The organism is Paraburkholderia sp. JHI869 (genome assembly GCF_038900775.1).
In the GTDB taxonomy this organism is placed as follows: Bacteria; Pseudomonadota; Gammaproteobacteria; order Burkholderiales; family Burkholderiaceae; genus Paraburkholderia.
On the sequence record NZ_JAYMSC010000010.1, the window covers coordinates 229173 to 276169 of the forward strand.

Sequence of the window (46997 nt, forward strand, 5' to 3'; positions counted from 1 at the left end):
ATCGCTATGATTGAGATCCGCCAGTTCCGGGCACCGCTGAGGTGTTCGTTAATGCTCGTTCTTTCCATCGCCGCGGCATCCGCTGCGGTGATGACCGCAGGATGCACGGCGTCCTCACCATCGCTTGCTCGCGACCCGGATACTTCCTCATTCGATGCGACCGCGCTGACTGCGGCCATCGACGGCCCCCAGCGCAGCGAAAAGGCGAGGGCGCGAGACGTCTATCGGCATCCACAGGCCACATTGCAGTTCTTCGAGATCAGTTCGACGCAGACGGTCCTGGAGATCGCGCCGGGCGGCGGATGGTACACGGATATACTCGCGCCCTATCTGCACGGGCATGGGCATCTCTACGAAGCGCAATACATCAGTACGTCTACAGAGCTGGCGGACGAGGACCGTCCAACGGATGCGGCCTATTTGCGCAAGCTGGCAGGACAGCCAGCCATTTTCGGCAATGTCGTGGTCGGCACGTTGCGCGCAGGAGAATTCACGGGTTTCGGCGCAGAGGGTCAATTTGATCGTGTTGTCACGTTTCGCAACATCCACAACTGGATGAAAGACGGTCAGATCGACGCGAATTTCCGGGCCTTTTATCTCGCGCTCAAGCCCGGCGGAATACTGGGTGTTGAGGAGCATCGAGCGAGTTCGGGCACAACCTTGCAGCAAATGATCGACACCGGCTACGTAACGGAAGACTACGTAATCGAACATGCGAAAGCAGCGGGTTTCGTGCTGGCTGGACGCAGTGAAATCAACGCGAACGCTCGGGATACAAAAGACTATCCGCACGGCGTCTGGTCGCTTCCCCCGACTTACCAGGGCGGCGACGTCGATAAGGCACGCTACGCCGCGATCGGCGAATCGGATCGCATGACGCTCAAATTTGTTAAGGCGCAATAGCCTCGCGTACAGACCACGTGAAGGGGCAGTGCGGTCGATCGCGCGCGATCTGGCGTGCTGCGCGTTCGCTCAACCGTTCATCACGCCGCCGCCGTTTACGCCGACAATCTGCCCCGTCATGAAGCTCGCTGCGCCTGAACTCAGGAACCGTACGACTTCGGCAATCTCATCAGGCATGCCGAGGCGCTTGAGCGGGTAGCGCGCGGCTTCCTCCTCGATATAGGACTCACCGAGCGCTTCGACCATCGGCGTGAGCACGCCCCCTGGCGCGACCGCGTTCACTCGCACGCCATGGGGCGCAAGCTCGCGCGCGAGGCTTTTCGTGAACGCGATGACGCCACCCTTTGCGGCACTGTAATGACTGAGGTTCTCGCAACCGAGCTGGCCGAGGTCGGACGCAATATTGACGATCGCGCCGTGGCGCTGCGGCTTCATCAACCGCACCGCTTCACGCGAAAAATGGAACGTGCCGTAAAGATGCACCTTGATCATTCTGTCCCACGCAGCGTCGGTGAGGTCGGTCACTGGCGACTCTTGCAGGATGCCCGCATTGTTGACGAGCACGTCGAGCCGTACGATGCCCGCGAACAGACTGCGGACGCACTCCGGGTCGGCCACATCTCCAGCGGCGATCGTGCATCTCGCGCCCAGCACTTCGATGTCCCTGCACAGTGCGTCGAGCGCCGCGCTGGGGTGCAGGTCGTTGATGATCACATGGGCCCGCTCACGCGCAAATGCCAGAGCGATTGCACGGCCGATGCCGCTTGCAGCGCCCGTTACGAGGCACGTCATGGCGCGATCGTTCGCCGGGTCGAATGAATCGGCAGGTTGCATGATCAACCGTAGTTTGAGGTTGCGATGCGACCGATTCTAGGTTCGCTTTTTTTTGGCGACCAGCGCTCGAGACAGCTTGCGCGATTCGTGCGCCTTGCTCAGCACTGGCGCGTGTCACGTCCCATCAAGAGGGCATGGCGCACCGTCGTTGGGCAGCAGCGACCGATCATGCGTACCTCGCTCACCACGCTCAAGTCACGCAATCTATGCAAAAGCCCTGTGGGCAGGAGATTTTCGATGAGCTGGCAAGCTTCCTGCTTGGCAGGTGCTGTCACGGGATGAGCGTTGAGTTCAGCTATTGACAGGAAAACTAGGGTTCCGGTCCGCGAAATGCACGATGCGGATGACTGGTCCGAGAGTTTTCCGGCTCCAGCTTCAAGGGGCTCCACGGAGGGATAAAAGCCCGGGAGATGCGCAAGACTGCGCGCCTCCCGTGTCCATTTTCCCTTCTTGATCAGGAGCCTTAGGTATGCCGTCCGGTTTGAAAAAAGCGTTGCGCACGCTCTCCGTCGCCAGCACTCTGGTTGCTTCCGCACTGTTCGGTTCGCCGACCGTGCACGCAGCCGAGCCGCTCAAGATCGGCACCGTTGTCTGGATCGGCTATGGGCCGTTCTACGTTGCCGAAGCCCTGGATCTCTACAAGAAATACGGCCTCGCGGTCAAACTCCAGTACTTTACCGATCCCGGCCTGCTGCCTGCCGCGCTGACCAGCCATTCGGTCAACGGCGCAATGCTCACGTACGATCAGGTCGTCGGCTCAGTCGCCAAGGGGCTCTCCGAAAAGGTTGTGCTGCCCATCGATTTTTCCGCGGGCGCCGACGCGATCGTCGCCTCCGGAGACATCAAGTCGGTGGCCGACTTCAAGGGCAAGAAGGTCGCCTTCAATCCGCTCTCGCCGTCTGATTTCCTGCTCAGTTACGCGCTGCAAACGAGTGGCCTGAGCGACAAGGACATCCACTCGGTGAACATGACGCCGGAGGGTATTCCGGGCGCGATGCTCTCCGGCAGCCTGCCGGTCGGCGTGACCTACGAGCCGAACGTCTCGCAGATCGTCAACTCAGGCAAGGGCAAGTTTCACGTGGTCTACTCGTCGCGCAATGCGCCGGGCCTGATCGCGGACGTGCTGGTATTCGACCAGTCGTTCATCGACGCGCATCCGGCCGAAGTGAAGGGCATTCTGCAAGCCTACGCAGATGGCCTTGCCTACATGAAGAGCCACCCGGACGAAGCCGACAAGATCATCGCCAAGGTGCTGGGCGTCACGCCAGCGGACGTGAAGGCGCAAATGGCCGGCGTCTACAACATCCCCGTGGCGGAGATGCCGCAGAGCTTCGTGAAGGGGCCGAGCACGCGGTCCTACTACACGAGCGGCGCGGTGATCGGCAATCTGCTGCTCAAGAAAGGGCAGATCAGTGCGCTGCCGCCGACCGAAAAGACGATCGACGCGCAGTTCGTCACCCAGCTCGCGAGGTAAGCGCCATGGCCGCGATCTATCGTTATCGGGACGCGCTGGTGCCCAATAGCGTTGCTATTGCCTATGCGCTAGGCGGTTATGCGCTCGGCGTCGTGATGCTGTGCTCGCATGTCGTATGGGTCGCGGCCGCCGGCGTCGTACTGCTGGCGCACGCGATGATCATCGGCGCCTATTTGCTGCACGATGCCGCCCACCTCGCGCTCTTTCGCACGCCCGCGGCCAACGCGCGTCTTGGTACGGCCATGGCGTGGCTGACGGGCGCCTGCTATGCGCCGTTCAGCGCACTGCGGCACAAGCACATGCGCCACCACGTCGACCGGGCCGACATCGTGACCTTCGACGCCAAGGCGTTCCTGTTGAAGCTGCCCGCGAGCTTGCGCCGCGCCATCGTGCTGCTCGAATGGCTCTATGTGCCCGCCATCGAGCTCGTGATGCACGGCTACGTGATGGTCATGCCGTTCCTGCACGCGGACCAGCGCGCACAACGGGGGCGCGTCGTCGTGGTCACGCTGATCCGCGCGGCGCTCTTCGGCGTGCTCGGCTGGGTATCGCTGAAGGCGTTGCTGCTGTACATGCTGGCGTGGTTCATCTGCCTCACGGTCCTGCGCTTCGCGGACGCCTATCAGCACACTTACGACGCATTCGCCGTGCTGGAAGGCAACGTCGCGATTCCCGACGACAAGGTGCGCGACCGCGTCTACGAGCAACGCAATACCTACTCGAACCTCGTCTCGGTGCGCTTTCCGGCGCTCAACCTGCTGCTGCTGAACTTCTCGTATCACAACGCGCATCACGACCGCCCCATCGAGCCGTGGTACCGACTGCCGCGGGCCCATCGGCAGCTGTACGGTGACGACGCCAGCCAGATCATTCCGATGTCGCGACTGCTGCGCGGCTTTCACCGGCATCGCGTGACGCGCCTGCTCTCGGCCGACTATGGATCGATGGATATCACGCGCAAGCAGGTGGACGACTTTTACGGCGCGGTGGGGGTGTCGTTTCTCACTGCGGTCTGACTAGCCAGCGGCGGCGCGACGCGCGGGATCGTCGCGCCCCTTCTATGACAACGAACGCGTTACCCGATCACAGGATCGCTCAATGAATTCTCACCTGATGCAGCATCTGAGCTGGGTCGACTACCGACGGCGCATTCTCGACGACGAGGCCATCGTGCTGCTGCCTTGCGGCGCGCTCGAGCAGCATGGCCCGCATCTGCCGCTGGGCACCGACGCGCTCCTGTCGAGCGCGGTGGCGCTCGACGTTGCGCGCCAGCTTGGTGGCATCGTTGCGCCCGCATTCAATTACGGCTATCGCTCGCAGCCGAAATGCGGAGGCGGGCAGCACTTCTGCGGCACGACGAGTCTCGACGGCAACAACCTGAGCCAGATGACGCGCGACGTGATCAGCGAGTTTGCCCGGCATGGTGTGCGCCGGCTTGCGTTGATCGACGGGCACTACGAAAACCAGTGGTTCCTCACGGAAGGCATCGAGCTTGCCATGCGCGACCTGTCACAACATGGCACGCGCACGCCGCCGCTGCGTGTCGTCCGGCTGGAGTACTGGGATTTCCTGACCGGGCCGACGCTCGCCAAGGTGTTTCCCGAAGGCTTCCCCGGTTTTGCGCTCGAACATGCAGCGGTGATGGAAACGTCGATGATGCTGCATTACCACCCGGACCTCGTCTCGACCGACAAGATTCCCGACGAAGCCCCCGCCGACTTTCCCGCCTATGACACGTACCCGACACGCACGGGCTGGGTGCCGCTCTCCGGTGTGCTTTCGTCGGCGCGAGGCGCGAGCGCCGAAAAGGGCGGATTGCTCGCGCAGGAGGTGGCCGAGCGGGTAGCCGCCGCGTTGCGCGCGGAATTCTCGGACCTGTCCTGACCTGAAACGGGAGCGAGCCGGATATGACTGCTCTGATGAATCAGACAGACGCAAGCGTCGTCGAGGCAAGCGCGTGGCTCGACCGGCCCGCTGCGGCCGATCGTGTTGCGCAGCGCTATCGTGGCGTGTGGCGCCGCACATTGTTGCGCAACGAAGGCGGGCACGAAGACCGTACAACGCGTGTGTTCTGGCTGCAAACGGCTCGTGTACACGTGGACCTGCGCGTGCGAGCGGACCGCGCAGGTTTCGACGGCGTACACGGCCTCGATATATTGCCGCGCGACATGCTGGTCGAACTCGCGCGGCAGCAGGGCTTCGCGGGCTTCACCGGGATCGCGCCGGGCGTACCCGAGGTTTGCACATGGCATCGGCAGATCGACTTCAACCCGCCAGCCGACACGCGCGATATCGGCACGATGCGCTTCGAGTCGCCCGACGTGCTGCTCGAAGACGGCGTGGACGCTGTCTATCACGAGCGCTGGGAACGCGAGCCGGAATCCGCAGGCCCGACGTGGGCGGCACGCCTGCCGCGTGCGGCGTTGCTGGCTGCGGGAGTGCAGGGCGGATCGGCCCTTGGGCACGCGGACGATGAAGAGTCGATGGGCTTTCTGGCACGCGCCGGTGGCCTCTTTATGTTCGCACGTGCGCGTTCCTCGAAAGCGACGGCGTGGCTCGCGCAGCATCGCGGACGCACGCTGGCGCAGGTCGTCGCAGACCCCGCTGTCTCGCTCGAACGGGCCCGCGCGCTGCTCGATTTCGAAATATCGCTCGGGCATGTCGCAGCATCCCCTGGCATGAATCCTGTCATTGCACTGTCGACGCATCCCTGGCGTGAGGGGTGCACGTTGCCCTTCCGTCTCGAACCGAACGTCGACGCTGCCGAATTCGCTGGAACCACCGACTCAAGGAGCCATCATGTCGACGACTGAACACGCGAGCGCTCGCGAAATGCGGGCCCTACCCGCTGCGACCAGGATCCGGTCTGCGCCGCTGTGGTCCGTGCGCGGCGAGATCAGCCGCCGCGTCTATATCGGATTCGCCTTGACGGGTCTGATCGTGCCGATTCTCGCCTGGTGGGCCTTGTCCCTCTCCGGGCTCGTCGATCCGACCTTTATGCCGGGGCCCGGCGCCGTCGTGCACCGGCTCGTCAGCTGGTGGACCGACGACGGTCTCGCCGACGATATCTGCATCAGCGTCTTGCGCGTGGTGGGCGGCTGGGCGCTCTCGGTCGTGTTCGCGCTGCCGCTTGGCCTGTTGATCGGCACGTTTCGCCCGGTGCAGGCATTGCTCGAGCCGCTGACCGATTTCATCCGCTACATGCCCGCGGTGGCGTTCATCCCGCTCGTGATGCTGTGGATCGGCATCGACGAAGGATCGAAGGTCGCGATTATCTTTATCGGCACGTTCTTCCAGATGGTGCTGATGATCGCCGAGAATGTGCGCGCGGTGCCGATCACGCAGATCGAAGCAGCGCAAACAATGGGCGCAACGCGGGAGGAGATGATCCGCCTCGTGATCTTTCCGTCGTCGCGTCCAGCCATCCTGGACACGTTGCGCATCACGATGGGATGGGCGTGGACCTATCTCGTGGTCGCTGAACTCGTGGCGGCCAACTCAGGGCTCGGCTATGCGATTCTGAAGGCACAACGCTATTTGCAAACCGACCGCATATTTGGCGGCATTCTGCTGATCGGCCTCATCGGACTCCTGATCGATCAGGCATTCCGGCTCGTTCACCGGCTCTGTTTTGGAAAATGGATGGCCAAGCGATGATCAATGCTTCCTCGACAATCTCCATCGAACGCGTATCCAAGTACTTTGGGCGCGGCAGCGACCAGGTGCGCGCGCTTGCCAGTATCGAACTCAACGTGCAGCAAAACGAGTTCGTCACGCTGGTGGGAGCCTCGGGTTGCGGCAAATCCACCTTGCTGCGCATTCTCGGCGGCCTCGAAACCGTCGACGAAGGCACGGTTCGCGTAGACGGGCAAGCCATTGAAGGCCCCGGCGTAGACCGTGCGATGGTGTTCCAGCACTACAGCCTGTACCCGTGGCTAACGGTTCGGCAGAACATCCAGTTTTCGCGGCGCCTCAAGACCAACCGGCGAAACCTGAGTTCGAGCGCGGTGGAAGTGGCGAGCGGTCGCGCGGATGCGCTGCTGCGCCTGATGGGGCTCTCGCATGTGGCCGAGGCGTTTCCAAACCAGCTCTCAGGCGGCATGCAGCAGCGCGTGGCAATCGCGCGCGCGCTGCAGGGCAAGCCGTCCATCCTGTTGATGGACGAGCCGTTCGGCGCACTCGACGCACAGACCCGCGAGGTCATGCACGATCTGATTCTCCACGTGCACGGTCTGGAGAAGTCCACCATCGTATTCGTCACGCACGACGTGGAAGAAGCCATCTACCTCGGCCGCCGCGTCGTGCTGATGGCTCCGCGGCCTGGGCGCATCGACACGATCTACAACGTACCGTTGCCTGCCGTGCGCAATCCGGAGATGAAGCTCGCCCCGGAATTCAATGCGCTCAAACGCGAGATTCTGGCGCGCATTCGCGAGACTTCGGGCATGAAGACCGACCTCGACATGCTCGAGCAACTGACGCGCACGGCGGCCTGAGCCGCGCAGCGGCGCGCCGCATGCTCAGGCGTGCGGCGCAAACGCCTCCAGCGCGGCAAGCAGGTCGTCCGAATGCGCGGTGGCGGCGAGATATCCGCCCTCGATGCGCAGCAGGCGAATGGCGTCGGCGTGATCGCTCGCGCACGGCTCGGCGCAGCAGTCTTCGAGCACGAGCACCTCATAGCCGCGATCGCTCGCTTCGCGCGCCGTGCCGGTCACGCAAACGCCGGTCGTCACGCCGGTGAGGATCAGCCTCGAGATGCCGGAGACCGTTAGCACGTGATGCAGGTCCGTGGCGTGAAAGGCGCCGGTGCCGGGCTTGTCGACCACGATTTCGTTTTCGCGCGGCTTCAGTTCGTCGATGATCTGCCAGCCCGCTTCACCACGCACCAGCAGCCTGCCGAGCGGGCCGCGACTGCCGATTCCGGCGCCCGCGCGCGCGGTCTTCAGGCGCTTGCTCTCGGGAAGGTCCGAGAGGTCGGGCCGATGTCCTTCGCGCGTGTGCACGATCTTCATGCCGAGCGCGGCCGCACATTCACGCACGCGCTGAATGCGCGGCACGATAGCGCGCGCAGGTCCGACATCGGCGCCGCGTGCGCCCATGTAACCGCGCGGGTCGCAAAAGTCCCGTTGCATGTCGATGATGACGAGCGCGGTCGACGCGACCGACAGCGCGCCGGAGATTGGAAAGTCGTAGGGCTGGGCGGTGATCTTCATGGCTGCATACGTAACGATCGGGCATTCAGTGTAGGTCGACAATATTGCGCGATCACGCAGGCATCGAACTGCGTCACCCTCCCGTCAAGCCGCGCGCCGTCGTCCCCACAGCGCGATGTTCGCCCCGCCGAAAGCCCACAGATCCGGTGACTGAAGAAGCTGCAATGCTTCATCGAGTTGTGGTGCCGCCAGTGCGCCTGCCGCGAGAAGTTGATCGCGCATCTGCACGGCCGTCAGCGCGAAAAATTCCGCCGCGGGCGAGCCGCCCTGGATCACGGGAAACTCTCCCGCGCCCCCAAGTTCCTCGAGGCCCATGGCCGCCACGGTCTCGGGAAGGGTGCGGGCCCAGAAGCAGTCGCGACCCGACGGCTTCACCACTGTGTTGACGAGCGCGACCATGAATTCGCGGAACGCAGCGGACGATGATGCGTGCACCGGGAAGAAGTCGACTTCCTCCAGCAACAGCCATCCACCGGGTCGCAGGGCGTCGATCATCCGGCGTATCGCGACTTCGGGTTCGCGCAGATGGTGGAGCAGCCAGCGCGAGTGGACGAAATCGAATGGCGCGCCGGGTGGCTCGGAAGTGAGGATGTCATGACGCAGGACTTCCAGGTTCGGAAGGCGGATCGGGTCGAGTAATGCGATGTTGATGTCGGTGGCCACGACGCTGCCGGTCGGCGCCACGTGCTCGCAAAGCCACCTTGCGATCGAACCGCTTCCCGCGCCCACTTCGAGGCAACGCGCACCCTGACCGACGCCGAGCTGGGTGATGCGATGCTGGGTCATCGGATCGAGTATTCTCTCCAGCAACGCCAGCCGACGATTGGCGTGCTCCCAGGAGTTATCCAACGCATAGCCGGACATGAGTGCCTCTCGCATTGCCTGGAGCGTTGTCATCGCGCGCACGCAACGGTAATGCCTTCTGCAATCCGTATGGACTCGCGCGGAGGTGCCATGAAACGTGATCGACGCTGACGGGAAACATATTTATTCAGATGGAATCCTGAATAAAAATGACAGGATCGCGCACCATGATCTGTTTGAACAGCTGAATGACCGATGGCCGCGGAGGAGGTGGTGTAACCGAGTATAGATTGCCAGCGGACGAGTAACGAAATAATTTGGCAGGCGTTGCATTTGCCGCGGCGTTTCGTGGGGTTCCGGCTTAGCGCGACAGGAAGTCGCTGGCGCCATCGTCCGCACCCGCCCGTATCCAGACGTAGGCGGAGTTCACAACCGCATTATTTCCGCTATTGTTGAGGTTCTTTTCTCCGGATGCCGAGATGGACAGGCGCATTCCCGAATAGCCGCATGCGTCGCACGAGATTCCAGAAGCTTGTCCCTGCGCCCCGATCGATGACAGAGAGATGTTGTCATTCGTTGCGTTCGCTCCTGAGGATAGTCCGAAGAGCGCTAACGCCGCGACCGCAACAAGGCGCTACTCAATACCTTCGTGCCTGAGCATCAATCGAAGCTCATCGACACAGCCTTCATCTCTTAAGCGGAGTGAACATGATACGTCGCAAACGCAACGCCAGGATCGTCGCCACATTGGGGCCTTCGAGCGCCGATTTGAGCACAGTGCGCGCTCTGTTCGATGCCGGCGCCGACGTGTTCCGGCTCAACTTCAGTCACGGTACGCATGCGCAACACCAGGAGCGGCTCGAAATTATCCGCCGTGTCGAGCAGGATACCGGGCGGCCCATCGCGGTGCTGCTTGATCTGCAGGGCCCGAAGCTGCGTATCGGCACGCTGGCCAACGGTCCCGTCACGCTGCAAGCCGGTGCGGCGTTTCGCGTTGATCTGGACCCAACTCCAGGCGACGCTACACGCGCACCGTTGCTCCACCCGGAGATCTTCGCTGCGCTCGAGACCGGCACCGAATTGCTGGTCGACGACGGCAAGGTGCGTCTCAAGGTACTGCGCTTTGGGCCGGACTTCGCCGACACGCAGGTGATGACCGGTGGCACGATATCGGATCGCAAGGGCGTGAACGTGCCCTCAGTGCTGCTTCCCATTCCGGCCATGACACCCAAAGACCGCGCCGACCTCGAGTTCGGGCTGACACTGGGCGTCGATTGGGTCGCGCTATCGTTTGTGCAAAGGCCCGAGGACGTGCAGGAAGCCAAAGCGATAGTCCAGGGGCGCGCCGCCGTACTGGCCAAACTGGAAAAACCGGCCGCAATCCACTCTCTCCATGCGATCGTCGATGCAGCCGACGCGATCATGGTCGCGCGCGGCGACCTGGGGGTTGAACTGCCGGCCGAGCAGGTGCCTCGGATCCAGAAGCAGATCGTCAGGGCGTGCCGCGCCGCCGGCAAACCGGTCGTCGTTGCTACGCAGATGCTGGAATCGATGATCGCCGCGCCGGTTCCGACTCGCGCGGAAGCCTCAGACGTGGCCAACGCGGTGTATGAAGGCGCGGACGCAGTGATGCTATCTGCCGAGTCCGCATCCGGCAAATACCCGTGTGAGGCCGTGGCGATGATGGACCGCATCATCGCCGAGGTCGAGTCCGATTCGGACTACCGCAGCGCAATCGACGCATACCACACCGCGCCGCAGGCGGCTGTCGCCGATGCGATCTGCCTGGCCCTCCAGCAGACCGCGAGCCTGTTATCGCTGGCGGCGATCGTCACCTACACCCGATCTGGCTACACCAGCCTGCGCGCAGCACGGGAGCGGCCGGTGGTGCCGGTGCTGAGCCTGACTCCGGAACTCGGCACCGCGCGTCGCATGGCGCTCGTCTGGGGCGTGCATCCGGTGCATTCCGACGAGATTGTCAGCAGCGTGCCGGACATGGTGGACAAAGCCTGCGCGATCGCCCGACGCGAAGCCTTCGCGCAAACGGGCGATTTCGTCGTGATCGCCTCCGGCATGCCTTTTGGCGTGGCCGGCACGACGAACTTCCTCCACATTGCGAAGGTGTGACCGCCACGCCCAACACACACGATCTCCGTGCAATCGAAGACTGACTGCGCGCCGTGAAACTCGCGGTGAGCAGTCGTGCATCGCCTGGTCGCCCTAAGAAGACAAGCTGGGAAAATGGGCAAAAAGGTGCGGAACGTCGATTTTTTTAAGCCTTCGCATATTGAAGCGACAGGCGGACGCTACCCCTCCATCCAGCTGACATGCGCGCTCACCACGCGCCATCCTTCGGGCATCTTCACCCACGTCTGACTCTGCCTGCCGATGCGCGGATCGCCCTCGCGCCGGAACTCGATATGGGTGACGGCGAACGCGTCGCCATAGGTCGTGACGACGCGCGCCGTAACCGTGCGCGCAAGCCCCTTGCCGGGCCGCGCGGCGCGAAACGCGCGGATCGCCTCGTAGCCATAGAGGTTTTCCGTCGCACCGTAGCGCAGCGTGTGCACAGAGTCGAAGAAGAGCCTGTCGAGCACGGCGACGTCGTTGGTGACGAGAGCCTGCTCGTACGCGTCGAAGACCGCGTCGACTTCGGCGAGCACATCGGGACGGTTGATGTCGTTCATGCATCCGCTCCTGATGTCGAGTACGCCTCATCGAACGATGGCGGAGGCGGGCAATACGCGACGTGCTGCGCTTCGAGCCGGCGCGCCGCCTCGAACGCGAGATCTTCGCGCCAGGGCGGCGCGATCAGCTGCACAGCGATCGGCAAGCCGCTTTTCGTGCGCATGGGTGCCGCAACGACCGGCAAGCCGAGGCACGACACGGGCTGAGCCAGCAAACCGAGGTTGGGCCGCACCGCGAGCTGTTCGCCGTTGATCTCCATGAACTCGTCGCCGATACGCGGCGCGACCATCGGCGTTGCTGGCGCGATCAGCACGTCGTAGTGCTCGAAGAGTTCGAGTACACGCCGCCGCAATGCCGCGCGTACGCGCTGTGCCTGCACGATCCATGCAGCGGGCAGGAGCGCACCGGCGATCAGTCGATCGCGCGACAGAGGCTCGCGATCGTCATAGTGTGAGCGCAAGTTTTCGGCGTGCAACTGGCCGCCTTCCGCGGCCGTGATGAGAAACGCCGCGCCGCGGGCAGCATCGGCAGCGGGATATTCGACCGTGTGTGCAGCTCCGAGCGCCGCGGCTGCGGTATGCGATGCATCGCGCGCGTCATCGTTCGCGTGCTCGTCGAAATAGCCGCCGAGGCGCGCAACCCGCAATGCCCCATGCTTCGCATTCACGGATTCGAAGGCGCGCTGCGCACACGCGGGGTCGTGCGGATCGGCGAACTGCAACGCATCGTAGATCGTCGCGAGATCTTCGACGTTGCGCGCGAATGCGCCCATATGGTCCAGACTGGCGACGAACGGATAGGAGCCGTATCGCGAGAGGCGGCCAAACGTCGGCTTCACGCCAAAAACGCCGCACAGCGAGGCGGGCACGCGCACGGAGCCGTTCGTGTCAGTGCCGAGCGTGACGGGCACGAAGCCCGCCGCGACCGCCGCCGCGCTGCCACCCGATGATCCGCCCGCGGAACGCGTCAGATCGTGCGGATTGCGGCACGGCCCGGCATGATGGTTCTCGGTCGTGAAGCCGTAGGCGAACTCGTCCATGTTGAGCGCGCCGATGAGAATCGCGCCCTGTGCGGTAAGGCGCTCCACGAGTGTCGCGTCGCGCGTGGCGGGCGGTGCGTCGGCGAGCACGCGCGAACCGGCGAGTGTCGCGATCCCTTCGATATCGAAGAGGTTCTTCGCGGCGAATGGCACGCCCGCGAGCGGGGGCAAGGCGTCGCCGCGCGAGCGGCGTGCATCGAGCGCATCCGCTGCGGCAAGCGCGCGTTCGCGTGTGATCGCCGTGAAGGCATTGACCTGCGCATCGTACGAATCGATGCGCGCGAGCGTCGCTTCGATCAGTTCGCGCGCGCTGAACGCGCCATCGGCGTAGGCGCGGGCGATGTCGAGCGCGCCACAAGGGAAGGCGTGATGTGCGGTCATGGGCGATACACCGGTGCAGGTTCGTCGCTCGTATCGACGGGGTAGTCGAGCACGGGCGCGGCGAGCTGCGCGATGCGGGCGAATTGCGCCTTGACGCGCGCGGCAGCCTCTTCGGGAAGCGCAGGGAAATGCAGGGCAAGCGCCGCGTCCGCATAGGCGTCCAGCGGCTGGTTGCAGGAGGAAGACATGGCGGTCATGTTCACGGAAGGTTAGGAAAGAGTTCACGTGCGCGAGCAATCAATGCGCGATCGCTGTTGCGCGGACCGATGAGAGAAAGCGCGAGCGGACGCGATGTTTCGCTCAAGACCGGCACCGTGACTTGCGGCAAGCCTGCGATTGCGGCGATGGCGTTCATCGTGAGCGCATCGCGATAGAACGAGCCGATGCGCTCTGGCGATTCGTCCTTGCGCAGCAGGGCGCGCGGCGTGGTCGGCAGCACGATGAGCGCGCCATTCACGATACGGTCCACCTGTTGGGCCAGCGTTTCGCGCATGACGCGGCATCGCTCGACTTCCGCGTCATCGAGCGACTGCAGCCGCGCGAACCGCGCCGCGATGTCTGCGCCAAAGCGCGGCGCGCTCGCTTCGATCCACGCGCCGAGCGATGCGCGAATATCGTTGTCCTGCAACTGTTGATACACATGAAGCCAGCGTGTCGGATCGCCTGCGAAGAATTCAACTTCATCCTGCGTGGATGCAAAGTCACGAAGACGCTGTGCGTCGTCCGGTTCGCTTGCGGCGCGTGCATCGAAGGCTTCCTTGAAGCGCAAAAGCGGTTGGGGCACGCCGACGGCGGGCGCATCGTCGAGAAGTACGTGCGCCACGCGCGCGAGCATGTCGCCCGAGCGTGCGAACCAGCCGACCGTGTCGAAGCAGGGCGCGAAGCGCAGCACGCCATCAAGCATGGCGTCGTCGTGCGTCGGGCGGATGCCCCACAGGCCGCAGAATGCGGCGGGCACGCGAACGGACCCGCCCGTATCGGTGCCGAGTGCAAAGTCCACCTCGCCCGCCGCGACGGCCGAGGCCGATCCGCTCGACGATCCGCCCGGCAACGCATGCGGCCAGCGCGGATTGAGCGGCGTGCCGTAATGTGCGTTCACGCCTTCGAGGCTGTACGCGAGTTCGTCGGTGAGGGTCTTGCCGTCGAGATTCGCGCCCGCGGCGAGCAGCTTCGCGACGCAGGGCGCATGACGGACGGCTGGCGTGTGTGTCGCGAGCCAGTCGGGATTGCCGCCGCCCGTTGTGCTGCCCGCGACGTCTATCAGGTCCTTGACGGCGAAGCGCAAGCCATCCAGCGGCCCGCTGCCCGTCGCGTCGACTTGCAGACGCGAACCCGGAACAAAGGCGCTCATCGGGCCGCTCCGGTCAACGCGTCGGCGAATTGAAGCGAATCCGCGACGAACCCATAGCACTTCTTAACGTTCCAGATGCTCGCTTCCGTGCAGAACGCAGGCGAAGAGGTCGCGCAGCAATCGGTGAGCATCACGCAGCCGTAGCCGAGAAAGTTGGCGTCGGTGAGCGTGTGCATCACGCATTGATCGGTATTGACGCCCGCGAAGAAGATCGTGCGCGTGCCGAGATTGCGCAGGATGCTGTCGAGCGGCGTGTCCCAGAAGCCGCTGATGCGGTACTTGTCCACGCAAATATCCTGCGGCTCGATCTTGAGTTCGTCGACGACTGCTGCCGCCCACGAATCCTTCTGCAGCACGCGCGCGCCATGTTGCGGCAACGCTTCACCGAGGCCGATGCCCGTACCCTTCGGCTTGTACAAATGAAGCTGGTTGGGCGGCATGTTGGCGAGGTCGGGGCGGTTGCCCCAGTTCACCCAGATCACTGGCACGCCGCTTTCTCGCGCAATCGGGAGGAGGTATTGCAATGGTGCAATCGGAGCGCGGTCTGCACCGTAATCGCCCCCGATATGGTCCACCCACCCGCCTTTGGTGCAGAAGTCGTTCTGCATGTCGATGATGACGAGCGCCGATTTTTCAATGTCGAAACGCACTTTCTGCGGCGCCGAATCGAGCATTGCGAGGCGCGGCGCGGGCGCCGCAGCCGCCATGTCGACGAGCGATTCGGTGGCGTGCCAGCGGGTCTGCGCAAATGCGCCGAGCGTGCCGCCGGGCGTTGTGCAGCTTGGGTTTGAGGCGTGGTCCATCGGGTTCTCCGAAGCGTTGGATCGATGACGCTCGAGTGCGCGGAAATTGCGTTGCGATGTTTCGAAATGCGGGCCTGGTTCATGGCATCGGCAAGCGGTTCTTCAGGGCAGCGAACGCGTATTGGCATTGAAGTTGCAATGTGCGTTTCAGTCATGAATAACCTACTTACCGAAAGTCAACGCAAAAGGAGTGCCAGTGATGATCACTTTGCAACGGGCCTCGCGCGAAAAACTGCGCCGCCGCTTCGTGTTTCGTGTCGTGGTCATGGCGGGCGTGGTCGCGCTCGCTGTGCCCGCGTTCTTTCTTTCCGTTGCGCACGCCGCCGATGACGCGATGCGCGTCGGCGTGCTGATTCCCGGCTCGAAAACAGACAACGGCTGGATGGAGTCGGGTTACGACGGCGTGGTGGCCGCGCAGAAAGAGTTCGGGCCGAAGCTGAAGACCCAGATCATCGAAAACATCAACTACGCGGACATGGAGCAGGCGCTCACCAATCTCGCGACGAAGAACCAGCTCGTGATCGGCATCGGCGGGCAGACGCAGGCCGCCGTGCTGAAGGTCGCGAAGCGCTTTCCGAACGTGAAGTTCTCCATCGTCGGCGGCAACAAGGGCGAAAACATGCCGCCGAACGTCGCGGGCTACGATGTGAAGCAAGCCGAGATCGCGTTCGTCGCGGGTGCCGCGGCCGCGATGCTCTCGAAGAACGGCGCGGTGAGCTATGTCGGCGGCATGGAAATTCCGTCCATCGTGAACGCGGGCAAGGAATTCGGTAACGGCGCGCGCTATATCAATCCGAAGATCAAGTATTTCGAGAGCTATACCGGCGACTTCGACAATGTCGCCAAGTCGCGGGAAGCCACCGCCGCCGCCATTGCGCAGGGCGCCGACGTGCACTATCACATCCTGAACCTCGGCCTGCGCGGGCTCGAGCAAGCGGCCAAGGAGAAGAACACGCACGTCATCGGCAGCTATACGGACCGCTGCGGAAGCGATCCGCTCTATGTCGCCTACAGCATCACGGGTGTCGGGTATCAGGCGCAGTATGCGATCGAGCAACTGGAGAAAGGGCAGTGGCAACCGGGCTACAAGGCTTTCGGCCTTGCGATGGGACCGAAGGCGTCCGGCATGGTCATCTGCAAGTCGACGCCCGCGATGGACGCGAAGCTCAAGCAGATCGAAGACGACATCCTGAGCGGAAAAATCAAGGTGTCCGAAGGATGAGCGCGCTGCCGTCACCTTCGCGCTCGCACGATACCGCGCCGATTCTCTCGCTCGAGAACATCGGCAAGAATTTTGGCGCGTTCACGGCGCTCGAAGGCGTGTCGCTCGACCTGATGCCCGGCGACGTGCATTGCCTGCTCGGCGAAAACGGCGCCGGCAAGTCGACGCTGTGCAACGTGATCTTCGGCGTGCACCAGCCCGACTCCGGGACGATGCGCGTGAACGGCGCGCCATACCGGCCGCGCAATCCACGCGAAGCGCTCGCGCACGGCGTTGCGATGGTGCATCAGCATTTCAGTCTCGTCGACGATGCCAGCGTGCTCGACAACCTGCTGCTCGGGCAGGCGCGCGGCTGGCTGAACCGCCAGCGCGAAGCCGGGCGCGTGCGCGAGGTGCTGGCGAGCGTCGGTCTTGAGTTGCCGCTCGACGCGCAGGTGGCGGACTTGTCGGTGGGCGAGCGGCAGCGCGTCGAGATCGTCAAATGCCTGATGCGCGAGCCGCGTCTTCTGCTGCTCGACGAGCCGACCGCCGTGCTCTTGCCCGCCGAGATCGACACGCTGCTCGACACCTGTGAGCGTGTGGCGCAACGTGGCTGCGCGGTGGTGCTCGTCACGCACAAGCTCAAGGAGATCAGCCGCGTTGCCACGCACGCAACCGTGCTGCAATCCGGGCGCGTGGTTGCGCGCTCGGCCTCGCCCGCAACCGAGATCGACCGGCTCGTGCACGCGATGATCCATCGCGAAGGCGACGACACGCCCGACGATCTCGCCGGGCGTCTGTCGCTCGTGCAAGCCGCTTCGCCGTACTCGCGCCCGCTGCATGACGAAGTGCTGCAACTCGACGGCTTGAGCGCATGCGATGCCGAAGGCGTCACGCGCCTCAAAGACTGCACACTCGTTGTGAATCGCAGCGAGATCGTCGGCATCGCCGGGGTGGAAGGCAATGGGCAAAGCGAACTCGGCGCGGTGCTTGCGGGCATGCTGAACGCGTCGGCCGGACGCTTCTTCATTGCCGGGCGCGACATGACGCACGCGAGCCCGCGCGAACTCACGCAGGCGGGCGTGGGCATCGTGCCGGAAGACCGTCATGCGGTGGGCTGCGTCACCGGCATGAGTCTCGCCGACAATCTGCTGATCAATCATGTCGATCGATACACGCGCGCCGGCTTCCTGAAGCGCCGCGAAATGCGTGCCGCCGCGATCGAACTCATGCAGCGTTTCGATGTGCGTGCAAGCAGTCCCGATGCGCTTTTCGGCGGCCTCTCCGGTGGCAATCAGCAGAAGGCCGTGCTCGCGCGCGAGCTGACGCTCGATCCGCTGCGCTTCCTGCTGGCGGCGCAGCCGACGCGCGGCCTCGATGTCGGCGCGGTCGCCGCCGTGTACTCGCACATCCGTGCGGCGCGCGAGCGTGGCGTCGGCGTGCTGCTGATTTCCTCCGAACTCGACGAACTGATGAGCGTCGCCGATCGCATTGTCGTGCTGTATCGCGGCCGCATCATGGGGACCTGCGCACCCAATGCGAGTAACCGCAGCCGTATCGGCGCCTGGATGGCGGGCACGGAGTAGACGACATGAATCCGCAAATGAAACTGCAAACCACGTTCGCGTCGGCGGGTGCAACGCAAAGCTGGCGCGCACGCCTGCCGCGATTGCGCGTGGCGGGCGTGATCGCCGCGGCCGTCGCGTTCGCGATGCTCGCCGCGCTCGCGCTGATCGCACTCATGCACGTCTCCGTTGCGGACGCGCTCGCTGCCTTCGCCGACGGCGCCTGGGGCTCGCCATACGCAATCGGAGCGTCAATCAATCGCAGCCTCGCGTTCGCGCTCGTCGGCACAGGCTTCGTCATCGCGAACCGCGCCAGTTTGACCAACGTCGGCGGAGAAGGGCAGCTCGCGATCGGCGGCATCGTCGCAACCGCGACGAGTCTCTACGGCGGCTGCGCGCATCTTCCGTTTGGCCTGTCGTTCATCGTGCCGATGCTGAGCGCCGCGGCAGCCGGGGCGGTGTGGGGCGGCGTGCCGGGCGTGCTGAAGGCGAAGGCGGGCACGAACGAAGTGATCAGCACCTTGCTGCTGTCGTTCATCGCCGTATGGCTGCTGTACTGGTGCGTGCAAAGCGAGGCGCTGCTGCGCCAGCCGATGTCCAACGCGGCGACGTTGCCCGAATCCCTCGAAATCCCCGATCTGACGAAACTGCCGGCTATCTTCGCCGCGAGCGGTATGAATCTGAACATCGGCTTGCCGGTGACGATCGTGCTTGCCATCGCGTCCGCGATTCTGCTCGCGCGTACACGGTTCGGTCTCGCATTGCGAGCGGTAGGGCTGAACGCCGTTGCCGCGAAACGCGCGGGCTTGCCGATCACGTCGTCGCTTGTCGGCGCGCTGGCGCTTGCGGGCGCGTTCAGCGGACTGGCAGGCGCGCTCATGCTGCAAGGCGACCAGTATTCGCTCAAGGCCGGGTTCTCGTCAGGCTATGGCTTCGACGGACTCGTCGTCGGACTGCTCGCCCGTGGTTCGATCCCGGGCGTTTTCGTCGCCGCGCTGCTGTTCGGTTTTCTGCGCTCGGGCGGCATCAATATGGAAATGGTCGCGCAGGTGCCGTCGGCACTCGTGTTAATCGTGCAGGGCATCGTCACCATCGCGCTCGCGGGCGGCGCGCTGTGGCTCGACAACGGAGGCGCGCGGCGATGAATCTCGAACTCCTGGCGGTATTCGCGGGGGCATCCATTCGCCTGTCCGCGCCCATGATGATCGCCGCCACCGGCGAGCTCGTCAGCGAGCGCGCCGGTGTGCTCAACATGAGTGTCGAAGGCATGATGCTCACAGGTGCGTTTCTCGGTGCGACGTTCTCGTGGCTCACGGGCCATCCTTCGCTCGGTCTTTTGTGCGGCATGCTAGGCGTGATTCCGCTGGCGCTGCTGCAGGCGTTTTTGAGCGTGACGCTGCGCGCGAACCAGATCGTGACGGGCATCGGCATCAACATTCTGGCGCTTGGCGGCACCACGCTCGCTTACCGCGAAATCTTCGGCGAACGTTCGAACGCCACGATTCCGGGGCTCGCGCACTGGTCGCCGCCCGTGCTGGGCAAGCTGCCGCTGATCGGCGAGCCGGTGTTCGGGCAAGTGTGGCTGCTGTACGCGGGGCTCGCCGTGTTGATCGCGACCTCGATCGTCATGCGCCGCACCGCGCTGGGCATCGCGCTGCATGCGACGGGCGTGGCGCCGCGTGCGGTCGATCAGTCGGGTCTTCCCGTCGTGCGCATCCGCTATGGGGCAGTCGTGTTCTCGGGCGTGATGTCGGCGGCGGCGGGCTGCTTCATTTCCATCGGCGATATTCATACCTTTACCGAAGGGATGACCAACGGCACCGGCTATCTGGCGATCGCGGCGATCATTTTCGGCAACTGGAAGATCGGCCGCACGGCGCTCGCGTGCCTGCTGTTCGGCATGGCCACGGCGATGCAGTTTCAGTTGCCGATGTTCGGCCTGCATGTGCCAACCGCGCTGCTTGCCATGCTGCCATATTTGCTTGCGCTGGTCGCGGTCGCGGGTTTGATCGGCCGGCAGACCGCACCGCCCGCGCTCACGCAGCCGTTCAAACGCTAACGGCGTTGGCGCGACGGAGTACCATGGTGTTTCGTCGCGCTGTGTTCAACTCATCGAGCGATTTCATGTCAGGCACCGCCGTATCCAGAAGGGCCCGAAACGACGAGCCCACGCGCCGCCAGCAACACGCCGCGAAAACGCGCGAGCGCATCTTCAAGATCGCGATCCGGGAGTTCGCCGACAAGGGCTTCAGCGGCGCGCGCGTCGAGACCATCGCGACGCGCGCGAAGGTGAACATCCGGATGATCTATCACTACTTCGGCGGCAAGGAAGCGCTTTACGTGGAAGTGCTGGAACATGTGCTCTCACGGCTGCGCGAAGCGGAACTCGCGGTGACGCTCGACGTGAATACGGTCGATCCCGTCACCGGCATCCTTCAGCTCTACGATTTCACGGAAGGCCATTTTGCCGCGCATCCGGAACTGCTGTGCCTGCTCTCGTGGGAAAACCTGAATCGGGCGCGAGCGCTCAAGAAGTCGAAAGTGATCCGGGCGATGTCCTCGCCAGTGCTCGACAAGCTCCGTACGTTGATCCGGCGCGGCGAGGCGGCGGGCACACTGCGCAAGGGTATCGACCCGCTGCATCTGTACGTGACGCTCGTGAGCCTTGCGTACTTTCACAGGTCGAATGCCTACACCATTTCCAGCATGTTCGACACCGACATGCTCGCGCCGTCGTGGCAGCGCCATCATACGGCGCAAACGCATCGCCTCGTGCGCGCGTATCTCGACGGAGAGCGCGTGCTCGAACTGACCTGAGCCTTCAGCCAGCTGCTTTTCTTTTCTTCGAGATCGATCTGACGATTAGCAGGCCGCCGATCATGACCACGAGCGACATCAAGGTGGTCATCGTGCCGAGCGCATAGATCACGGGTGTCGTAACCGAGGTCGTGAGCCCCTGCAATTCGAGCGGGAGTGTGTTCTGGTCGCCGATGGCTTGCGACGTACGCGCAATCTCATCCCACGAAAGCGTGAAGCCGAACATGGCGACGCCGATTACCGAAGGCCCGATGATCGGCAGCACCACATGCTTGAAGGACTGCCACGGCGACGCGCCGAGATCGCGCGCGGCCTCCTCGAAGGCGGGATTGAAGCGGTTGAACACGGCGAACATCACGAGCAGGCCGAAGGGCAGGGTCCACGTGAGATGGGCGCCGAGTGCCGAGGTGAAGAGGCCCATCGAAGTGGTCCAACTGTCAGCGAACGACTGGAACCCCCATTCGTTCGCCAGATACTTGATGAGCGTGTCCAGCAGGCGAAACGTCAGGCCGATACCGAGCGAGACGATGATCGACGGCATGATCAGGCTGGCAACCGACACATAGAACACGGCGGTGTCGCCGCGAAAGCGCCGCCTGAACGCGAGCCCCGCCATCACGGAGAACAGCGTGGTCAGCACGGTGACCGCGAGCGCGAGCTTCACCGAGCGGCCGAACGCGGCCCAGATGTCGACGTCGCCGACGCCGTCGCGCAGCACGGCAAACCAGTGCAGCGAGACACCGCGCATCGGAAATGTGAGGCCGCCTTCGGGACCTTGAAACGACAGAATGAAAATCGTGATGACCGGGCCGTAGAGAAACAGCACAAAGAGCCCGAAGACGAGCGCGAGCCAGTAAAAGCTCGCGGGCCGATGCTCGCGATGCGTGAATGCGCCGCCCATGTCACAGCTCCTTTCTGATATCGACGACGCGCGTGAGTGCCCACACGATCATCAGCACGACGGCGAGCAGAATGATGGCGTTGGCCGCCGCGGCGGGAAACTGCAGATAGCCCGTCTGTACCTGAATGATCTTGCCCACCGAGGCGATCTGTTGCCCGCCCATCACGCCGACCGTGAGGAAGTCGCCCATGACGATGGTGACGACGAAGATCGAGCCGATCACGATGCCTGTTTTCGACAACGGCAGCACCACGTCGCGAATCACCTGCCAGCCGCTCGCGCCGCCGTCGCGCGCGGCTTCGAGCAGGGAACGGTCGATGCGCATCATTGCATTGAAGATGGGCACGATCATGAAGAACGTGTAGAGATGCACGAACGCAAGCACCACGGAGAAGTTCGAATACAGCAGCCAGTCGACGGGACGCTCCACCAGATGCGTCGACATCAGCGCCTGATTGACGAGCCCGTTGCGGCCAAGCAGCGGAATCCACGAAATCATGCGGATCACGTTTGAAGTCCAGAACGGAATCGTGCAGACGAGGAATAGCACGGTCTGCATGGCGGTCGTGCGCACGTGAAAGGCGAGAAAGTACGCGATCGTGAATCCAAGCAGGAGCGTCACGGCCCAGACGATCGCGCAGAACTTCAGGGTCGATCCATATGTCTTGAAGGTCACGCAGACGTCGGTGAACGAGCCGCAACCGTCGAATATCGCCGCATAGTTCTTCAGCGTGAACGCCGGGATGATCTGATATTCGTTGAAATCCCAGAAGCTCACGATCAGCGTGATCACGAGCGGCACGATGAAGAACAGCACGAAGGTCAGCGTGAGGGGCGTGGCTTGCAGCCACGCGCTCGGGCGCCAATGGCGCACCGGTGTTTCCTTCGCTTGCGGCAGATAGTCGACGGTAGCCATGGTCAGGCGTGCTCCTTCATGCAGCGATGAATTCGTTCCACTTCTGGACCATATAGATGTTCTCGTCCATGACCGCGTTCCAGCAGGCGATCGCGCCCATGCGCTGGTTGTACGAGCCGCCGTCACGCACGGCGCCGGTCTTTTCGAGCAACTGGCCGTCGGGGGCGTGAATGTCCTTCGCGGCGGGCTTGCCTTCCATCCAGTAGTCCCACTCGTAGGCTTCCATGTGGGTCTTCGCCGTTTCGGTGACGCCGGGGTAGTAGCCCTGGCGCATCAGATACGCGCCGGCCCAGCCGTCCTGGAACCAGTTGACGAACTCATACGCCGCGTCGAGTTTCTTGCCCTGCAGCGAGCGCGGGAAACCGAAGCCCGACGCCCACGAGCGATAACCTTCCTTGAGCGGCTGGAACTTGCACGCGATACCCATCGTGCGAACCTTCGTGACGGCGGGCGACCACATCGACTGGATCACGACTTCGCCCGATGCCATCAGGTTCACGCTCTCGTTGAAGTCGCGCCAGAATGCGCGGAATTGCCCGGCGCGCTTCGCGTCGATCAACACCTTGATGGTCTGGTCGATCTCGGCCTTCGTCATGTTGCCTTTGTCGCCGTACTTCACGTGGCCCATCGCTTCGATCGCCATCGCCGCGTCCATGATCCCGATGGCCGGAATGTTCAGCAGCGCAGCCTTGCCCTTGAACTGCGGATTGAGCAGATCGGCCCATGTCGTCACGGGGCGTGGGATCAGGTCCGGGCGGATGCCGAGCGTGTCGGCGTTGTAGGTCGTCGGGATTAACGTCATCCATTCGGTGGGCGTCGCGCTGAACTCGGTCGAACGCGCGCCGGTCAGGAACATCACCTTCTTCGGCGCGGTGCCCTGATCGCCGATCTTCTTGCCGTTCACCTCGCCGCGGGTCAGCACGGGCGTGATCTTGTCGGCGAGCTTGATGCGCTTCGTGTCCATCCCGGCGAGCGTGCCGGCCGGAATGAGCTTCTTGAGCGCGAAGTATTCGGTGTCGACGATATCGAAGGAATTCGGCTGTGTGATGATGCGTTTGGTGACGTCGTCGGTGGTGACGGGAATGTATTGAATCTCGATGCCCGTGTCTTCCTTGAACTTCTTCGCGATGTCCGCACTCTGGTTCACAGCGGTGCCCAGATAGCGCAGCGTGATTTTTTCCTGTGCATGCACATACGGAAATCCGGCGATGCCGGCTGCCGCCACCGCGCCCTTGATGAAGGTGCGGCGCGAAATGCCCGTGTTGGCGGATGCCTGTGCGCCTGCCTTGGTGTTTTCGTCTTCCACTGGACTCTCCTCGATTTTGAAGTTGTGAATGCCGGTGTTCATGCAGCAAGCGGATGGGCGTTCTGCTCGTCCCACCACACAGTGACGCGCGCGCCGGGGCCGGCGCGTTGCGGGTCGTAGTCGGCGTCGCTGATCACGGAAACGAGTTCGGGCGAACCGTCGAGCGGATCGAGTGTCATGCGCAGATGGGTGCCCTGATACTCGGCTTCGCGCACCGTGCATGCAAGGCCGCCGATGCGCAAGAGGCCGTTGCCGCCCGCGCTCGTGCCGGGCGCGACGCCCTGTGGCGCGATGCGCAGATGATCGGCGCGCACGGTGAAGAGCCGCCCGTTCGTTCCCAATACGTTGTGACCGCCCAGAAAGCGCGCAACGAATTCCGTGCGAGGGCGATTGAAGACTTCGAACGGCGTGCCGCTCTGTTCGATACGACCGTGGCTCATCACGACGACCCGATCCGCGAGCGCCATCGCTTCTTCCTGCGAATGCGTGACGTGCACGAAGGTGATGCCGAGTTGTTTCTGCCAGCGTTTGAGCTCGGCGCGCATCTGCACGCGCAGGAAGGGATCGAGGGCCGAGAGCGGTTCGTCGAGAAGCAGGCAGCGCGGTTCGTTGAGGAGGGCACGCGCGAGCGCGACACGTTGCTGCTGGCCGCCGGAGAGTTGCGCGGGCTTGCGCTCCGCGTAAGCCGACATCGCGACGAGTTCGAGCAGTTCGCCCGCGCGCTTTCGACGCGCGTCGCGGCCAACGCCACGCACCTTGAGGCTGAACGCGATGTTGTCGAGCGCCGAGAGATGCGGAAAGAGGGCGTAGTTCTGGAAGACCATCGCCGTGCCGCGCGCCACGGGCTGCTCGCGCGTGACGTTGCGCCCGCCAATCAGGACGTCGCCGTCGGAGACCCATTCGTGGCCCGCGATCATGCGCAGCGTCGACGTTTTGCCGCAGCCGGACGGCCCGAGCAGGCAGCAGTACGCGCCGCCAGGAATGCGCAGGTCGATGGCGTCGACAGCGAGCGCGTCGCCATAACGCTTCGAAACGTGTACGAGCTCGATGTCCGCTGGGCTCGTGTGAACCACGGTGGATGCCGGTTGAACCATGAAGGCCTGTCCTGTGTGAAGACGCTGGGAGTCTGGCGAGCAAGCCATTGCAAGACGTATGCCATTAGTGTTCCGAACTACATTTCGCTGCGTGGTCGTGGAGGCTTCAACGCGTGCTCATGAGCGCACGTCGACGAATTGGCCTGCATATTGCAAACGATCTCGTACCCCGATCGTCGGCGTTTTTGTATGCCCCGTGTGTGCGATCGAGGTGCGGATAACGTCCGCTTTGGGGCATGACCTGGCCAAACTGGTTCATCCACACTCGACAATGAACGACTTTGATCCGCTGAAGACGCATGGACGCTTCGCCTACCGCCCGATACACGATAGCGATCGATATCGCTGGCCCAATGGGGCGAACCTGGCGGTGTATCTGGGCTTCAATCTGGAGCACTTCGCGTTCGGAGAAGGGCTGGGCGCGGCGCTCGGGCCGCTTTCGCCGCAGCCCGACGTGCTGAACTACAGCTGGCGCGAGTATGGCAATCGCGTGGGCGCGTGGCGCTGCATCGAACTATTCGACGCGCTCGACATGCCTGCCGGCACGCTCATCAATACCTCGCTTTACGATCATTGCCCCGAGCTTGTCGAGGCATGCGCGGCTCGCGGCGACGAGTTGATCGCCCACGGCCATACGAACGCGCAGCGTCAGAGCGATTTCGACGAAGAGGGCGAGCGCGCACTGCTCGCGCATTGCCGCACGCGCATGACCGAATGCTCAGGCACGGCCCCTTCGGGTTGGCTCTCGCCGTGGATCTCCGAGTCGCGTCACACGCCGGACCTGCTCGCCGAGACCGGCTATCGCTACACGCTCAACTGGTGCCACGACGACCGTCCGGTGCGCATGAAAACGCGAGGCGGCCCGATCTGGTCGATTCCCTATCCGCAGGAGCTCAACGATTTGCCGATGATCATGGCGCGCCAGATGGATATGCGCGATTTCGCCGACATGATCATCGACCAGTTCGACGAAATGCTGGAGCAGACGCAACGCGCGCATGAGCCGCAGGCGCTCGTGATGGGGATCGCGCTGCATCCTTATATCGTCGGGCAGCCATATCGCCTGCGGCAATTGCGACGTGCGCTCGCGCATATCGCAGCGGCGCGCGACGACATCTGGCTCACGACACCGGGCGCGATCGCACGGCATGTGGACGAGACCGTGCCGCTTATGGCGGATGTCGAATGAAGCCGGAGAAAGAGAGCGCAGACGCGCACATCTATCGCTCGATTTTCGAGGGCGTGCTCAACCGCAGGCTCACACCGGGCACGAAACTGCCCGAGCCCGAACTGTGCGCGCTGTTCGGCGCGAGCCGCGCGGTGGTGCGGCGTGCGCTGGAAAAGCTCGCGTACGACGGCATCGTCGTCCTGCGTCCGAACAAGGGTGCGGTGATCGCGCAGCCCACGCGCGAGGAAACACGCATGATCTTCGAGGCAAGGCGCGCGCTCGAACGCTCGCTGGTCGAACTCGCGACGCAACGCGCGAGTGCTGCTGACATCGCGGTGCTGCGTGAACAGCTGAAAGAGGAGCATGAGGCGATGCATCGCTTCGACCAGCCGTCGTGGGCGCGGCTTGCAAGCGCGTTTCATCTGCGCATCGCTGCGCTGGCAGGCAATGCGATCCTCGAGCACTATTTGACCGAACTGGTTTCGCGCTGTTCGCTGATCGTCGGCGCTTACGAGCCGGTGGGTAATGCGCCGTGTGAGCACGACGAGCACTGCGCGATCCTCGATTGCCTCGAGGCCGGCGATGCGCACGGCGCTGTCGCGCATATGAGTGCGCATCTGCACGAGCTGGAGGCGCGTATCGAGACATCGCACATGCCAGGGGCGAAAGGGCTTGCGCATCTGCTCGGCATCGAACCCGCACAAAGAACCGCAATGGAGTGACATGGAAATCGACTTCGAAGCGATCACCGAGTATCAGCGCTACAAACTGATGGCGAGTCTCATTGTGCCGCGTCCGATCGCACTCGTGACGACGCTTGGCGCAGGCGGCATCGTCAACGCCGCGCCGTTCTCGATGTTCAACATGCTCGGCGAAGAACCGCCCATCGTCATGATCAGCATTAACCGGTTGGCGGACGGCACGCTCAAGGACACGGCGGTGAATATTCCGCGCGAGAGGGAGTTCGTCGTGCATCTCGCCGATGAGGCTATTGCGCAGCAGATGCATCGCTGCGGGGAGCGCTTTGCCGCTGATGTTTCCGAGCTCGATCAGGTGGGGTTCACCGCGCTTGCGTCGTCGCGCGTCAAGCCGCCGCGCATCGCGCAAGCGCCGGTCGCGTTCGAGTGCGCGTTGTGGGAGATACTGGAGACCGCGAGCCGCCATATCTTCATCGGCAAGGTGCTGATGCTGCACGCGCGCGACGAGCTCATCGATCTGGATACGTGGCGCGTGCGCCTTGAGCACTACTTTCCAGTGGGGCGCTTCGGCGCGAGCGATTACATCACCACGCGCGATCGCTTCCAGATGTGACGCCTCGAAGACGACTTCGGTTGCGGACAGGCGCAAGCCAATTCATTGACTGCACCGTGATGGTCGCCTTCATGGGTTCTGTCGCAGCCACGTAGTTTAGCGACAGGGCACGCCGCGCTCAGAGGAAGTTCCTGATTAGCATCGTCACCCACCACCAGGCACCGCCGCAGCCGGCGGCCCGGCAGCGCGCATCGGGATCCGCCAGAAGGCGGCCATCGGCGTCGCTCACCGGACTTGAGTTGCGCAGGAAGTACGCCACGCTGTCTTGCAAGGGATCGAGCCCGTCTTCAGGGATATCTATCCACAGGCCGTTTTCGGTATTCAAGCGGGCCGACAGCGAATCGAAATTGAAACTGCCGAGATAATATCGATGGCCGTCGATGAGGACCAGCTTGGCGTGCATCATGCGGTTGTCTCGGTCGGAATATTCGCGCACCTCGATCCCGGCATTTACCAAGCCGGGCAGATCGTCGGCATAGGCGCGCCCGACCGCGGGGAATTCCTGCGTGATGCTCGTCAGCGAGGCGCTCACCAGGATCACGTGGACACCTTCGCGCCGCTTGCGCTCAAGCGCCTCGCGCAGTTCCGGCACCAGGATCAGGTAGGGGTTGATGATCACGATTTCGTGCTGCGCCGTATCGAATGCTTGCAGCATGTCCTGCAACGTGCCTGGCGAGCGCTTGTCGGGCCAGTCATGGACATAGCGCAGGCGCTCGCAGGCGATCGGCATCCAGGCGGGATCAAAATACGCCCCGGACGCGGGCGCAGCGGCGGGATCATTGGGCGTATCGGAGGCAGTTGGTGTATCGGTAGCGGCCAGGTCTGTCGCGCGGGCTGCAGCATCGAGCGGAGTCAGCAGCCATTCGTGCCAATAATGAATGCGCGCCGGGTCCAGCGTCGCATAACCCTGCGAGACGCGATAAGGACTTGCGACTTTGAGGAATTTTTCCGGCTCGGGTCGAACCACTTCCGGGCTATTCCAGAACAAGGCGAAATGCCGGTACATGGCGTGCAGGGAGGAAGCATCCTGGCCGGCGTCGCCCGACACCATCAGATCGCGCTCGCTGAGCCAGTTGCGGAAGCTCGCATCCCAGATCGAGGTACTGCCGATCACGGCCGTGTCGCCAACCAGGAACAGTTTGTCGTGCATGCGATGCGAAATCTCGACGAGATCGGATCGTGGATGGAAGATTCGGAGTTCGATGCCGGGAGCCACCTCGTGCAGGGCGACGATGAGCTCGTCCTCGAACGGGTAGAGCGGCTCGGGGCCGATGCCGTCGATCAGCAGCTTGACCGGCACGCCTCGGCGCGCAGCCTCGACCAGATGATGCAACAGCAGCCCGCCGGTCTGATCGATTTCGAAGATGTAGGCGAGGATGCGGATCTGTTCGGTAGGCGTGGCACGGTCGACCAGCGCAATTCGTGACTGCATCAACTGACCGTCGTCAAGACTGGCGACCAGGTCGACACATTGCGCGTGGCCTTGCTGAGAAGAGGCAAACACGCATGCCAGAATGAGCGCCAGGCTTCTTGCTGTGGTCATGATGTGGCGAACGGGTTCGATGTGTCTCCGGCCCTACGTCCTTGAAGATCTGGAAGGCTTTGTCGCGTTAGCGCGGTCAAGTAGCTCGCTGTTACTTCGAGAAGGTGAACAGAACGGCGAGCCCGAGATAGTTACCGTCGACAAGAGCGGCGCGAATCTGGCTGCACATTAAGCATGCAGTGGACAGAACATCAGCGCAATTGAAAGATTGGCTGTCCAGAATGTCCGATTGTCGCCGATCTATGAGCACTGTTCCAACGACCGCTCATGGCCGACAATTGCCCGATGGGGACGCACGTAACCGACCTATAACTGCCTTTCGACCGGGACACCCTCATTGGCGGCGTGGAAAATGGAACGATCATACATGCGGCTTCGATCGGAAAGCGTCTCTCCTCGAGCGAGCAGGCAACACCTGGTTCGATATCACGCGCCGTTCGACGGTGCGGCTTGTGAAATTGCCGTCTCGATGATTCACGGCCTTTTATCGTAGATGTAGTGGTCGCCGCGCCGCCTGCCCGCGCTGAAAGAGAAAACTGCGCGGGCCCGCACAATCCAGGCGTCAATCGAGCCGGCGCTCCTGGCAAAATTGACGCAATGACTGCGCAACCTCAAGGATGGTGGGGGCCCAGTCATGCAGATGGCGCTGACGAAATAGGCGCACGGTCCCCGGATACCACGGCGAATCAGTGCGTTCGTCCAGCCAGCGCCAGGCTGCATTGACAGACGGCAGCAAGATCCAGCAAGGCTTCCCCAGTGCGGCGGCAAGGTGTGCGATGGCGGTATCGACGCAGATCACCAGATCCAGTTGGGCAACGATTGCTGCGCTGTCGGCAAAGTCCTTGATGTCTGCCCCCAGGTGCGTGAGCCATTGCCGGGATTGCGGTGCTGCCGCCTCTTCTTCACGTTGGCCCTTTTGCAAGCTGACAAAGTGGACGCCATGAATGTCCCAAAGCGGCGCCAATGTCGCGAGACCTGGCAGCGAGCGGTTTGCGTCGTTCTGTTGAGCGGCGTTGCCCGCCCAGACCAAACCGACGCGTAGCTTCGCGTCCGGCAGGCGTGGTCTCCAGACGCTGAGGCGATCCGGAGCAGCCTTTAGATAGGGAAGCCTGGCGGGAATGGAGTCGAGGGTAGTGCCGAGGCGCAAGGGCAGGCTGAGCAGGAAGGTCCAGTAATCATGGGAGAGTGCCTTCGCAAGCTCATCGGTAGTCAGCACGACATCAGCGCCAGCGATGTCTTCAAAGAGCGGTCGCAGGGGAGCGGAGCAGATCAGGGTAACGCGACTGGCTCCCCTTTCCTTGAGGCCGGCAACGTAGCGCACGAACTGGATCTGATCGCCAAAACCCTGCTCGCAATGGACCAGGATCGATTTATTTTCCAGCGATTCGCCCTGCCACTGTGGATAGGCAAGCGAGGGCCTGACGATCCCTCCAGGCATGTCCTCATGGTAACGGGCTTCGTAAAGGGGCCAGCCCTCAGACAAGCGGCCCGTCTGGAGCAAGAGCGCGCCCAGGTTGTAGCAGGCCTCGGCATGGCCCGGTCGAATCGCCAGGGCTCGACGGTAGACCACCTCGGCGTCGGGAAAGCGCTTTACCTGCGTGAGCAGGCTGCCGAGGTTGTTGAGTGCGTCGGCATGGTCCGGCTGGAACGTCAGCGCATTGAGATAGGCCGCTTCAGCCTCGGAGAAACGCTTCGCCTGTTTGAGCAGATTGCCCAGGTTGTTGTGGGCGTTGGCATGGTCCGGCCGGATCTCCAGGGCTCGGCGGTAGGCCGCCTCGGCCTCAGGAAAGCGCTTTGTCTGGTTGAGCAGATTGCCCAGGTTGTTGTGAGCATCGGCATGGTCCGGCCGGATTTCCACTGCTCGCCGCCAGGCCGCCTCCGCCTCGGGAAAGCGCTTTGTCTGGTTGAACAGATTGCCCAGGTTATTGTGGGCATCGGCATGGTCCGGCCGGATCTTCAGGGCTCGCCGCCAGGCCGTCTCGGCCTCGGAGAAGCGCTTTGTCTGGTTGAGCAGAATGCCCAGGTTGTTGTGGCCATCGGCATAGTCTGGATCTTCCTTCAATGCCCGCCGCCAATACATTTCGGCTTCTTTCAGTTTCCCGAGCCTATGGGAGCAAGCCCCGGCGATATTGAGCGCCGCTACACTCCCCGGTTGCAACTTCAGCGCCTTCGTCACTTTCGCTAAAGCCTCCCGAGTTTGTCCGCGGGAGAGCAGCGAGATTGCATCGTTAAGCAATGTGTGGAGCACCGAGGCTCGATGGGTGAGTAGCGTCTTCAAGGGTTGGTTATGCTAGCCAGGAGATTCTCGCAGACAGCTCAATCCAGGCGGGGGCGTCACGAGAGGGCGATTGCTTGTGCGGCGATTTTCTCACAATGTCCGATCGCAATTTGCAGTTTGCAAACCGGGCAAGTTTGTGCCTTACCGGTGAGGCGGCGAATCGCTTCATGAGGCAAGCCGTTTGAACCGATGATTTCAACGTTCACCGTGGTGAATGGATCGGGCGCTTGCCAGGGCAAAGCGGACAACCAGGTGTCTGGACCTGTTTGCGAGTTAACGACGCTTTCTGGCCGAACTGAGTCCGACGCCGCTTAGACATGACCATACGCACAGCGGATTATGCGAAGGGCATAACCCGACCCATTCCCGCCGTTCACTGTCTGCCACGATTGAGGTCTCCTTTCGGCGTGGAAGTGCCGTTCGCACAACCGCTACCAGCAGGAACTCACTGTGGGTTGTGGAACCGAGTCGTCGCTGGTGTCGACGATTCACGACCAGAATCGAAGTGCGTCACACCTGAGCCGCCTGCTACACTGCCTGACTCGCAAGTCGTCCTTGTCATCCAATGATCGCAACTTGGGCTATGCAGTCTGTAGACCGTAGTTAGTAGCTTGAGCGAAAACATTTCCATGACGCGGCGACGAGCGGAAAGTTCGCCTGCATGGCGTTCGGCGGCGCTTTCCAAACTTTACAATACAGAGGGGACAATCTTTGAAACGCCTCGGTTTTGTGTTCATCGTGGCGTTGCTACGCACGCTTTCCGTACTTCCTTACAAATTTGTTGCAAGGCTCGGGATGGTTGTCGGCACTGCGCTGTATGCGCTTCCGAGCCGCCGCAAGCATATCGTCCTGGTGAACTTGCGTCTTTGCTTCCCCGAGAAGACCAGCAGCGAACATCAGAAGCTCGCAAGAGATCACTTCCGCCACGTCGTTCGCAGTTATCTCGAGCGCGGCATCCAGTGGTTTGGCAGTGCGCAGGCGATCCGGGATATCGTCCAGATCGAAAGCAAAATCGATCTCGACGACGACGCGGCCCCGCCCACCATCTTCATGGGGTTTCACTTCGTGGGCATTGAGGTCGGTTGCATGCTCTACTCGACGCACCTCCCGGTTGCCTCGCTGTACACACGTATGTCAAGCACGGCCCTATGCGCGCTGGCCAAGCGGCAACGCGGGCGATTCGGGGCAGAAATGATCGAGCGCGCGACCAGCGCCAAAAAGATCGTGGCGTTGTTGCGTTCCGGCAAACCCGTCATGCTCGCGGCGGATATGGACCATGGCGTCGACAGCTCTGTTTTTGTCCCTTTCTTCGGTGTTCCCGCCTGCACGCTAACGGCCGTTTCGCGTCTCGCGAGACTGGGGCGCGCGCGGGTTGTTCCGTTCGTGACTGAGGTGCTCCCGAACTATCAAGGGTATAAGTTGACGATTTTCGAGCCGCTCGCGGACTTCCCATCGGGGAGCGATGAGGTCGACGCACGCCGCATGAATGCGTTTCTTGAGGAGCAGGTCGTTAAGTTTCCCGAGCAGTATTACTGGGTGCACCGACGCTTCAAGCACCGGCCACCTGGTATGGCATCGGTATATTGACCCGGTTCTGAACTCTCGTGGATGCCTCGGTTGTCGACCCAATCGGCCACTGGGTCCGCCGCACCAGCGCTCATGCGCAAGCTTGCGTCAGCAGCGACGCGCCGTTCGCCGTCAGCCAGACGTCGGGGGCGCGCTGTTGCTTATGGTGTCTGCAGCACTGTAACCCGCTCCAGCCCGTTGCGATTGCGCAGGAAACGTTGGGGCGTCTCGCCCATCGCGCGCCGGAACATCGTGATGAAGGCGCTGGAGTTGCGGTAGCCGAGTTCGGTGGCGATCGCCGAGACCGCCATGCCCTTGGCGAGCCGCGAGATCGATTCGACCAGCCGCAAGCGCTGGCGCCATTGGCCGAAGGTGAGGCCGGTCTCGTCCTTAAAGGCGCGCTCCAGCGTGCTCTCACTCGCGCCCACGCGCATGCCCCAGTCGTTGAGCGGCGTGTTGTCGGCGGGCGCGTCCATCAGCTGGCCGCAAATCTGTTGCAGGCGGCGGTCCTTCGGCAGCGGCAGCAGCCCTTCGGACGCCAGTTGCGCCTCGCGCATCTACGTCGACCTCGAAATAGATCGTGTGCATCTCCACCGGGCTGACCGCCTGCAACTCGTGCGCCACGAGCGGCGCGATCCACAAGCCGCGGTACGGGCCGAGCGTCCAGGCGCCGTCGGGCGTGATGACGCGCAGCACGCCGCGCGTCGTGTAGACGAACTGCGGCTGCGTGTGGGAAAGCCGGGCGTTCGCGCACAAGGTCGCTTATCAAGGACGGCAGCCTGCTCGTGCATGGACCGTCCGCCGAGTTGATGCGAGCCGACACGCTCCGCGCGATCTACAGCATTCCGATGGGCATCGTCTCGCGTCCGGATGGCGGCATGGCGATCAGCTTCGCGCATTGATCGGCAGCGACGCGTGGCTGTCGCCCGCCAATACGACCACGCTATGCGCGATGTTGCAAGCTGTCGAACGTGGTCAGCAGCGCTTGTAAGGCGTCTTTGCAGTCTGCTGCTTGCGGTGTTGCTGCGCGCAGCGCTTCCAATGACCGGTCGATGGCCTTGTCGACCCGGTGCCAGTCGGCTGGCGCGCGGGGTTTGATCCCCGCTTCGGCCTCATCCCAGGCAATCTCCAGATCCTTGATGCGCGCCTTGGCTGCCGGCAGATCGCCGCTGTCTACCTTCGTGGCCACGTCGGCGGCAATGGCACGAAACGGCGCCAGGTCGCCAAGCGCAGATACTGTGTTGGCCGTAGCTGGAGCGGCGACTTGAGTTGAAGCGCTGCTGGCTGGATGCGACGCTGTGGAGTCGGAGGTTCGGGAACACGCGCTTGTAGCGAGAACCACGTAAGCGATGAAAACGGGCATGAGCGTGGCGAATCGAATAGACATGACGGCTCCTTTGAAAAGCGTTCGTATTTATCGGGTTTGCGAGGTCGCACCATGCGATCGCGTTTGAAATTCGACCGTGGCGACCATCCCGGCAATCGCTGCCAGAAATAGGGCACTCGTCCATTGCGCGCCAAGGCCGAGTCCGCCGTAAGTTCGCGCTTGCGTTAGCAGATCGCCCAGTGCCGCGCCGAATGGCCGGGTCAGAACGTAGGCAATCCAGAATGTCGCCACAGGATTCACACCTGCGCGAAAAAGCAGCCAGGTCCCGGCGATCAGAGCGCCGAATATGACGGCGCCGTGCGTAAAACCGAGTCCGGCGGCTTCTGTCGCCAGATCGCCAGCGGCTGTTCCCAATGCGAATGTGCAGAGAATGGCCGCCCAATAGAACAATTCGCGCCGGCGGGTGACGATCGTGTGAATCGACAACGTGCGTTCTTTCGCATACCAGATCGCGAAGATCGCCGTGAGCGCAACGGAAAAGAGAGCGGTACTCACATAGAGACTGACGCCAAGTCCGTCGGTCAAGAGGTCGGTAATCTGCGTGCCAACGATACTGACTAGCACGACCGCGAGCCAGTAAAGCCACAGTCGCAAACGGCGCGATCCGAGTTGCAGCGCGAGAATGGCGCAAAGCAGGGCGCCCATCACGGCCCGCGTGATGCCTTGTCCCCACCCGGCGTTGACAGCCAGATAATCCGCACCGGTCTCGCCGACCGTGGTTGAAAGTATTTTGATGATCCAGAAGGACAGCGTGATTTCTGGAATTTTGCTTAGGCTAACTAATGAATGAGGTGAATGCGCTATGGTCATTGCCCGTCTCCACGACGACTGTGAATGAGGATAGGAACTGCGTCAATTTCAGAAAGTCTACGCTGACGAACCTTAGCTGACGCTTAGCTTTCGTTTTCTTCTGGCAAAGGTTGTCCTAAGCCTCGGGCGAGCACAGCAGTGAAGCGATTCACACGTCCCCTGCGGGAATCGCCTGGTCAGATCAAGTCATGCCAGGTGCGCACGACCGAAGGGAATACGTCGTGGCGCGCAAGGTCTATGCTCATTTAGGTGCCGCCGTTTTTGCTTGTTCGGGTGTGAGCGCGGCCTGGAGGTGAGTCATGAAAGCCCGGCGCGCGACGGCATACCTGCAGATGCTCGCGAGGCGATCTTGCTACGCAGCAATGCTGATCAGCTGGCTGACCCATCCCTCCGCGGCACAGGAGCCGGCAAGTGAGCCGGGCGCGCCCACGGCAGCCGCCCCGAGCTACAAGGTCGGCGACACGTGGACGTTCATATGGGGGAGAACTGACGCCAGGCCCGGGACCCCTCTTGTCATGTCCGTCGTGGCGGTCACAGAAACGAGGACGACGCTGTCGTCCTCGTGGAACGGCGGGGCGCCAAAGTATGTCGAGTACGACAATCAGGGAAACCTGACGCGAGATGGCAACGGAACAACGTACGAGCCAAGCAACGGAAGCCTGTGTTTCCCCATGGCGGTGGGGAAAAGCTGGGACTTCCATCATATCCGCCGTTTCGCGCTCGGAACCATTGACGTCAGCGGCCACGATGAGATCGTGGCATTCGAGCGGGTGCAGGTACCCGCCGGATCATTCGATGCCTTCAAGATAGTGAGCCACGGAGTGAACGCCGGGCAGCTCGATCGCATGTACAGTGCGCCATTCACCGAAACCTACTGGTATGCGCCCAGCGTGAAAAAGGTCATCAAATCGGATTACGCGTTGTATCTCAATCACCAGGTGCTGCTGACACGCACCTCCGAATTGAGCGCATTCTCACTTTCCCCGTGACGCTGTTTGACGCCAGCACGACGCGTGTGGAGACGTTAGCAAATATTAATCGATCGAAAAATAGCGTATGCGGTGGCGGGCATAGCCATTGCGTGATGGATTGGAACGGAGCCAACCGGCGTCCAGATGCCTCGATCCACTTCATCTACAGAGCGCTTGCCATGAGAAAGCTAATTGTCTCTTTTGCCATTGCGGTGTCGGTTCCGGCGATTTTGCCCGCATCGGCAGTGGCTGAGGGATGCATGAAAGGCGCCGCCGTTGGTGGCGTTGCCGGCCACGTTGCTGGCAAGCACGGCACGGCGGGCGCGGCAGCCGGCTGTGCGGTGGGGCACCACGAGGCGGCAAAGAAGCAGAAGGCGGCCAGTGACGCCGCCACAAGCAAGCCTGCGAGCCAATAGCGACCCGGGGCGCCGCATTTCTGGCCAATCTCCATCAAGTGATGGAGGCCAGCGTGTCCCCGAAAAATTATAGTGAGAGTGTTGAACAGGATATTTCGCTGTACCTTCGACTGAGGTCCTGCTCGAAGCGGTCAGCTTTGCGTCGAGCAAGACCGGGTTGGAGATAACCAGGAGCTGGATCATGATGAAGACCTTAGTCCACTCAGTTTGCGCGGTCGCCGTCGTTGCTGTGCCAATTGCTGCGCTGGCGCAGTCGGAGGGCGCACTGACGCGCGCACAGGTGCAGGGAGAGATCGCTCAGCTTCAGCAAGCCGGCTTCAATCCGGCCAATGCGAATACCGTCGACTTTCCTGCCAATATGTCGGCTGCCAACGCCGGTGCCGCAGACCAAAGCAGCGGCTACGGCCCTGCGACCAACGGTTCGTCACAGATGGGACATCCGGCCAGCCCAAGTGGGATGAGGCCGGTGTTCTTTGGCGGATCGTAAGCTTCGTCGTCTCACTAGGTCGACCTTTTGCAGTCCTTTGTACTTCCCACGCGAACATCTGCTCGCTGGGCCAAACCTGCGAGTGCGCTCGCTGTGCACGCAAGCCTCTTGCCACATTGGAAGTGTGCACTAGAGCCGTCGTTGCGCCAGGCAACGACGGCTCAATATACTGACGAAATGGAACCTCCCGCGCACATGCACCTGACGAACGCGCGCGAGCCCCTGGCTCACTAGATCGCCGCCCCCTGTATCGCCTCGACCAGGTCCGCATTGCTGTGGGCGCGGCCCGCGATTCCCCATGAGCCGTCCGCTGCATAGACGATGTTGGTCCAGATGTGGTCCCGCGCAAGGCGTCCGCCTGCCGCCTGTTCGAGGATCGCGGTCGCCTTTTCGGTGAAAGCCTGTTTGGCCTCAGGCGTCGCGAGCGCGATCTGCGGCAGCGTGAGTTCGACGAACGCCGCGGCGGCAGGCTTGCCGGCCGAGAACACGCGTCCAGCGGGTATCACGTTCAACGTCCCGATTACGTTGCGCGTCATGAACGCGTTGCCTTCGAGTTGCGCGACGCTCAACAGTGCCTGCGTCAAGGCCGCGAAGGTATGGGCTTCGGTTGCGGTGGACAGCACGCCCTCGGATACGGTCAGCGTAATAGGCATGTCAGTTCCTCATGTGTCAGTGACTGCAGTTAGTGGTATATATGTAGCGACTGCTCTCTATGTATAGACACTGATCGCTCTTTAATCAAGAAAAAGAGCGATCGCTCCGAATGGGAGATTCCGATGCGCTACACCGCCGAGCACAAGACCGAAACCCGCAAACGCATCGTCGATGCAGCGAGCCGACTGTTCCGGCGCGATGGCTACGGCGGCTCCGGCATCGACGGCCTGACCAAAGAGGCGGGCGTGACCAACGGGGCGTTCTACGGGCACTTCAAGTCGAAGAGCGAGGCGTTCCGCATGGTCGTTCTGGCTGGCATGGAACAGTTGCGGATCGCCGTCGCCGATCTGAAGACGAGCCACGGCAAGCGCTGGCTCAAGACGTTCGTCGGGTTCTATCTGGGCCCAAAGCGCACCTGTGACATCGGCGAAAGCTGCGCGCTGCCGAGCTTTTCGCCCGAGATGGTTCGCGCCGACGCCGAGACTCGCGAAGCCTATGAGGTGGAGCTGCGCCGCCTGATCGAGGAGGTCTCGGCGGGGCTGCCCGACGAAGCCGGCGCGGCGCGCGACGACAAGGCGATCGCGCTGCTCGCGATGTTGTCCGGCGGGGTCACGCTGGCGCGGGCGGTACCGGATCCAGCGCTGTCGAAGCGGATCGCCGACGCCGTCGAGCGCTCGGCACTCGCGTTGACTTCGGCGCCGCGCAAGCAGGGCTGAGGGCGCGCTGAAGAGCCGGTACAATCCGCAAAAATGCGGCTGGTGGGCGAACCGATGTCCGATCTCACTCGATTCCTTGCGGAAACAACTGCAAGCGGAAAAACTCCTGGTGTGTCGATTGCGGTTCTTCGCGCAGGACTGCTAAGCACTGAACATCACAGTTGTTGCCTTCATCGCGCTGCAACTTTTCGAAGAAGGGCGGCTGGACTGTGCGAGACACGATCGAGGCTCGTTTCGCAAAGACGCACGGACGAATGCCGCGTTAGCTCGGCCGTCGCTTTGGCCTGACGCGAAAACGCTGCGTGGGTAAGCACGAAGCCAATCCTGAAGGACGATGCTGAGCGCTTCTGCAGCGGCCGGCGCCGTAGCGATGCACGGCTGACGGCCATCTGCCGATCAAGACGAGGAACTGACGCAAGCGGCACGCAAACTCGCGTCGGGACGGGGGCAACTCGTCGCTGTGGCGGTTTGGTGTGACAATCGCCCTCGATCACCTGACAGGTCCGCTGGGGGTCAGGATAGGTGGTTCAATACCACCCGTATCCACCGCGTAGCCGCCCCAGGGACCCGAGCCGAGGCTGGTGCCGGTGATACTCGGCGGGCTGTAGTCGCTCCTGACCGGCACAGCCGCCGCCGTGCCGCGAGCGCCGGTGTCCGTGCCGGTGACGCCTGGCGGGCCGTAGCCGGTATCCGAGGTGGCTGCCGCCTGGGATTTCGTGCCGCCGCCCGCAGCAGTTTCGCTCGGCCGGCTGTACGTGGCCGGGGCTGCGTTCGCTCTGGCGTTCACGTCTGGCGCGGCTCGGGGCATCATCGCGAACTCGCTCTGCCTCATGCGCAACCGGGCGAACATGCTTCCCAAAACGCCGCCCGGCGCCGCGCCAGGGCCGCCTGCACTCGCGTTGCCACCGCTGCCGGCACCTGCGCTACCCGTGCCCGAACTGCCGGTGCCGGAGCTACCCGTGCCGGAGCTACCCGTGCCGGAGCTACCCGTGCCGTGGCCGCCCCCTCCCGAACCAGCGCCACTGCCACCCGAGCCGGCACCGCTGCCACCCGAGCCGGCACCGCTGCCACCTGAGCCTGCGCCACTGCCACCTGAGCCTGCGCCGCCGCCACCTGAGCCAGCACCGCTGCCACCTGAACCGGCACCGCTGCCACCTGAGCCGGCGCCGCCGCCACCCGATCCCGAACCATTCCCGCCGGAGCCAGCGCCCGTACCGGCACCGGCACCGTTGCCGCCCGCACCGGCACCGGCACCGGCACCGGCACCGGCACCGGCACCGGCGCCCGCGCCAACGCCCGCACCGTTGCCACCCACGCCCGCGCCAACGCCCGCGCCGACGCCACCCACACCCGCTCCGACGCCTGCACCCGCACCGTGGCCGCCGCCGTTACCGCCGCCGTTACCGCCTGCGCCGTGGCCGCCCCCATTGCCGTTGCCACCGTTGCCACCATTGCCACCGTTCCCGCCTGCCGCTGCATAAGCCGCGCCGGACAGCGCTAAAGCTACCGCCCATGTCACCGCGTGTTTCGTCGCTCGGTTCATCGTCCGCCCCTTTCCTCGTACAAACCCTTCGGGAAGTGCGCCGGTGCAGCGCACAGACTCTGTGCGTACGCCAACAGCCGCCTCGCGCATACGATGTGCCACGGTGTGCGATGAAGCGATGTTATTGAGGATAACTATGAATGATCGCCGCGCTGATCCCATCGTGGCTGCGCAACAGGTGCGGGACCTGAGTCGACGTTTGCCACGCGACTCAACAATCCTGAGCAGGTGATACGTATGAAGCTGCCGTTCGTTGCGCGCTTTCGTTCATGCCTTTTTGAAAATTTGGCATCGGAAAAGTTTCCGGGCGTCCCGCGCAGATCCAACCACGAGTCATGCGCGGGATCTACGTCGAACGCCGGGCGTGAATAAGAGTCTTTATCAGCTACCGGGAAAGCATGATCCGTGCGCAGCTTTGCCCGGCATGGCGGTGTGGATCGCGCGCTGGACGCAAATCACGGTCTGTGCCGTTCGACTTGCTGGTCGCAACACGTCAGTTGAATGGCGGAATTCTTTTCGCTCGCATAGGGCTCACGAAATTCGCACGATAGCGTCCTCAGTTAGCTCGAACGGATCGCACAGTGCTCGTTGAACCTGGCGAAACGTGGGCATTCCTCCGACGGAATATCGAAATCCGGGAACATACAGGAGTGAACTCCATTGAGGATGCACCGAGATCAACCGGTTTCATCATCTATTGACCGTGCGCGCAATCGGCGGCTGGCAGATCCACGAATTCGCGTCATTCAGATGCGCAAACGAAAAGACCCGCCGGCGTGGCGGGTTCCTGCGATGAGGACGGCGAAACTGCCCGTCACGGTATCAGTTTTGGCGCGGGCGAAAACGCCGGCATACGCTCCAGATCGCCACGGCGGCGATCACGATAACGCCAGTGAGAATAAGCATGTTCAGTCCTCCGGTTGCTTGCCTGTTTCGTATGGCTTCAATATTACGGCGCACGCGTGCGCGCGAGGCGTGGCAGGGCGTCGCGAATGGAATACCTGGTCGAATTCCAGAGAGACGATTGCCGTCGGACGAGGGGGTTTTCTTAGAGGGTGGAGATACAACGTCGTTCAGACGTTAAAAGGTACACGTCACATCATTCCGCTTCCGCTGCCCGTACCGCCAGTCCCCGAGGAAGGTGCTGACGTAGTGCCAAGCGGATGAGCGGCGCCCGCCGCGGACAGCAGCGAAACGGCGGCCGGATCGGGCAGGCCATTGGCGTCGATCGCCCCTGCGGCCGTCAGTATGCCTAGATCACTGTCGACACCAGCCTGGCCGACCGTAAAGGCCATCGTCAGAAATGCCGGCACCGTCAGCGTGACCGTATAGTGCTGCTGCAGATTCGTGACGACCGCGGATTGCGCTGCCTGCACGTCGGCCTGGTTTGCCAGCACCTGCTGGTACTGTGAGCTGGTCGGAAAGCCCGCTATCAAGCCGCTCTCGCTAGTGCCGAGTTGTGACGCAAGGTAGACGAGCATCAGCTCGGTCTCCGGCGTCGTATTGAAGGTGCCGCCGGCGAATGCGAGCGAATGCAGGCTCACGCCGCCAGAGGTCACGGTGAGGATGCAGGGAGGCGTGGCATCGAACGTGATCGTGTATTGCCCACCGCCGTTGGTCAGGGTGGAGCCCGAGCCCTGCGCACAACTGAGGTTGACCGCCGCGCTCGCGAGCGCAGTACCGGTGGCGGCCGTGCCGGAGATGGTGACGTTTGGCGTCGCGGTCGTGCCACCGCAGCCGCCGCCGAGGCTGACGCACGAGTTCCCGCCGCAAGCCGCGAGCGTTGCGAGGGAGGCCGCGCAAAGGGCAACCATTGCCGGGCGAACGGAACACGCGTGGTGAGCGCTCATGGTTGCCCGCCGTTTGCGTCAGCCACGCTCCGGATGGCGCAGTCGCGAATGGTGCCGGCCATAAGACATGTAGATCAGCATGCCGATCAGCAGCCAGACGATCAGCCGTACCCAGGTGACGAGCGGTAGTCCTGCCATCAGCAACACGCAAAACGCGATTCCGAGAATGGGGACGATCGGCACGCCGGGCGCGCGGAAAGGGCGGCTCGCGTCGGAGTCGCTGCGCCGCAGATACATGACCGCGCCACACACGAGCACGAACGCGAACAGGGTCCCGATGCTGACCATCTCGCCTAGTACGCCGATCGGCGTGAGGGCCGCCACGATGGCGACGACCGTGCCGATCATGATCTGGCTTCGGTGCGGCGTGTGCAGGCGCGGATGGACGGCGGAGAACAGATGGGGGAGCAGCCTGTCCTCCGACATTGTGAAGAAGATACGGCTTTGCCCATACAGCAGCACGAGTATCACGGTGGTCAACCCGGTTAGCGCGCCGATCTTGATCAGTACGGAGAACCAGGTAAAGCCGATGGCGTCCACTCCTTTGGCGATCGGATCGGGTACGTTCAGTTGTGCGTATGGAACGAGCCCGGTGAGCACGGCGGCCACGAGGATATAGAGCAGGGTGCAGATGATGAGGGACCCGAGGATGCCGATCGGCATGTCGCGCTGTGGCCGTTTCGCTTCCTGCGCGGCGGTCGATACCGCGTCGAAGCCGATGAAGGCGAAGAACACCACTGCGGACCCACGCAGAATGCCGCTTGCCCCGAAGCTGCCGAATGCACCGGTGTTGGGGGGGACGAATGGATGCCAGTTGGCGGGATGCACGAAAAACGCGCCGATGGCGATGAAGGCCACCACGACCATGAGCTTGACTGCCACCATGACATTGTTGATGCGTGCCGACTCGCGCGTGCCCAGCACCAGCATCGTCGTGAGAATCGCGATGATCAGCACGGCGGGGAGGTTGATGATACCGGCGACAGTCGTGCCGTCGGCGAGCTGGACGGTCGTGCCGGGCGCGGCAGCGAGCGTGGGCGGAATGTCGATCCCGACGTTGCGCAACAGGCTGACGATATACCCTGACCATCCGACGGCGACCGTCGCGGCGCCCATGGCGTATTCGAGAATCAGGTCCCAGCCGATGATCCACGCAAACACTTCGCCTAGCGTCGCATAGGTGTACGTGTAAGTGCTGCCGCATACAGGAAGCATGGCAGCCAGTTCCGAGTAGCAGAGGCCGACGAACGCACACGCAATGCCGCCCAGCACGAATGACAGGATGATGCCTGGTCCGGCAAATTGTGCGGCGGCCGTGCCGGTGAGGACGAAAATACCCGCGCCGATAATGGCGCCGATGCCCATCGCCGTGATGCTGGGCGCCCCCAGCGTCTTCGAGAGCGCGCGGCCGCCTTCGGCATCGGCGCTTCCCACTATGTCGGCGACGGACTTGCGCGCCGTGTAGCTCGTGTCAGCCATGATAGGTTGTCCCATTCAATTGCGACTGGAAACGAATCGATTCGGCCTGCGTTACTTCTTTAGAATAGACACAGGCGCGTGCTGGCGAAGGGTAAGTTTTCAGCTAACTGAACGGCGACGACCGGCGCGCGAGGGCAGAGATGTTTCGGAACGCTTCACGCTCATCGGCAAGATTGAGGCTCGCGCGAGCCGTTCTGCTGGAAGGCGGCAGGGAGAAGAGGGATGCAGAACGAGGAAACACCGTCGCCACGGCGTGCGACATATCAGAAAGGGATCCGGATCGGCGAGTACGGGTGGTTCGGCCGATTGTCGGCCGTGGTCGTGAGCGCAATCGTCCTGGTGGTGGCCGCGATGTTGTCGGTGGTGCTGCTTGCGGTGCTGTTCGCAGTGGGCGTGATCGTCGCCGGCTATCTCTGGTGGAGAATGCGCGCGCTGCGGCGCCAGGCGCGCGAGTTCGGCGACGACGGCAGGACCATCGACGTGGAAGTCGTTCACAAGGACTCGCCCGGCGACGATATCGCGAAACGCTGATGCACGCGTCCGCGCAAGCGGCGACAGGCTTCCCGAATCTTGAGAGCGTCACCGTGCCGAGCGGCCCGTCCGCCACGCCCACAGCACTCAGTCTCATCTTCAACGGCGAATACAACCAGGTCTTCGTGACCGGCTACAGCCACGCCGTGCCGGTCGTGAACACCGCGCAACCCTACACGGTTCTCGTGCCGGACGTGAGCGTGCCGCTCGCGACCTATACCGGGTGGAACTATCGCGGCTCGGGGCACGCAATCGGCGAGGGCTGCATCTCCAATGGCGCGGCAATTCCGTTCGCGGTGAGCACGGCGGCGCAGGCAGGTGGCGTCGATAGCCGCACCACGCTGAACGCGCTTTATGGCGGCAGCCGTTCGCGCTATCAAGCGGCGGTTGCGAAGGCGGCGGACGCGCTCGTCAAACAAGGCTACTTGCTGCAGGACGATGCGACGAACGTCTTCATCAGCAACGCGGCGCAGGTTTCACCGACCCTGCTTCCGAGTCCTTGAACCGTCATGGAGTGTCGTCGCGTAGCGCAACGCAGCTGCAACACACGCGACGACGCTTCGCATCATCGCTGCTTTGCAGGCGTCGCTGGCGGCTTGAAGCGTATTCATCCGGCTCATCAACAACGTCTTGACACGTTGCGCGCGGGACCTTAATCTAGCCCCCGCAGATCGAGATAAGAGACTATCTGTAAGATGGTCTCTTATGCGCGAAGCAATTGCATAGGCCCTCTTGCAGAAAAATACAGGAGACGGCTTGTGCAAACGCATGTACAAACGCACGTACACACTACTGCGCTCAAAATTCGTGGCGTCGACGACGTCATCGCCTTCATCGATTCGGGTTCGGGCATAGCCGGCCGCGCCGGTGTCATCTGGTGGCTAGCACTGGGTGGCCTGTTTCTCGACGCATTTTCCAATTCCGCTTTAAGCGCCGGCCTCGCGCCGATGACGCGCGACCTGCGCCTGAGCGCAGGCGACGTCGCGCTCATGACGTCGTTCGCTTCGTGGGTTGCCATTGCCTTCAATCCCATCGGCGGCTGGATGGCCGACCGCTGGGGCAGGGTGCGTCCGCTCGTGCTCGCCAAGGTATTCGCCCTCGTGGGCGCGTTGCTGGTGATGTTCGCACCGGGCTTCGAGGTCGTGCTTGCCGGGCGTTTCTTCGTCGGCATGGCGTACGGCATCGACTTCGCCATCGCCATGGCCATGCTCGCCGAGTTCACGCCCGCGCACCTGAAAAGCCGCCTCAATGCGTGGCAGGGCATGTGGTACACCGCGGTCTGCCTCAATCTGCTGCTCGCGCTGCTGTTCCACTCTTGGCAGGTGGGCGACTCGATCTGGCGCTACGCCATTGCTGCCACTGCGGTATTCAGCGTGGCCATTCTCGTGCTCCAGTTGCTGTTTCTCGTGGAGAGCCCCACGTGGCTCGCGCGCAAGGAGCGTATCGTGGACGCGGCCACTGCGATGACGCGCATCTACGGGCGCAACTTCGTCGCCGCGCCGCCGCAGGAGCGCGTGCCCGTGCTGAACCCGGCGAAGCGCGGGTTCGCGAACCTGACGCTGATCTTCCGGGGCATCTATCTGCCCCGCACCATTCTCGCGGCGACCGTGCAGATCGGGCAGTCGCTCGAGTACTTCGCCATCGGCTGGTATCTGCCGCTCATCAGCGCGGCCTTGTTCGGCAAGGACTTCGTCTACGCGACGCTCGGCGCGCTGCTGTTCAACGTGTTCGGCATCGTCGGCGGATTCATGTCGCCTGTGGTCGGCCGCAAGATCGGCTTGCGGCGCGCTTCGGCGTTCGGCTTTGCCGCCGTGTTCGCCATGCTGCTCGTGCTCGGTCTCTACGGCACGAAGCTGCCGATGTGGATGTCGGTCGTCGTGCCGTCGCTCTTTATTCTGTTTCACTCCGCAGGGCCGGGCGCCAATGGCAAGAGCCTGTCGTCGCTCTCGTTTCGCAGTGAGTTGCGCGCGAGCGCCAACGGCGTGGTCGGCGCGCTCGGTTCGATCGGCGCCGCGCTCGGGCTGCTCGTGTTTCCGCTCTTTCGCGAGCGCTACGGCCTCGACCACACGTTTCTCATTCTTGCCGCTGTGCCGTGCGTTGCGAGCGCGATCTGCTTTGCGATCCGCTGGGACCCGACGCGCAGCGCCGTCACGCCCGACAACGAGCCCGATGCCCCGCATTTCGAAGACGACAGTGCGCGCGGCGCGTATCTGAATCCGGTCATGGAGGATCCCCGGCGATGAGCCACCCACAGCGAGTCATACTCGCCATCGATGAAGGAACATCCGGCACGCGCGCCGCGGTGCTCGACGCGCATGGCCAGGTGTCGTGCCTCGAATATCGTCCGCTGCGCGTGCAAAGCCCGCAACCCGGCGTGGTCGAGCAGGATGCGAATCTCACGCTCGAGAAAACGCTGGAAGCATGCCGCGCGACGCTCGCGCACGCGAAGCAGGAGAAACGGGAAGTCGTTGCGCTCGCAATCGCCACGCAGCGCGCCACCGCCGTGCTTTGGGACACGCATACAGGCCGTGCGCTCGTGCCGGCGATGGTCTGGCAGGACACGCGCCACGCGGCTTCACTCGCGCAGCTTGCCCCGGCCTGGGACGCCGCGCTGATCGAGCACGTAGGGCGCCCCGCGGGCGTGCGTTCGCCGTACCTCTGGGCGGCGCGTCAGTTGCGCGAAACGCCGGCGGTTGCGCAGGCGTACCGCGAAGGCCGGCTCGCATTCGGCACGATCGACACGTGGTTGCTCTGGCATCTCTCCAGTGAGCGCGCATGTGTCACCACGCCGACGAACGCGACCTCGGCGAGTGCATACGTGCTGGCGCAGCACCGCTACTACGGCGAATGGATCGACGCGCTCGGTTTTCCCGCCGAGCTGTTGCCGACGCTACGCGAGGACGCCGACGCGTTCGGCCGCACGCGCGCCGATCTGCTGGGCGTCGACGTGCCGATCCTCGCCTGTGCCGGCGATCAGCTTGCGGGCGGGGTGGGGCT

Annotated in this window: 47 protein-coding genes and 1 riboswitch; of the genes, 25 read left to right on the forward strand and 22 right to left on the reverse strand. The window is 63.0% G+C overall.

Features of this window, described 5'->3' with window-relative positions:
- The first annotated feature begins 90 nt into the window (after positions 1–90).
- A complete protein-coding gene (locus tag VSR72_RS19130; protein WP_342953968.1) occupies positions 91–903 on the forward strand; it encodes a methyltransferase in 813 nt (270 codons plus the stop codon).
- Between the two features lie 69 nt (positions 904–972).
- On the opposite strand, the gene VSR72_RS19135 is transcribed toward VSR72_RS19130, so the two are convergent.
- Positions 973–1695: an SDR family NAD(P)-dependent oxidoreductase gene (locus tag VSR72_RS19135; protein ID WP_342953915.1), complete on the reverse strand. Its 723-nt coding sequence runs from the start codon at positions 1693–1695 to the stop codon at positions 973–975.
- Positions 1696–2036: 341 nt separating this feature from the next.
- A riboswitch (guanidine-I (ykkC/yxkD leader) is annotated at positions 2037–2149 on the forward strand.
- Positions 2150–2206: 57 nt separating this feature from the next.
- On the opposite strand from VSR72_RS19135, the gene VSR72_RS19140 reads away from it, so the two are divergent.
- From VSR72_RS19140 to VSR72_RS19165, 6 genes are all read left to right on the forward strand, one after another.
- A complete protein-coding gene (locus VSR72_RS19140; protein ID WP_342953916.1) occupies positions 2207–3211 on the forward strand; it encodes an ABC transporter substrate-binding protein in 1005 nt (334 codons plus the stop codon).
- Between the two features lie 5 nt (positions 3212–3216).
- Positions 3217–4227 carry a fatty acid desaturase gene (locus tag VSR72_RS19145; protein WP_342953917.1) on the forward strand — a complete coding sequence of 337 codons (1011 nt, stop codon included), beginning with the start codon at positions 3217–3219 and terminating at the stop codon, positions 4225–4227.
- A gap of 82 nt (positions 4228–4309) precedes the next feature.
- On the forward strand, positions 4310–5095 hold the full coding sequence (locus tag VSR72_RS19150; protein WP_342953918.1) for a creatininase: 786 nt from the start codon (positions 4310–4312) through the stop codon (positions 5093–5095).
- A 35-nt stretch (positions 5096–5130) separates the two neighbouring features.
- Positions 5131–6024 carry a hypothetical protein gene (locus tag VSR72_RS19155; RefSeq protein ID WP_342953919.1) on the forward strand — a complete coding sequence of 298 codons (894 nt, stop codon included), beginning with the start codon at positions 5131–5133 and terminating at the stop codon, positions 6022–6024.
- Positions 6011–6868: an ABC transporter permease gene (locus VSR72_RS19160; RefSeq protein ID WP_342953920.1), complete on the forward strand. Its 858-nt coding sequence runs from the start codon at positions 6011–6013 to the stop codon at positions 6866–6868. Before VSR72_RS19155 ends, VSR72_RS19160 begins: the two co-directional genes overlap by 14 nt.
- Positions 6865–7707: an ABC transporter ATP-binding protein gene (locus VSR72_RS19165; protein WP_342953921.1), complete on the forward strand. Its 843-nt coding sequence runs from the start codon at positions 6865–6867 to the stop codon at positions 7705–7707. Before VSR72_RS19160 ends, VSR72_RS19165 begins: the two co-directional genes overlap by 4 nt.
- A 24-nt stretch (positions 7708–7731) precedes the next feature.
- Here the strand turns inward: VSR72_RS19165 and VSR72_RS19170 are convergent, their stop codons facing one another.
- Both VSR72_RS19170 and VSR72_RS19175 read right to left on the reverse strand, forming a co-directional pair.
- Complete coding sequence (locus VSR72_RS19170; RefSeq protein WP_342953922.1) at positions 7732–8424, reverse strand: isochorismatase family cysteine hydrolase; 693 nt, start codon at positions 8422–8424, stop codon at positions 7732–7734.
- 84 nt (positions 8425–8508) lie between these two features.
- Positions 8509–9288, reverse strand: coding sequence for a class I SAM-dependent methyltransferase (locus tag VSR72_RS19175; protein WP_342953923.1), 780 nt, complete (start codon positions 9286–9288; stop codon positions 8509–8511).
- A gap of 651 nt (positions 9289–9939) precedes the next feature.
- Between VSR72_RS19175 and pyk the strand changes: the two genes are divergently transcribed.
- Positions 9940–11355 carry a pyruvate kinase gene (gene pyk / locus VSR72_RS19180; protein WP_342953969.1) on the forward strand — a complete coding sequence of 472 codons (1416 nt, stop codon included), beginning with the start codon at positions 9940–9942 and terminating at the stop codon, positions 11353–11355.
- A 179-nt stretch (positions 11356–11534) separates the two neighbouring features.
- Here pyk and hpxZ read toward each other — a convergent pair whose 3' ends face one another.
- From hpxZ to VSR72_RS19205, 5 genes are read right to left on the reverse strand one after another with little or no spacing between them, the layout of a single operon-like run.
- Complete coding sequence (gene hpxZ / locus VSR72_RS19185; protein WP_342953924.1) at positions 11535–11915, reverse strand: oxalurate catabolism protein HpxZ; 381 nt, start codon at positions 11913–11915, stop codon at positions 11535–11537.
- On the reverse strand, positions 11912–13336 hold the full coding sequence (locus tag VSR72_RS19190; protein ID WP_342953925.1) for an AtzE family amidohydrolase: 1425 nt from the start codon (positions 13334–13336) through the stop codon (positions 11912–11914). The genes hpxZ and VSR72_RS19190 overlap by 4 nt, the downstream gene beginning before the upstream one ends.
- Positions 13333–13524, reverse strand: a complete 192-nt coding sequence (locus tag VSR72_RS19195) for a DUF4089 domain-containing protein (RefSeq protein WP_342953926.1) — start codon at positions 13522–13524, stop codon at positions 13333–13335. Before VSR72_RS19195 ends, VSR72_RS19190 begins: the two co-directional genes overlap by 4 nt.
- A gap of 11 nt (positions 13525–13535) precedes the next feature.
- Positions 13536–14687: an amidase gene (locus tag VSR72_RS19200; RefSeq protein ID WP_342953927.1), complete on the reverse strand. Its 1152-nt coding sequence runs from the start codon at positions 14685–14687 to the stop codon at positions 13536–13538.
- The gene (locus tag VSR72_RS19205) at positions 14684–15490 is read right to left on the reverse strand and encodes a cysteine hydrolase (protein WP_342953928.1); all 807 of its coding nucleotides are present in this window, start codon (positions 15488–15490) and stop codon (positions 14684–14686) included. The genes VSR72_RS19200 and VSR72_RS19205 overlap by 4 nt, the downstream gene beginning before the upstream one ends.
- Positions 15491–15686: 196 nt before the next feature.
- On the opposite strand from VSR72_RS19205, the gene VSR72_RS19210 reads away from it, so the two are divergent.
- From VSR72_RS19210 to VSR72_RS19230, 5 genes are all read left to right on the forward strand, one after another.
- The gene (locus tag VSR72_RS19210) at positions 15687–16712 is read left to right on the forward strand and encodes a BMP family protein (RefSeq protein WP_342953929.1); all 1026 of its coding nucleotides are present in this window, start codon (positions 15687–15689) and stop codon (positions 16710–16712) included.
- Positions 16709–18277 (forward strand): ABC transporter ATP-binding protein, encoded by a 1569-nt coding sequence (locus VSR72_RS19215; RefSeq protein ID WP_342953930.1) that lies wholly within the window; start codon positions 16709–16711, stop codon positions 18275–18277. The genes VSR72_RS19210 and VSR72_RS19215 overlap by 4 nt, the downstream gene beginning before the upstream one ends.
- A 5-nt stretch (positions 18278–18282) precedes the next feature.
- On the forward strand, positions 18283–19401 hold the full coding sequence (locus VSR72_RS19220) for an ABC transporter permease (protein WP_342953931.1): 1119 nt from the start codon (positions 18283–18285) through the stop codon (positions 19399–19401).
- A complete protein-coding gene (locus tag VSR72_RS19225) occupies positions 19398–20315 on the forward strand; it encodes an ABC transporter permease (protein ID WP_342953932.1) in 918 nt (305 codons plus the stop codon). Before VSR72_RS19220 ends, VSR72_RS19225 begins: the two co-directional genes overlap by 4 nt.
- A 65-nt stretch (positions 20316–20380) precedes the next feature.
- Positions 20381–21073 (forward strand): TetR family transcriptional regulator, encoded by a 693-nt coding sequence (locus VSR72_RS19230; RefSeq protein ID WP_342953933.1) that lies wholly within the window; start codon positions 20381–20383, stop codon positions 21071–21073.
- A gap of 4 nt (positions 21074–21077) precedes the next feature.
- On the opposite strand, the gene VSR72_RS19235 is transcribed toward VSR72_RS19230, so the two are convergent.
- Genes VSR72_RS19235 through VSR72_RS19250 form a run of 4 tightly spaced genes read right to left on the reverse strand, consistent with a single transcriptional unit; the run spans position 21078 to position 25290 of the window.
- On the reverse strand, positions 21078–21974 hold the full coding sequence (locus VSR72_RS19235; protein WP_342953934.1) for an ABC transporter permease: 897 nt from the start codon (positions 21972–21974) through the stop codon (positions 21078–21080).
- A gap of 1 nt (position 21975) precedes the next feature.
- Positions 21976–22890, reverse strand: a complete 915-nt coding sequence (locus tag VSR72_RS19240; protein ID WP_342953935.1) for an ABC transporter permease — start codon at positions 22888–22890, stop codon at positions 21976–21978.
- Positions 22891–22906: 16 nt separating this feature from the next.
- Positions 22907–24196 (reverse strand): extracellular solute-binding protein, encoded by a 1290-nt coding sequence (locus tag VSR72_RS19245; RefSeq protein ID WP_342953936.1) that lies wholly within the window; start codon positions 24194–24196, stop codon positions 22907–22909.
- Positions 24197–24234: 38 nt separating this feature from the next.
- Positions 24235–25290 (reverse strand): ABC transporter ATP-binding protein, encoded by a 1056-nt coding sequence (locus tag VSR72_RS19250; RefSeq protein WP_342953937.1) that lies wholly within the window; start codon positions 25288–25290, stop codon positions 24235–24237.
- A gap of 271 nt (positions 25291–25561) precedes the next feature.
- Between VSR72_RS19250 and VSR72_RS19255 the strand changes: the two genes are divergently transcribed.
- The 3 genes from VSR72_RS19255 to VSR72_RS19265 are packed head-to-tail and all read left to right on the forward strand — an operon-like array spanning position 25562 to position 27769.
- Positions 25562–26479 carry a polysaccharide deacetylase family protein gene (locus VSR72_RS19255; RefSeq protein WP_342953938.1) on the forward strand — a complete coding sequence of 306 codons (918 nt, stop codon included), beginning with the start codon at positions 25562–25564 and terminating at the stop codon, positions 26477–26479.
- Positions 26476–27180, forward strand: a complete 705-nt coding sequence (locus tag VSR72_RS19260; RefSeq protein WP_342953939.1) for a GntR family transcriptional regulator — start codon at positions 26476–26478, stop codon at positions 27178–27180. Before VSR72_RS19255 ends, VSR72_RS19260 begins: the two co-directional genes overlap by 4 nt.
- Before the next feature lies 1 nt (position 27181).
- A complete protein-coding gene (locus VSR72_RS19265; protein WP_342953940.1) occupies positions 27182–27769 on the forward strand; it encodes a flavin reductase family protein in 588 nt (195 codons plus the stop codon).
- A gap of 118 nt (positions 27770–27887) precedes the next feature.
- Here the strand turns inward: VSR72_RS19265 and VSR72_RS19270 are convergent, their stop codons facing one another.
- The 3 genes from VSR72_RS19270 to VSR72_RS19280 all read right to left on the reverse strand — a co-directional run bounded on the left by VSR72_RS19270 (position 27888) and on the right by VSR72_RS19280 (position 31838).
- Positions 27888–29312: a phosphatidylserine/phosphatidylglycerophosphate/cardiolipin synthase family protein gene (locus tag VSR72_RS19270; protein WP_342953941.1), complete on the reverse strand. Its 1425-nt coding sequence runs from the start codon at positions 29310–29312 to the stop codon at positions 27888–27890.
- A 562-nt stretch (positions 29313–29874) separates the two neighbouring features.
- Positions 29875–31590, reverse strand: coding sequence for a tetratricopeptide repeat protein (locus VSR72_RS19275; RefSeq protein ID WP_342953942.1), 1716 nt, complete (start codon positions 31588–31590; stop codon positions 29875–29877).
- A 56-nt stretch (positions 31591–31646) separates the two neighbouring features.
- Positions 31647–31838, reverse strand: coding sequence for a hypothetical protein (locus tag VSR72_RS19280; RefSeq protein WP_342953943.1), 192 nt, complete (start codon positions 31836–31838; stop codon positions 31647–31649).
- A 463-nt stretch (positions 31839–32301) separates the two neighbouring features.
- Between VSR72_RS19280 and VSR72_RS19285 the strand changes: the two genes are divergently transcribed.
- Positions 32302–33177 (forward strand): lipid A biosynthesis lauroyl acyltransferase, encoded by an 876-nt coding sequence (locus VSR72_RS19285; protein ID WP_342953944.1) that lies wholly within the window; start codon positions 32302–32304, stop codon positions 33175–33177.
- 140 nt (positions 33178–33317) lie between these two features.
- Here the strand turns inward: VSR72_RS19285 and VSR72_RS19290 are convergent, their stop codons facing one another.
- The 3 genes from VSR72_RS19290 to VSR72_RS19300 form a co-directional block, all read right to left on the reverse strand.
- Positions 33318–33713: an AraC family transcriptional regulator gene (locus tag VSR72_RS19290; protein WP_342953945.1), complete on the reverse strand. Its 396-nt coding sequence runs from the start codon at positions 33711–33713 to the stop codon at positions 33318–33320.
- A gap of 386 nt (positions 33714–34099) precedes the next feature.
- Complete coding sequence (locus VSR72_RS19295) at positions 34100–34543, reverse strand: hypothetical protein (protein WP_342953946.1); 444 nt, start codon at positions 34541–34543, stop codon at positions 34100–34102.
- A gap of 27 nt (positions 34544–34570) precedes the next feature.
- Positions 34571–35353 carry a hypothetical protein gene (locus tag VSR72_RS19300; protein WP_342953947.1) on the reverse strand — a complete coding sequence of 261 codons (783 nt, stop codon included), beginning with the start codon at positions 35351–35353 and terminating at the stop codon, positions 34571–34573.
- Between the two features lie 299 nt (positions 35354–35652).
- Here VSR72_RS19300 and VSR72_RS19305 point away from each other — a divergent pair, with 299 nt between their 5' ends.
- The 3 genes from VSR72_RS19305 (at position 35653) to VSR72_RS19315 (ending at position 37227) form a co-directional block, all read left to right on the forward strand.
- Entirely contained in the window at positions 35653–36342 is a 690-nt protein-coding gene (locus tag VSR72_RS19305) for a hypothetical protein (protein WP_342953948.1), read from the forward strand.
- A gap of 161 nt (positions 36343–36503) precedes the next feature.
- Positions 36504–36740, forward strand: a complete 237-nt coding sequence (locus tag VSR72_RS19310) for a hypothetical protein (protein WP_342953970.1) — start codon at positions 36504–36506, stop codon at positions 36738–36740.
- A 184-nt stretch (positions 36741–36924) separates the two neighbouring features.
- Complete coding sequence (locus VSR72_RS19315; RefSeq protein ID WP_342953971.1) at positions 36925–37227, forward strand: DUF4148 domain-containing protein; 303 nt, start codon at positions 36925–36927, stop codon at positions 37225–37227.
- A 230-nt stretch (positions 37228–37457) separates the two neighbouring features.
- Here the strand turns inward: VSR72_RS19315 and VSR72_RS19320 are convergent, their stop codons facing one another.
- Complete coding sequence (locus tag VSR72_RS19320) at positions 37458–37880, reverse strand: Tautomerase enzyme (RefSeq protein ID WP_342953949.1); 423 nt, start codon at positions 37878–37880, stop codon at positions 37458–37460.
- A gap of 123 nt (positions 37881–38003) precedes the next feature.
- Here VSR72_RS19320 and VSR72_RS19325 point away from each other — a divergent pair, with 123 nt between their 5' ends.
- The gene (locus VSR72_RS19325) at positions 38004–38597 is read left to right on the forward strand and encodes a TetR/AcrR family transcriptional regulator (RefSeq protein ID WP_342953950.1); all 594 of its coding nucleotides are present in this window, start codon (positions 38004–38006) and stop codon (positions 38595–38597) included.
- 490 nt (positions 38598–39087) lie between these two features.
- Here the strand turns inward: VSR72_RS19325 and VSR72_RS19330 are convergent, their stop codons facing one another.
- From VSR72_RS19330 to VSR72_RS19340, 3 genes are all read right to left on the reverse strand, one after another.
- Positions 39088–40116 carry a hypothetical protein gene (locus tag VSR72_RS19330; protein ID WP_342953951.1) on the reverse strand — a complete coding sequence of 343 codons (1029 nt, stop codon included), beginning with the start codon at positions 40114–40116 and terminating at the stop codon, positions 39088–39090.
- 1118 nt (positions 40117–41234) lie between these two features.
- A complete protein-coding gene (locus tag VSR72_RS19335) occupies positions 41235–41990 on the reverse strand; it encodes a hypothetical protein (protein WP_342953952.1) in 756 nt (251 codons plus the stop codon).
- Between the two features lie 18 nt (positions 41991–42008).
- Positions 42009–43469, reverse strand: coding sequence for an amino acid permease (locus tag VSR72_RS19340; RefSeq protein WP_342953953.1), 1461 nt, complete (start codon positions 43467–43469; stop codon positions 42009–42011).
- A gap of 222 nt (positions 43470–43691) precedes the next feature.
- Here VSR72_RS19340 and VSR72_RS19345 point away from each other — a divergent pair, with 222 nt between their 5' ends.
- The 4 genes from VSR72_RS19345 to VSR72_RS19360 form a co-directional block, all read left to right on the forward strand.
- A complete protein-coding gene (locus VSR72_RS19345) occupies positions 43692–44000 on the forward strand; it encodes a hypothetical protein (protein ID WP_342953954.1) in 309 nt (102 codons plus the stop codon).
- Complete coding sequence (locus VSR72_RS19350; RefSeq protein WP_342953955.1) at positions 44000–44503, forward strand: alpha/beta hydrolase domain-containing protein; 504 nt, start codon at positions 44000–44002, stop codon at positions 44501–44503. The genes VSR72_RS19345 and VSR72_RS19350 overlap by 1 nt, the downstream gene beginning before the upstream one ends.
- A 255-nt stretch (positions 44504–44758) precedes the next feature.
- Positions 44759–46243 carry an MFS transporter gene (locus VSR72_RS19355; RefSeq protein ID WP_342953956.1) on the forward strand — a complete coding sequence of 495 codons (1485 nt, stop codon included), beginning with the start codon at positions 44759–44761 and terminating at the stop codon, positions 46241–46243.
- On the forward strand, positions 46240–46997 hold a 758-nt coding region (locus VSR72_RS19360; RefSeq protein ID WP_342953957.1), incomplete at its 3' end, for an FGGY family carbohydrate kinase. The genes VSR72_RS19355 and VSR72_RS19360, both read left to right, overlap by 4 nt.

What these genes read in the sequence shown, in the direction of transcription:
- VSR72_RS19130 (WP_342953968.1), top strand. Translation starts at nt 91, where the DNA reads ATGACCGCAGGATGCACGGCGTCCTCACCATCGCTTGCTCGCGACCCG.
- VSR72_RS19135 (WP_342953915.1), bottom strand. Translation starts at nt 1,695, where the DNA reads ATGACGTGCCTCGTAACGGGCGCTGCAAGCGGCATCGGCCGTGCAATC.
- VSR72_RS19140 (WP_342953916.1), top strand. Translation starts at nt 2,207, where the DNA reads ATGCCGTCCGGTTTGAAAAAAGCGTTGCGCACGCTCTCCGTCGCCAGC.
- VSR72_RS19145 (WP_342953917.1), top strand. Translation starts at nt 3,217, where the DNA reads ATGGCCGCGATCTATCGTTATCGGGACGCGCTGGTGCCCAATAGCGTT.
- VSR72_RS19150 (WP_342953918.1), top strand. Translation starts at nt 4,310, where the DNA reads ATGAATTCTCACCTGATGCAGCATCTGAGCTGGGTCGACTACCGACGG.
- VSR72_RS19155 (WP_342953919.1), top strand. Translation starts at nt 5,131, where the DNA reads ATGAATCAGACAGACGCAAGCGTCGTCGAGGCAAGCGCGTGGCTCGAC.
- VSR72_RS19160 (WP_342953920.1), top strand. Translation starts at nt 6,011, where the DNA reads ATGTCGACGACTGAACACGCGAGCGCTCGCGAAATGCGGGCCCTACCC.
- VSR72_RS19165 (WP_342953921.1), top strand. Translation starts at nt 6,865, where the DNA reads ATGATCAATGCTTCCTCGACAATCTCCATCGAACGCGTATCCAAGTAC.
- VSR72_RS19170 (WP_342953922.1), bottom strand. Translation starts at nt 8,424, where the DNA reads ATGAAGATCACCGCCCAGCCCTACGACTTTCCAATCTCCGGCGCGCTG.
- VSR72_RS19175 (WP_342953923.1), bottom strand. Translation starts at nt 9,288, where the DNA reads ATGTCCGGCTATGCGTTGGATAACTCCTGGGAGCACGCCAATCGTCGG.
- hpxZ (WP_342953924.1), bottom strand. Translation starts at nt 11,915, where the DNA reads ATGAACGACATCAACCGTCCCGATGTGCTCGCCGAAGTCGACGCGGTC.
- VSR72_RS19190 (WP_342953925.1), bottom strand. Translation starts at nt 13,336, where the DNA reads ATGACCGCACATCACGCCTTCCCTTGTGGCGCGCTCGACATCGCCCGC.
- VSR72_RS19195 (WP_342953926.1), bottom strand. Translation starts at nt 13,524, where the DNA reads ATGTCTTCCTCCTGCAACCAGCCGCTGGACGCCTATGCGGACGCGGCG.
- VSR72_RS19200 (WP_342953927.1), bottom strand. Translation starts at nt 14,687, where the DNA reads ATGAGCGCCTTTGTTCCGGGTTCGCGTCTGCAAGTCGACGCGACGGGC.
- VSR72_RS19205 (WP_342953928.1), bottom strand. Translation starts at nt 15,490, where the DNA reads ATGGACCACGCCTCAAACCCAAGCTGCACAACGCCCGGCGGCACGCTC.
- VSR72_RS19215 (WP_342953930.1), top strand. Translation starts at nt 16,709, where the DNA reads ATGAGCGCGCTGCCGTCACCTTCGCGCTCGCACGATACCGCGCCGATT.
- VSR72_RS19220 (WP_342953931.1), top strand. Translation starts at nt 18,283, where the DNA reads ATGAATCCGCAAATGAAACTGCAAACCACGTTCGCGTCGGCGGGTGCA.
- VSR72_RS19225 (WP_342953932.1), top strand. Translation starts at nt 19,398, where the DNA reads ATGAATCTCGAACTCCTGGCGGTATTCGCGGGGGCATCCATTCGCCTG.
- VSR72_RS19230 (WP_342953933.1), top strand. Translation starts at nt 20,381, where the DNA reads ATGTCAGGCACCGCCGTATCCAGAAGGGCCCGAAACGACGAGCCCACG.
- VSR72_RS19235 (WP_342953934.1), bottom strand. Translation starts at nt 21,974, where the DNA reads ATGGGCGGCGCATTCACGCATCGCGAGCATCGGCCCGCGAGCTTTTAC.
- VSR72_RS19240 (WP_342953935.1), bottom strand. Translation starts at nt 22,890, where the DNA reads ATGGCTACCGTCGACTATCTGCCGCAAGCGAAGGAAACACCGGTGCGC.
- VSR72_RS19250 (WP_342953937.1), bottom strand. Translation starts at nt 25,290, where the DNA reads ATGGTTCAACCGGCATCCACCGTGGTTCACACGAGCCCAGCGGACATC.
- VSR72_RS19255 (WP_342953938.1), top strand. Translation starts at nt 25,562, where the DNA reads ATGAACGACTTTGATCCGCTGAAGACGCATGGACGCTTCGCCTACCGC.
- VSR72_RS19260 (WP_342953939.1), top strand. Translation starts at nt 26,476, where the DNA reads ATGAAGCCGGAGAAAGAGAGCGCAGACGCGCACATCTATCGCTCGATT.
- VSR72_RS19265 (WP_342953940.1), top strand. Translation starts at nt 27,182, where the DNA reads ATGGAAATCGACTTCGAAGCGATCACCGAGTATCAGCGCTACAAACTG.
- VSR72_RS19270 (WP_342953941.1), bottom strand. Translation starts at nt 29,312, where the DNA reads ATGACCACAGCAAGAAGCCTGGCGCTCATTCTGGCATGCGTGTTTGCC.
- VSR72_RS19290 (WP_342953945.1), bottom strand. Translation starts at nt 33,713, where the DNA reads ATGCGCGAGGCGCAACTGGCGTCCGAAGGGCTGCTGCCGCTGCCGAAG.
- VSR72_RS19295 (WP_342953946.1), bottom strand. Translation starts at nt 34,543, where the DNA reads ATGTCTATTCGATTCGCCACGCTCATGCCCGTTTTCATCGCTTACGTG.
- VSR72_RS19300 (WP_342953947.1), bottom strand. Translation starts at nt 35,353, where the DNA reads ATGACCATAGCGCATTCACCTCATTCATTAGTTAGCCTAAGCAAAATT.
- VSR72_RS19305 (WP_342953948.1), top strand. Translation starts at nt 35,653, where the DNA reads ATGAAAGCCCGGCGCGCGACGGCATACCTGCAGATGCTCGCGAGGCGA.
- VSR72_RS19310 (WP_342953970.1), top strand. Translation starts at nt 36,504, where the DNA reads ATGAGAAAGCTAATTGTCTCTTTTGCCATTGCGGTGTCGGTTCCGGCG.
- VSR72_RS19315 (WP_342953971.1), top strand. Translation starts at nt 36,925, where the DNA reads ATGAAGACCTTAGTCCACTCAGTTTGCGCGGTCGCCGTCGTTGCTGTG.
- VSR72_RS19320 (WP_342953949.1), bottom strand. Translation starts at nt 37,880, where the DNA reads ATGCCTATTACGCTGACCGTATCCGAGGGCGTGCTGTCCACCGCAACC.
- VSR72_RS19325 (WP_342953950.1), top strand. Translation starts at nt 38,004, where the DNA reads ATGCGCTACACCGCCGAGCACAAGACCGAAACCCGCAAACGCATCGTC.
- VSR72_RS19335 (WP_342953952.1), bottom strand. Translation starts at nt 41,990, where the DNA reads ATGAGCGCTCACCACGCGTGTTCCGTTCGCCCGGCAATGGTTGCCCTT.
- VSR72_RS19340 (WP_342953953.1), bottom strand. Translation starts at nt 43,469, where the DNA reads ATGGCTGACACGAGCTACACGGCGCGCAAGTCCGTCGCCGACATAGTG.
- VSR72_RS19345 (WP_342953954.1), top strand. Translation starts at nt 43,692, where the DNA reads ATGCAGAACGAGGAAACACCGTCGCCACGGCGTGCGACATATCAGAAA.
- VSR72_RS19350 (WP_342953955.1), top strand. Translation starts at nt 44,000, where the DNA reads ATGCACGCGTCCGCGCAAGCGGCGACAGGCTTCCCGAATCTTGAGAGC.